We start from the raw sequence: 56989 nt of genomic DNA on the forward strand, positions 1-56989 counted from the left end.
CCCGAATTGACGTTCTCCTGGCCGGTCAAGGTCATCGAACCGGACCCCAACAACGCCGGCAAGAAGCTCGAGCACGTGTTCACCGCGCGGTTCGCGACCATGGACCCGGATGAAGCGAAGGCGGCGGATGCCGAGCGCGCCGCGATCCTCCGCCCGATGAAGCCCGACATGAAGGCAAAGGAGGCCCGCGCGATGCAGGAGCAGCTCGACCTGCACGACCGTGTCGCCCTGCGGCGCGTGCTGAGAGGGTGGGACGAGGATCTGCAGGATGCAGACGGCAAGCCCATTCCCTTCAATGACGAGACCTTCGCGCTCATCTTTCGCTTTCCGCACATCCGCCACGCCCTCGTGCGCGCCTACGGCGAGGCCATTTCGGACGACGGCGGACGCCTGGGAAACTGAGAGCGGCCGGCGCGGCGTGGGCCAGAGCCTATCTCGGCCGCGCCGACCGAACACAGCCCGCGGGTCTGAACGACAAGGTCCGCGCGCAGTTTGCAAAACTCCGCGTCACGCGCCTGCCGGCCGCCAAGCCGAAAAACGAACAGGAAATCATGCCGCAGAATTGGTCCTCCTTGCTCGCCTTTCTCGCCTGCCAGACGCAGTGGCGGGTGGTTGCGACCATGGGCGGTCTGATCTGGCTCGGCCTCGATTACGCGGCCGCGCGGGCCGCCCTGGAAGAGTTGGGCCTGCCACTTTCCCGTATGGCCGACCTCAGAGCCCTTGAGGCAGGCGCGCTGCCGATCCTGAACGAGGCACGCTGATGGCCACCGCTCCCTTGAAGATCGCCGCCCGCATCGAGCTGGACGGCACGGCCACCGCCGTCGCCAATGTCGGCGCAGTCGGCAAGGCGATCTCGGGTATTGGTACCGAGGCGGCGACCAGCACGACGAAGCTCCAGCAGCTCATCAATGCGTCGGCCGGCCTGCATTCCGGCGCTGTCAACGACAATGCACGTCGCTGGTCGGGCGTGCTGGCCGATGAGGCGCTGTCCCTCGACCGGTTGCGGGCAAAGTACAATCCGCTCTTTGCCGTCGTCACCCAGTACAAGCAGGCGCAGGTTGAGATCCGCACGGCCCATGCCATGGGCGCGATTTCGACTGAAGAGATGACGGCCGCACTGTCGCGCCAGCGGCAGGTCGCGCTGGCGTCGATGGACGTCATCAAGGGTCGCTCCGCTGCAATGGCGCAAGAAGCTGCGGCTGCCGTTGCGCTCGCGGCCCGAACCGAGCAGCTCCGCGCCCGCTTCGACCCTTTGGCCGCAGCGGGGCAACGGTACCGTCAGACGCTCCTGGACATCGCGGAAGCCGAGCGGCTAGGCGCGCTCTCCGCTTCGCAGGCCATCGACGTGCGCCTGCGCGCGACAGCGGCTTACAATGCCGAAATCAGCCAGTTGGAGAGGCTTTCCACCGCTCGGAAGGCCGCTGCCCAGTCCCTGGTGGATCAGCGTAGCATTACGCCGGATCGGGCGTCCGATATCGACGCTTACGCGCGATCCCTCGACCAGATCCGCGCGAAGTTCAATCCCGTCTACGCGGCCATCACGCAGTACAAGCAGGCGCAGCTGGAAATCCGGCAGGCCCACGCCGTCGGTGCCATATCCTCGGACGAGATGACGGCCGCGCTTTCGCGTCAGCGTCAGATGACGCTGTCGTCGATCGACGCGATCAAAGGCCGCAATCGGGCCCTGGCTGATACTCCGTCCGTTGCTGCAGGCGGTGCGGGCTTGCACGGGTTTCAGTCAGCAAATCTAGCGTTCCAGGCGCAGGACATTGCCGTAACCGCTGCAATGGGCATGAGCCCACTTATGATCGGCCTCCAGCAGGGGACGCAGATCGCGTCGGTCATCAGTTCTATGGAACGCCCGGTCGCTGGCCTCGTTGCCGGTTTCCGCTCCCTTGTCAGCCTCTCCTCTCTGTTTTCGGTTGGCCTCACAGCCGGCGTCGCTGCGGCTATCCAGTATTTCATGACGGCTGAGGCAGGCGCGGAGAACGTCTCGGAACTGCTTGAGGAACAGAACGGCATCATTCGCCGGGCCGCTGCATTCTGGGGAGAAGCGACGCCTGCGTTAAAGCGCTACGTCGACGAACTTGAAAGGGCGCAGCAAGCGAGTGACGCCCAAGAGGCGGGCGGCATCCTTGCAGGCCGCGAGCTGGAAGGGATGGGAGCGAAACTCGACGCCTTGCGCGACAAGGCAGTCCTGGCTTTCTCTGTCCTGCGCGCAACGCCCGGGGCTGACGATACCACTCGGGCGCTTGCCTATGCCTGGGATGAACTGCGCGAGAAAGTCGCGGCGGGAACAGCAACTGTTGCCGACTTCAACAATGCAAAGGCCGTGTTGGCCGACGCTGTGCGCACACAGGCGTCGCCGGCCATGCTGGATTTCAGCAAGAGCGTCGACGAGGTTACCGCAGCTTTCTACCGGAGCCTTTCGGCCGCCCAGGGAGCGCGGGCTCAGTGGATCGCCGCCGTTGCAGGTGGGACCAACGTGCAGGACATCGTTTCCGGCGCGACGTTCCGCGACAAGGACGGAGAGATCGTACAGACGGACAGTCGCCAACCGAAAGGCGTCATACCTGTTCCAACAAATCGCCCGCTGATCGAACTGGACGGGCTACCGGGCGCCGACAAGATCGCGCGTGGCGCAGCGTCCGCCCGCAACGCCTACCGCGACCTCATCAAGTCGGCCGACGATCGTGTCGCGCAAATGAAGCTCGAAGCCGAGCTTGCCGGCATGGTCGGCATCGAGGCGGACGCACTGCGCTTCAGGTTGGACCTTCTGCAGCAATCCGAGGACAAAGGCCGCTCCATCACCGAGGCGCAGCGGGCCGCGATCGCCAAGCGCGTCGACGCCTTCAAGGAATATGCAGAGGCTGCATCCACGGCCAAGCTAAAGGCCGATCTCCTGTGGGAGAGCGAGCAGGCCGGCCGCACTTGGATGGATCAGCAGATCGCCGGGCGGCTGCGCGCCAGCGGCAAGGCGGTCGATTTCGACAGCGTCGAAGCCGACATGATCCGCATGAACCTGTCGCTGCAGTCGGCGCGGGACTATGCGGGCGATTTCGCGCACACGCTTTTTGACGGTCTCGACCAGGGCAAAGGCCTGTTCGATAGCTTCGCCGACGCTGGGATATCGGCCTTCAAGCGCCTCGGGCGCTCGTTGCTCGACGACTTCTTGAACAACCTCTTCAAGGCACCGGGCGCCGGCGGCTCCGGTGGCGGGAGCTTCCTCGGCTCTATCTTTGGTGGCCTCTTCTCTCAATGGGGCGCCGCATCGGCCGGCTTGCTCAAGCCCGGCCTCTTCTATGGCGGCGGATACACCGGCGATGGCGGCCTCCATGAGCCGCGCGGCATCGTCCACGCCGGGGAAGTCGTCTGGTCGCAGCGCGACGTTGCGCGCGCTGGCGGCGTCGGTGTCGTCGAGGCGATGCGCCTTGGTCTGGCAGGGTACGCCGGCGGCGGCGCTGTCGACGTGCAGCCGATGCTGCCGATCGGCCGGTCGGCCGACCAGATCGCCCAGGCGAGCACCATGGCGATCGGCCAGCTCAAGATCTTGCTCGGCATCTCCAGCGACGGTGCCCTCAATCTGCGGCCGGAGGTCATGGCGGCGATCGAGGAGCGCGCGCCTGGCATCGCGCTGGAAGTCGTCGAGCAGAACGAGGTGTACCTGCCGGAGAAGATCGCCGCCTACAACGAAAACCCGAACTGGCGGACGCGCTGATGGCTGCACCTCTCACCCTTTCGGAGATCTACGACCTGCTGCCGATTTCGGCGGTCAAATGGTCGATCCAGCGCAACGACCAGATCGACGGCGATGGCGACGGCAATCTCTGGCAGGCCGAGCTGGCGGATCCGTTCTGGACCGGCGACGTCACGCTCGACAAAGGCGAGCACGGCGAAATGAAGCAGGTCGCGGCGGCGATCCGGGATCTCGAAGGGGCGAAGCAATCGTTCCTTTTGTGCGATCCGACCTCCGAATATCCGCAGGCCGACCCGGCCGGCACCATCCTCGGCGCGTCGGCCGTCGTCATCCGCGCGGTCCACGCGAACCGCCGCATCGCCATGCTGGGCGGCCTGCCTGCCGGTTACCCGCTCACCCGCGGAGATAAGATGCAGATTACCCAGGGCAACTTGATCCGGTTTCACGAGATCTCGGCGACCATGGCTGCGAACCCGGCCGGGCAGATGGATGTCAGGGTATTTCCACGCCTCTCCCTGTCGCTCGGCGCCGGCGCCACCGTGACACTCATCCGCCCGGCTTGCCCTGTGATCATCCAGCCCGGAAGCCACGAGCCCGGCACAGCCCGCCGCGACCTGACCGATGGCGCGGCCTTCCGCGCCCTTCAGAAGCGGAGAACGTAACATGCGCAGCCAGCCGCTTTCCTACACGACCGCGCTCGCAGCCGCTCCCGCCGATGGTCTTGTCGTCCGCATCGCCATTTGGGTCGAGGCCCGCAACCGTGCGACCGGCGCCGTCGAGACCATCGGCTGGTGGGATGGAGAAGAGGACGCGAACCTCTCTGTCATCCGGGGCCGCGACGGCTTGACCGTCACCCGGCCGTACTATGGCGGCGCGCCGATCAAGCTCGGCGATATCGTCCGCACCTCGGGCCTCACGGTCGAGACTTTGTCCATCGACGTGTCCGAGCTTGCCGACGCCGTGCGCGTCGCCGTGCGCACCCATGACGTGGCGGACGCACCGATCGAAGTTCACGAGATCCTGATGTCGCCGGAGACCGGCCGTCCTCTCGATCCCGATCTGCCGGTGTTTCAGGGGATCGTCGACGGCGCCCCGATCAAAATACCGCGTATCGGCGGCCAGGGCAGCGTCGCGCTGAAGTGCGTCTCGGAAATGATGGCGCTGCTGGATCGCGGCAACCCGGAAAAGTCCTCGTACGAAGCGCAGCTCGAGCGCGACGGCGACGAATGGAACCTCTATGCCGGCGCGGTCGAGACGTGGGACGTCAAGTGGGGTCAGGCATGACCCCGGCCGCGCTCACCCGTCTGCCGAACTGGCGCTCGCGGCTTGAAGCCGTGATGGACGATATCCGCCTGCGCCCGTTCGAATGGCACACTCACGACTGTGGCCGCGGCCTCGCCGCCCGAGTGGTCATGGCCGTCACCGGGGTCGATATCGGCGCGCAGTATGACGGCGAGTACCACGATGCGGCGTCCGCTGCCCGTCTGATCCGAAGCCACGGCTTTGCCTCACTCGGCGACCTTGTGGCCAGCCTTCTGCCGGCGGTGCATCCGAGCCAGGCGCAGCTTGGCGATATCGCCGCGATCCGCATGGACGGCCCCATCGGTCACGCCCTCGGCGTCGTCAACGGGGAGCGCATCCTGGTGCTCATGGATATCGGCTATGGCACCGTCGATCTCCTCGATGCCGAAGTCTGCTTCAAGGTGGGCTGACGTGATCAGGGTTCTGCTTTTCCTCTTCCTGTTCCTGACCCTTTCGTCGTCGGCCGAGGCCGCGCCCATCGGCGCGGCGATCGCCGCCGTCTCCTCCTGGTGGGCCGGTGCAAGCGTGTTCCTGAAGTTCGGCGTCATGCTGGCGATCAACGTCGGCAGCGGGCTCCTGGAACAGTACCGCGCGAAGAAAGCGGCCCGGAAAGCCAATGAGCAGAGCCGCGGCGTCACGCTGCAGATGCAGATGGGCGATACGCTGTCTCGCTCCTACCTCATCGGGACGCATCCCACGGCCGGCCGGCGAAACTACGCCGGATCGTGGGGGGAAGACGGAAAGACCCCCAACGCCTTCCTGGTCGACGTGCGCGAGATCTCGTTCCTGCCGTCACATGCAGGGCCGACCGGCCTGCAGGAGCTGCGGATCGCCGATCGTTATGTGACCATCCTCTGGGCGGAACCGGACCCGGAAGGCCGCGGTTACCCGGTGCTGGAATATCGCGTGAACGGCCGCGACAATTTCTGGGTCCACTATCTCGATGGCACGCAGACGGCTGCGCACCCGTACCTGCTTGCCAAGTTCGCCGCCGCCGAACGCCCGTGGAAGCCCACCATGATCGGCCGCGGCTGCCAGGCCGTCATTGTCACCCTGCGCCGCAACGACGAGGTCTTCAGGTCCGGCCTGCCGGAAATGCTCTTCCGGCCCGCACCCATGCGGCTTTACAACCTCTGCAAGGACAGCAGCAAAGGCGGCAGCGGCACCCATCGATGGGAGGACCCATCGACCTGGGAGCCGTCCGACATCCTTCCCGTCATGGCCTACAACGTGGCGCGCGGCCTCTACTACAACGGCCGATGGGTGCACGGCGGTCGCAACTTTGCGCACCATCGTCTGCCGGCATCGTCCTGGATGGCCGCGATAACGGAAGCCGAGCGCGACATGGGCGGCGGCCGCCGCCAGTTCCGAGGTGGGCTTGAGGTCCGCGTTGAGGAAAGCGGCCTCTCGATCCTCGAAAAGTTCCGCGCCGGATGCGCTGGCCGTTATGCCGAAGTCGGTGGCTCGCTCAAGATGCTGGTCGGCGCTCCGGCCGCCGCCGTCTGGACGATGACCGACGAAACCGTCGTTGTGACGCGCGATCAGGATTTCGAGCCGTTCCCGAGCACGAAGCGCCGCGTCAACACGATCCGTCCGACCTATCCCGAGCCCGCGACCGGCTGGCGCCCCAAGGAAGGCAAGGCGCGCAGCGCGGCCGCGCTCGTGGAGCGCGACGGCGGCGAGGAGCTGGCGATCGACGTCAATCTGGAAGTCGTCAGCGATGCCGCCCAGGTCGACGCCATCAGCGCCACGATGATCGATGAGGCCCAGCGCTGGCGCACCCACCGGCAGGTCCTGCCGCCGAGCGCTCGGCCGCTGGAGCCGAACGACGTCATCGCCTACACCAGCGACCGCAACAGCTACGGGAATAAGAAGTTCATCATTTCCCAAATCCGGCGCCTGACCGGTTGCCTCTGGGAAGTGACGTACCAGGAGTTGGACCCGTCCGACTATGACCCTAAGCCCGGCTATCTTCCGCCGGTCACCGGTCCCACCGGACCGATCCCGACGCCGGTCCAGGTGCTGGCAGGTTTCACGGCCGTCAAGTCGTCTATCAACGACAGCGCCGGCAATGCCCGCCGTCCGGCCATCCTGGTCGGCTGCCCGCCGGACCTCGACGACGTCACCGCGATCCACATCCAGATCCGCGTCAAGACGACGCTCGCCCTGGTCTTCGACAATGCCGCCAGCGCGCCCTATCCGAAACCCGGTTCGGGCGGCGCATACACATGGCTGTTGTCGGGCGCCTGGTGCGTGCCGGCGGGCGGCTATCTCGTCCGTGGCCGCCTCGTGCCGGGCAGCAACCGTCCGACCGAATGGTGCGCCGACATAGAAGTCATCGTCGATGACATCCGGCTTGGCGACCAGGACGTGTTCCTGCCCGGCGTAATCGAAGAGGTGCAGGAGCGTTTGAAGGGCCTTCACGAATGGCTCGGCACCGGCACGCGCGACCTCATCGAAAGCTCGCGGAAGAATGTCCTTCTCGACATCGACGCCGATGTCGGCCGCTATGCGCAGGTCCAGATGGTCCGCCAGGAGGTCACGGCCACGGCGCAGGGCGTCAGTGCCAAGGCGACGGCCGAGCTGCTCGCGGCCACCGGCGCCGGGTCCGCGATCGCGCAGAGCCTGACCGCCCTCAATGCGGCGGTGTTCGACCAGACAAGCGGCCTCAAGGCGACCGCAGCCGCGCTTGTCGCGACGACGACGCGCGTCACAACGGCCGAGGGCCAGATCAGCACGCTGTCCCAAAACCTCGTGGATCTTACCACCACGGTCGGCAGCAAGGCCTCGGCCGCTGCTCTCGACCTGTTGCAGACGCAGGTCACGCAACAGGGCAACACCCTGACGGCGACGGCCAATTCGTTGACGTCACTCACCACGACGGTCGGCAAGTTTTCCGCCAACGGCATGTTCAGGATCTCGGTCGAGGCGACGCCGGCCGGCTCGCGCTCGCGCATCGGCCTCTCGGCCGCAGCGGATGGTGTCGAGGGCAGTTCGGCAGCGGCTCTTTTCTTGGAGGCGATTGCCGGTGGAAAGAGCATCGCGGTGGTCGAGGCGGACGCCTTCTATGTTCGCAACGGCACCGGCCGCGAGCCGGTCTTCGCGGTCTCCGGCGGCATCGTGCGCATGATCCTTGCCTACATCGGCACTATCCGCAGCGGCCGTCTGCTGTCCCTCAATTCGAAGGTCGATTTCGACCTCGATAACGGGAGGTTGATCTTCAAATCATGACGGCAGTTCTTTTCGGATTTGACTATGCCGGCGTGCAGTCGCTCAAGATCACCAAGGGCACGATCGACCCTGTGACGGAGCCTGACAGCAATGTCGGCTCGTTCCTCTTCAACAGCAAATGGGCGGCCGACTACAAACTTTCCGGCATCGACATGATGGACCAGGTCGGCGCTTCGACGTTCTGGCCGGCCGGCACCGGCCTGACGAACTACACCAAGTATTCGGAGCTGACTTATCCGGCCGGCCAGACGAGCTATTTCCGCAAGGCGCACTTCCCAACGCTGCCGTTTGAATACGACTTGCCGCTCTGCGAGGTGAAGTCGCGGCGGATTTCGAACGGCCGGTTTATCGGTTCTTTGGTCAGCGAAGTGCTCGCCGGATACGAAAACCGTGGCGGCAACTGGCGCACGGCCGGCCGGGAATGGGCGGGCTGGGGCAAGGGCATGACGGTGGCCTACAACAGCACCACCGGCTCGATCTCCTCCGGCTCGGTCGTCACCAACTATTTTAGTCAGCCCGCCGGCGTGACCAACGAGGTGTTTTACAACAACCTGGTCGTATGGCGCTTGCCCGGCGATGAGACGGCCGTGCTCGATGGCGCACCGGTCGCCCCTGTGTCCGGACAGCATGCCATCGAGATCGACAGCGCCGGCGTACGCATTGCTAAGCCCGGTTTCGATGCCCGGACCGCGACGCCGACACAGATGGCGCTCGATACGGCGAGGCACCCGACCAAGGTCATCGGCGCGGCCGACGTCGCTTGCCCGGCGGGCGTCTCCTATTATGACATCGGCGTCACCATTCCGGCCGGCGCCGTCGCGGACGTGCATTTCTACCAGGGCAGCGTGATCTTGTATCCCGCCAATCCAGTGGCCACGCCCTTTGGGGCTGAGTACTGGTTCGACGGGTCGCGCATCTATTTTAACAACACGTTCGCGGCCTGCCGGGCCCGTTTCATTGTCTACGCGATCGGCACCGACGCGCCGACCAGCGGAGCAAACGATGTGCTGCGCCAGTTCAACGATGGTTCGCAGGAAGTCTTCCAAATCCTCCGGCCGGGTGCGGCCGCAAACCCGAACTGGGCCGATATCGTCATCGACAGCCGCTGGCCGTGCATCCAGATCCTCGCGCAGGGCTTCATCGGCGTGGGCGCGGGCGACCTGACGCACGTCGTCGATTTTAACGGCAACGGCTGTTTTCCGATGGTCAAGTATATGACTGTCCATGGAGCCAGCGGAGCGACGACGCCGTCGCCCTACGTCCTTTCCTACAGCAAGCTTGTCCGCCAGCCGTTCACCAACGTCATCGGGAGCTACAAGGTCGGGTGGACCTACCAGCAGGGCGGCGACAGCACCTATTGCGAGCTGTCCGCCAACCAGGCCCGTTTTCGCACCTTCGTCGGCAATCCGATCCGGCGCTTTTACGCCGGGCCGTCCGATTTCACGAACGACATCATCACCTACCGGTACGACCCGTCGCCGCTCTACGGCATCCGGTATTTCATCCTCGGCATCCCGGCATAGGAGGCACCATGGAACAGCAACAGCTCGTCATCACCCCGGAAGTCCAGGCGCAAGAAGCGGCGGCGCTTGAGGGCTACTTCCGCAACCGTGGCCTTCTCCAGGCGCAGTGCATTGAGCACCTGAAGGCGGACCTGCTCGCCAAGACCGCCGAACTGGACGACGTGAAGAAGGAGGCGGCCGAGCAGCTCACCGCCCTGCAGGCGCAACTGGATGCGATCATCGCTATGATGCCGCCTGTCCGGTCCGCCGAAACTGTCATCGAGGAGCCGGCCGAATGACCTTCGCGACGCACTATAATGTCGGCACGGTGACGGTGACGGCCGGCTCCGCCAACGTGGTTGGGGTCGGGACGTTTTGGGTCGGCAATGTCGAGCCCGGCGACATCCTCTGGGTCAACGGCGTGAGTTGCCGTATTCAATCCATCGGTAGCAACACCACCCTTACCCTGGCGCGCAACTGGCCCGGCGCCACCGCCGCCGGAGCGTATTACGAAGCGTGGGCGGTGCTCGATGCGGTCGGTTACCAGCAGAAGACGAAAGAACTGCTCACGAAACTGGCCAGCGGCAACGTTGATGCGCTGGCGGGTCTCAACCCGATCGCGGATACATTCCCGTTCTTCACTGGTCCTGGGACTGCCGCCCTAGCAACTGTGACGGCACAGGCCAGAGCGTTGCTTGACGATCCGACCGTCGCCTCGATGCTGCTGACGCTCGGCATCTCGGCCGGGGTGGCCCGCCTCGCGCCGGTCGTCGCTGACTGCAATTCGGTGATGGATAGCGGCTGGACGGTCGCATCTGACACGACATCAAATAGGCCGCCGGGTGCGTCGTACTGGTTTGTCTTTACACTGTATTGGCCGAACGGCTCTCACGCCGTCCAGATAGCATGGGGAGCATTCACGACGCAGCAGCTGTCCATGAAGCGCTATCGAAACAACGATGGCTCCTGGACCGCATGGGCGGCAGCCGGATCAACGGTAGTTGGCACCGTGTCGCAAACCGGCGGCGTGCCGACCGGCGCTAGCATGCAGCGGGTGAGCAATGCTAACGGCGAAGGCATCCGGCTTGCCGATGGCACTCAAATTCTGTGGTCCTATCGTGAGGCGACCGTCATTACGAGCACGACTACCATTGCGAATTTCTGGTTCTTCCCGGCGGCGTTTGCCGCAACTCCCACGCTTAGCGTTACGGCAACGAGGGACTGGGCGGGCGGGACAGCTAGGGCTGAAAGCATGGCCACCAAGACCAGCGATGATAGCAATACCGGGTCAAATATATGGGCCAACAGTCCGACCGGGGTCATTCAGGCCAATGACAAATTCAGAATGCATGCAATCGCACTAGGAAGGTGGTTCTGATGCGAATTTCGCTATCTCCGCAGATGCGTGACGACACTCTTCAGGTTGTGAAGTATGGCGATGTGCTGATCATCAATGGTGAGGCCTTTGACTTCTCCAGCCTGCCGGATGGCGCAACCATTCCGGTCGGTATTGTGCCGTGTAATTGGTTCGCCGGCCCGGTAGAGCGGATCGACGGCGTTCTCCATATTCCGCTCGGTCTGCCATGTGGCCCATCGCCATCGCAGGCCGTCGCATTTCCCGAACCGCTCATCGACCCGCCGGACGGCCCACTGGAGTTGCCCGCCGATCCGCCGCCGCCTGTGCACTTTGAGCCGCCGGCGGAATTGTCTGAAGAGGAGACCACCGATGTGGAATGACGCAAGTAAGGCCCTCCCTCAAAACGACGGCCGCGCATGGGGCGCACGTCGCTTCGTGGTCCTCGCTGGCGGTGAGCACTACGTCGCAACGTTTGATCCTGACGGGCGGGTGATGTGGACGGACGATCACCCGGAACTGCGGCTCAACCATTTGGATGACTGGCGGTACACGGGCGAAATTGAGGACGTGGAACTATGGATGGAGATACCCGATGTGGAAGCCTGATCCGTCTCAGATCATCACGGCCGAGCAAAAGGCGGCGGAGGCTCGCGCCGCCCGGCTCGTGCCGCTTTCGCCTCGTCAGCTTTGGCTGGTCGCCTCGCGGATCGGCATCACCAAGGTCCAGGTGCTCGCCCTCGTCGACGTGATGGAGGATCAGGAGGCGGCATCCGACCTTCGCATCGAGATCACCGAGGCAACGACCTTCGAGCGCGGCCACCCCGCCATGGACGATCTGGCGGGCCTCCTGGCGATCCCGGCCGAGCAGTTCGACGATCTCTGGATCTGGGCCGCCACGTTCTGAAAGCTCGCCGCCCGAAATGACCGGGCGGCCGAGGCGCGCAAACGCCTCAAGCGACGGGCCTAAGTTTGGCGACCTGACCCGTCCGACAGCAGCAAAACACAACCGTCGCACCCGTACCCTGCAGGGCGGATCACGTGTGACTGAGTCGTGTGGTTTTTGAAATGATGAATATGCAACCGGTCACCCCGGTTTCCCCCGCCGCCCCCTACATCGGCGGCAAGCGCGTGCTTTCCAAGACGATCATCCGCAAGATCAACGCAACACCTCATGACGGTTATGCCGAGCCCTTCGTCGGAATGGGCGGCATTTTCCTCCGCCGATCGCTGGCGCCCCGCATGGAGGCGATCAACGATATCAGCGGGGACGTCGCGAACCTCTTTCGCATCCTGCAGCGGCACTATCCGCAGTTCATGGAGGTGCTGCGGTTCCAAGTCACGGGCCGGCGAGAATACGAACGTCTCCTGAAGACGGACCCGACAACGTTGACCGATTTGGAGCGGGCAGCTCGGTTTCTTTACCTGCAGCGGTTGGCGTTCGGCGGGAAGACAGTCGGCCGGAGCTTCGGCATCACGAGAACTGGCGGCGCGCGCTTCAATCTCTTGAAGGTGGTGCCGCTCCTGGAGGACATCCACGAACGCCTCGCGGGTGTCGTCATCGAATGCCTGCCCTGGCGCACCTTCATGAAGCGCTACGATCGGCCGGGCATGCTCTTCTACCTCGATCCACCCTATTGGGGATCGGAGGGCGACTACGGCAAGGACGTGTTCAGCCGCGCCGAGTTCGCGGAGATGGCCGAAACTTTGAAGGGGCTTCAAAGCCGCTTCATCGTGTCCTTGAACGCCCATCCCGGCGTCTACGAAACCTTCGAGGGCTTCGAGATCGAGGAGGTCGACTGCAGCTATTCCGTTTCCGGCAAGGGCCGGAACAAGGCGGTGCGTGAGGTGATCATCACCGGAGGCAAGGCATGAGGAACGTTCGCTGCGGCTCCTGCCGTGCTCTGCTCTTTCGGGCTAGACAAAACGCCATCGCCGGAGATATCGAAATCAAGTGCCGCCGGTGCGGCACTCTCAATCACCTGAGGCCATACGAGCCCTTTAGCGATCGCCCGGAGCGACCGAAAAGGACCAACGCGTGTGGCTCTTCATTCCCCTGAGCTTTCTACCTTCACCGGCGTCGCGCTCTGCGCAGGCGTCGGTGGCCTCGAACTCGGCGTGCACATCGCCGAGCCCTCCTACCGAACTGTTTGTTACGTCGAGCGGGAAGCCTTCGTTGCGGCCACTCTCGTGGCGAGGATGGCAGACGAGACCCTGGATCAGGCTCCTGTCTGGTCTGACGTTACCACCTTCGACGGCCGCCCTTGGCGCGGCCGCGTTCATCTCCTCACTGCCGGTTATCCTTGCCAGCCCTTCAGCTTCGCCGGCCTCCGGCGCGGCGAGGACGATCCCCGGCACCTCTGGCCGCACGTCCGGCGCATCATCGAAGAGATGGCACCCGAATGGTGCTTCTTCGAAAACGTCGAAGGGCATTTGTCCCTGGGAGCCGCCACCGTCTTCCGAGAGCTTTCCGAGCTGGGCTATCGCGTCAAAGCGGGCTTGTTCAGCGCGGCAGAAGTTGGCGCATCCCACCAGCGTCGGCGGCTCTTCATTATGGCCCACGCCGACAAAGTCTCTGTCGAACAACAGGATCAATCTGGAGCTCGTGAACGGAACGTTCAGGATGCGGGACGATCCGACCCAGACGGGCAGTCAGTTGTCGATACGGATGGCGACGCGGCTCTGGATGCATATCTGGATGCTGATGGCGGCTTGCGGGGCGCGACCGACGAAGCCGTTCAGCTTCCCGTCTTCGCGCTCCCTCCATCTGACTTTGCAGGCTGGGCCGAGATCCTCGGCCGGCGACCTGACGTCCAACCCGCGTTTTTCGGACTGGCTGATGGGGTGGCCGATCGGATGGACCGATCCGATGCGGCCGGTAACGGGGTGGTCAGCCTGGCTGCGGCTTATGCGTGGCGAACTCTCAAAGCAGCCCACCTGATGGGGTAACCGGCCCGCGTTGAACTATGACGAGCTCGTCATCTGGCAGTGGGCGCTGCAGCGCCCGTGCCTCCGGCCAGTCGGCCGTGAGCCACGTCTCCACCTCTTCGCCCTTGCGCAAGATGACCGGCATCGCCTTCCAGTGGATGGGCTTCACAATGTTGTTGGGGTCGGTGGTCAAGAAGCCGTAGAGGTCGATTGTTTGAAGGCCATCCTTTATCTTTCGGACACTTTCCCACTGAGGAACCCAAATCCCGGCAAAAAAGGCTAGGGGCTCCGTCTCGTCCAAAGCGAACCACGCGTTGGGCGTTCCTTCGCCCCAATTCGGGTCCGGCTCGGCGAAGCGCGTGAACGGCACCACGCATCTGTGCTCCACCCCCAGCCAGCGGGTCCAATGTTTGGAATCGGTGCGGCGCACGTTGGTCGTGCCGCGATCCGGCTCCATTCGTAACAGGGCGTCGAAATCGACGTCCTTGCCTTTGGCCCTCAGCTTGTCGGCGCGCTTCGTCGCCGCCTCGAACAGCGCTTGCCGCGACGTGGGCAATCCCCACCGCACATGCACCATTTCCCGCTGCCCGCCGTTGTTTCTAACGATGGGGCCAAGTCGGTCAGGATACACATCGATCACGGGCTCCAGGTTGCCGAGGCCATCGACCATTGCCCGGGTTGAGGTCCTGAGCTCCTCTTGCGTCGTTCGCGCGCGGTAGAGATTGCACATCGATCCTTGCCTCCTCACGCTGCCGGCGGTGTGTAGAGTGGGCCGCGAGCCCGCTCTTCGGCCGTCCAATACGGGTAATGTTCGCGGCACCAGGTACGCCGCTGATCGCGCTTCCCGGCCTGATATCCGAGACCTCCCGGCTTGTTGCAGCCCGGATGCTCGCAGCGCTCCTCTTCTAGATGCGCTGACGTTTGCGTGGTCGGTCGGTCTTCGAGGTTCATGCTGGCTCCACAGATTGGGTTCGGACGGTTTGTCATCGCGGCAGCTTGCACAGCTTGATTTGTACCTTCCCCCTCGGCCGCTTCTTTACCTTGCAATCATCGCACGAGAGTTTCGCTTCGATGGTCGAGAAAAGGTGCCCCTTCCACCTCGCAACGTGCGGGGCATAGCGGTCTACGTGATTGTAGTAGCCGCACTGGCAAAGCGCCACGAGGCCATACCATTGCGGCAGATGTTCGAGCGTCATGCCTGCACCCGGATCGATCAGGCCCAGTGGATTAGGCTTGCCGGTGGGCGCGGTCATCGAGCCAGTGACAAATTGCCCGTTGGTTTCGACCAGGTAACAGCCAGGATATTTTTCGACGGCGGCTTGTAGCGACCCGTGCACGACGCCATTGATCGCAGTGCGCAGGGCAACCCCAAGCAGGTCGCCGCCCTCTCGATCATAAACTAGGATTTGATAATTATCTTCGCCCTCTAGACCCTTGCTGGGCGGTAGAGGGTTGGGGACGTATTCCATAGCCTTGCAACATCCTGTTCTCGCCCCCGAGAGTTTCTAGATGTTCGCCGCAGAGAGGAGATAGGGCGGCCTGCTGGATGTCGTCAAGATCGGAAATCTACTGCCATTTGAATTTGCGCGCCGCGCCATTTGAATTTGCGCGCTACACGTGCTGAACGCGCGGGCCTTCGCCGACGACGTGCTGCGGCTCGTCGGTGCCGGCGAGAGCCGCAGGCTCCAGCGGTCGGAGCCGGCCGGCACGATGCGCGCCGGTTCGGCCGCCGCCGCCTTTGCCGGTGCGCCGGCAGGCCCCTGATTTCTTACCGTTAACAAATGACATCGACCCGGAGGCCGTTGATTTCTCCGGCTTTTTTATCGCGTGATACGGTATCTTCCGGCCGTCTCATTAATCTTCGCGATATGGAAATTTCCTTTTTGTTAACCCTATTTTGAAAGGTTTGATTAAGCAGGCGCCATTTCCACGGGGTCGTCTGACGAGAGCGATGACGAAGCTCGCAGCCTTCATGAGGAAAGACATGCCAGTAATCACATTTGCCAATGCCAAGGGCGGCGCGGGCAAGACCACCGCGGCGCTGATCCTGGCCACCGAGCTTGCCAGTCAGGGGCACCGCGTCACCATTCTCGACGCGGATCCGCAGCGCTGGATCAGCCACTGGCACGAGATTTCCGGCCGCCAGCGCAACATCGCCGTCATTTCGGAAGTCTCCATGGCCTCCATCCAGGGGCACATCCGCGAGAACAGCGCGGCGACGGACTATTTCATCGTCGACCTCGCCGGTGCGCGCGATGCGCTGGTCGCAACGGCCATCGGCCTTTCCGACCATGTGATGATCCCCGTGCAGGGCTGTGCGATGGATGCGCGCGGCGCGGCGCAGATCCTCGAGCTCCTGAAACAACTCGACGAGAAGGCGGGCATCCGCATCAACCATTCGGTCGTGCTGACGCGGATGAACTCGATGGTCACGACCCGCGCGATGACGGCGATCAAGACGTTGCTTTCGGCCCGCGGCGTCACCGTGCTCGACACGCCCATCGGCGAGCGCACCGCCTTCCGCGACATCTTCGACTGCGGCGGCACGCTCTATTCGATGGATCCGCTGAAGGTCAGCAATCTCGACAAGGCGCGCGAGAATGCCCGTCTCTTTGCCGAAGAGGTGCTGCGCCTGCTGCCGACGCGCAAGCGCACCGCCACGCAACGCGGCTTCTTCCGCACGCTACAGCGCGCCGCGTAAGGTCCAAGAATTTGACGAACGACAAGAACGGCTGCGACGAAGTGCGCAGCCGTTTTCACATCCGTGATCGGGGACTTGGTAATGAACAATTTACCATGACTAACCTAGTGATATCTCGTCAGAAAGCCGTTCCGCGAAGGCCCCGGCGCCTTCGGCAGCACCCATGATGGGTTGCGGGTTCGCATGCGCCGCCCCGGCGCGGCCGTCCCGATGGAGCCTTGCTGCTTTCCTCCCGTTTTTTCGCGTTGCAGGATACATCCAGAATGAAGCCAGCCCATCAGACCGCCAGCCAGAGCCACGACATCGCGCGCCGCCTGGACTATCTCGGCCTTGACGAGGCGGCGCTGAAGCGCCTGCGCACGCTGAAGCCCTTCATCGAAAAGGAAATGGGGCCGGCGCTCGACAAGTTCTATGCCATCGTTCGCAAGAGCCCGGAGGTAAGCCACCTCTTTTCCAACGACGCGCATATGAACCGCGCCAAGACGGCCCAGCTCGGCCATTGGGCGAATATCGCGGCCGGCGATTTCACAGGCGACTATGCCTCCAAAGTGCAGACCATCGGCCATGTGCACGCCCGCATCGGTCTTGCGCCGCGCTGGTATATCGGCGGCTATGCGCTGATTGTCGAGCACCTGCTGACGGAGGCCGTGAAGTCGCTGTGGCCGAAGGGCGGGCTCTTCTCCCGTCAGGAGATCGGCCCGGAAGAATTCGCCGCGCGCTTTTCCACGCTGCTCAAGGCGATGTTCCTCGACATGGACCTGTCGATCTCCGTCTATCAGGACACGTCCGACGTGACCAAGCAGCAGGCGGTGCAGGCGCAGGTTCTCGCCGAGGAGCGCCAGCTCGTCAGCGATTCCTTCGGTGCGGCGCTCAAGCGCATTTCCGACGGCGACCTGACGACGCGCATCACCGGGGCCTTGCCGGAGGCCTATGAATCGCTGCGCGAGGACTTCAACCACGCCATTTCCACCCTGTCGCAGGCCATCGGCAATATCGGCGTCGGCGCCGGTTCCATTCATCTCAGCGCCCGGGAGATCGCCGCTGCTTCCGACGACCTTGCCAAGCGCACCGAGCGGCAGGCGGCAAACCTCGAGGAAACGGCGGCGGCCGTCGAACAGGTGACGACCACCGTGCGCCAGACGGCGCAGAGCGCCAACGAGGCGAACGCGCTCGTCATGGCGGCACGCGACAATGCCCAGCGTAGCGGCGAAGTGGTGGAGGAGGCGATCACCGCCATGGGCGAGATCCAGGCTTCGTCCGCCGCCATTGCCAATATCATCGAAGTGATCGACGAGATCGCGTTCCAGACGAACCTCCTGGCGCTCAATGCCGGCATCGAGGCCGCGCGGGCGGGCGAGGCGGGCCGCGGTTTCGCCGTCGTCGCCTCGGAAGTGCGGGCGCTCGCCCAGCGCTGCGCCGATGCCGCCAAGGACATCCAGAACCTCATCGCCAAGTCCCACGGCCAGGTCGAGGACGGGGTGCGCTCGGTGGGCGAGGTGGCGCAGTCGCTGCGCCAGATCGTGTCGCAGGTCGTCGAGGTCAGCGCCGTGTTCAACGCCATCCGCGCCAGCACGGCCGAGCAGGCGACCGGCCTGCAGGCGGTCAACCAGGCGGTCAACGCCATGGACCAGATCACCCAGCAGAATGCCGCGATGGTGGAAGAGGCCAATGCCGCCAGCCAGGCGCTGACGCAGGAAGCCGCCTCCATCGCCGCCCAGCTCAGCGCCTTCCGCACCGGCGGTACGGCGCAGCCGGCCGTCGGTTCGGGCTATACACGCGCGGCCTGAGTGGCCCTCCTATCGAAAAGGCCGGGCAGTTCGCGCTGCCCGGCCTTTTGTCATTTCTGCATGTGGGCCTTCAGAAGGTCCATCAGCTTGCCGTTGCGGGGCAGCGTGTCCGCCTTGCCCTGTTCGGAAAGCCAGTAGAACTGGCCGGGCTTCACCTTGGCCGGCAATTCATAGTCCATGCCTTCCCATTCGTCCTCGCGGAAGGAGTAGAAGGCCCAATGGCCGCCCTTTGCCTCCACCGTGTCCATGACGTCGGTGAGGTAGGCGCCGCAGTCGGCCCACAGGCGCATGCAGCCGAATTCGGCCGCGACGACGCGGGTCGGCGGCAGACCCTGGGTCTTCGCCCAGTCGAAGGCGGTGCCGATATGGTCGGCGACGGCCTTGCCGTCCCATGTCAGCTTGCCGCCGGCATAGTCCGTCTCGACGCCCGGATAGCGGAACGGCGCCTTGCGCTTCATGTTCGGCGCGCTCGTCGCGTCGTAGGGTTCGTACATGTGGAAGGCATAGAGCACCCTGTCGTCGGCAAGGCGCTTCGGCCAGGACGCCAGGGCGCGCGGATTGGCATAGTAGCCGCCATCGACCATGACAGGCGTAACGGGATCGACGGTGCGGATCGCCTCGATGACGCGGGCATAGAGCTTCGGCAGATCACGCGGGGTGTCCGCGTTCTTCGCCTGCCAGGCGATGATGTCTTCCATGGAGCCGTTCTCGGCAAGGCCCGTCGTCTTTTCCGGCGCCGGCTCGTTGAGGAGATTGTAGGCGGCAACGGCGGGATGGTCCTTCAGGGCGTCCGCAAGATCGTGCCAGAAGGCCGCCGCCTGTTCGGCGAAGGCAGGGTCGGACCAGAGCCGGTCATCGAATTTGCCGTCATTCTGCTGCTTCCAGCGGGCGCCGGGCAGGCTGAGCGGCGTCACCACGACCTTGAGGCCGGCGGCATGGGCGGCGTCGAGCGTCTTGCGCAGCGTCGCGATATCCTTTGCCGGCAGGCCCTTGTAGCCGTCGGCGTTACCGATCAGGAAATCCCGGCCTTCGCCCTTCCACTTGCTGAAGGTGAGGCGCACCCAGGTGGCCCCGGTTGCCGCCAGCGCCTCGAAATAGGCCTTGTCGGGCGCAGTGGCGTTGAAGCTGTTGCCGCCCTTTTGCGGTGCGTCCCAGAAGGTCATGAGATCGGCGGTGGACGCGGCCTGCGGCAGGGCGCCGGCAAGCGCGAGGCTGAGGAGGGCGGGGCGAAGTTTTTTCAGCATGGAAAACCGGTTCTTGATGTCGATGCGGCTCCTTCGGCAGGAAAAGCGGCAATTTACGGTTCGCTTCGGGGCGAAATCGCGCCATCCAAGGAAAAAGCCGGCCCTGAGGACCGGCTTTCATCTTTGCCTGTCGCGTTTGCCTGCGGGCGTATCAGTCGACGAATTCGACCGTGACGCCGGCGCTCGTCATCTTGGCAAGTTCCGTGGCGTCCCAGTTGGTCAGGCGGATACAGCCGTGGCTCTGCGTCTTGCCGATCTTCGAGGGTTCCGGCGTGCCGTGGATGCCATAGGTGGGCTTGGACAGCGCGATCCAGACGGTGCCGACCGGGCCGTTCGGACCGGGCTGCAGGGTCAGGACCTTGTTGTTGGCGCCCTGCTGGAAATTGATCTTCGGATTGTAGGTATAGCCGGGATTGAGCGCGATGCGCTCCACCGTGACCGTGCCCGACGGCGACGGCGTGTCGGCCGAACCGATGCTGGCCGGGTAGGCGGCGATCAGCATGCCGTTCGCATCATAGGCGAGCACCTGCTTGCGGCCCTTGTCGGCGAGGATCTTGGCGACCTTGCCCGTCTTCTTCTCGCCCGTCGCGACCACCTTGATGATCGTGCCGGGAATGGTGAAGTCGACGCCGGGGTTGATCTCCTTCAGATAGGCTTCGTCCATGTGGAACTTTTCCGCGAGCATCTCCGTCGTCGAGGTGAAGGAGAGATGCGGCAGAGCGGCCTTCTGGGCATAGTCGTCGGGGATTGCCGCCACATAGGGACCGGCCGCATCCGCGGCGCTGATCTCGTAGGTGGTGAAGGCGAGACCGCCGGAAAGGCGCAGGCGCTCCAGAATGTCGTCGGCATTGTTCGGGTCGAGCGTTTCGCCCGTCGCGGTCTGCCAGGCCTCGATGGCCTTGGTGACGTTGGAGCCCTTCTTGCCGTCGATCACGCCCGGCGAAAAGCCTTCCCGGTCGAGGAACACCTGAAGCGCGGTGATCTCGGCGGAGGACATCTTGCCGAGCGCCTGGGCCGGCTCGAATTTCGGGCCGGGCACGAATTCGGCATTCGGATCGACGCCATTTTCGGGCAGCGCGGCGCTGTCATCGCCGTTGAAATCGGGCAGGGGCTGCGAGCCGCCGAAATCGCCGTCCGGCAAGGGCTGGCGTTCGATGTTGCCCGGCAGGCCTTCGCGCATTTCCGGCACGGAACTCGTCGTCAGATCGTCGCCGAAATCGGATTCGGGCGCCGGCGGGAAATAATCCGGGTTCGTTTCGGGATAACCGGGCACCGCGCGGTAGCGATCGCGCCGCGGGCGATAGTCGTCGCCGCGGGCATAGTCGCGGTTCGCCGGCATGGCGGTGGCGACGATGTTGCCCCAGTTGTCGACGAGGACGCTGCGGCCGCGATTGTCGCGCGCCCAGCGCACGCTGCCGTCGTCCGGCACGTAATCGAGGATGTCACCTTCCGGCGAAACGAGGATCATGTCGCGGGAATTGCGGCTCTGAGCTGCGGCAGGCGTGAGCGCGAATCCGAGCACGGAAGCCGCTGCAAGAAGCGAAATGCTTGTTTTGAATATCGAATTCACGATTTTGACCTGCCAGATTGCATATATCGCGCGGACGGAACACTTCAATTCGGACCTTAATATGAAAAAACTGAATCGATGGTGAACGTAACGTCAACAATGAGGGCAAAAACTTGTGATCGGTCGCGAGGGTTCCGTGAAAAGATAGGGATGGAGGACGTGCGACCCGTGGTGTTGCCGGGATTTTGCTTCTAGCATGCCGCCGTCTGCCCTTTGCCGGAGCCTCGGATGACCTTCGTCCTCACTGCCGATACGCCTGCCCATTCCTTCCGCATCGACCTGACGCCGCAATCGGTGCTGGATGTCGGCAGTGCGGTGTTTCATGGGGTCAATGTCGCACCGGGGTCGGCGGTTCCCTCCGATGGCGATCCGCGCATCGACAAGGCGCTGCCGGGGTTCCTGTTCACCTGCGGGCCGGACCATATCCGCCATCCGGTGCCGATCGAGGGGGCGAGCGACGGGCGGCGCTACCCGCTGCACGGCTCGCTCTCCTCGCATCCGGCGCAGGATATCCTGATCGAGGAAGACGAGGGGGAGATCGCCTGCGAGGGGCGCATTCCCGTTGCGCTCGCCCATGGCGGCAGGGCGGAACTTACGCGCCGCTGGCGTGCCGACCGGCGGACGGGACATATCACGCTCGACGACACGATCACCAATACGGGCGAAACGGCATGGCCGCGCTTCGGCATGTATCACATCAATTTCGGCACGGGCCTTTTCGATGAAAACACCCGGCTGACCGGTGCGATGCTGCCGGGCGGCAGCCTTCCCTGGCGCTTCGACGAGGGCGACATGAAGATCTTCTGCGTGCCGGCGGCGGAAACGGCGCAGCATGGCTGGGCGGAGATCGCGGTCGGGCCGATCGCCAGCCTCGGCGGGCGCAGCGTGCATGTCCGCTTCCGGACCGATACCTTGCCCTATCTGCAGGTCTGGCGAAACCAGTCGCCCGGTTGCGCGGTGCTCGGCATCGAGCCGGTCTCGCACCGGTTCGCCGCGCGCGCCGACCTCATCGCGGCCGGCGATGCACCGGACTTCGCGCCCGGCGAAAGCGCGGGCTATGGCCTTGCCTTCGAGGTCCGCTAGCCGCACGCGATTGACGCCTTGGCGGCACGGGCTTAAACGATAGCGCACTTGTTTCGGAAAGGACCTCCCATGGATATCCGCGAGATCAACGACGAATATTCCGTCTCCGGCCAGATCACCGTCGCCGACCTCGATGCCATCGCCGCCATGGGCTTCAAGTCCATCGTCTGCCATCGTCCGGACCATGAGGAAGCCGGCCAGCCGGAATTTGCCACCATCGCCGCCCGTGCCCAGGAACTCGGCATCGAGACGGCCCATGTGCCGGTCGGCCCCATGGGTGTTACGGCCGAAGCGGTCAACGGCATGGTGGACGCGCTCGACGAGCTGCCGCGCCCGATGCTCGGCTATTGCCGCTCCGGCATGCGCTCGACGAAGACCTACGAGCAGACGCTGCATATGCGCGGATAAGACGGGAGGGCCTGCCCCTCAACCGTCTCCAGCCCTTCTTCCCGCAGGCGGGGCGAAGGGCCCGTTGCGCTGGTTCCTGAAAATCGCGTTCCTTGCAGCAAGCCGAGGCATCGCTTCGGCGTCCTTCTCCCGTTTGCGCGGGAGAAGGTTCTAGTTGCAGGATCAGGGCGCTTGCGCCCCAAGCCTTATTTGCCGCTGCGGATATCCGAGAGCGTGCGCGTCGGCGTGATGGCTTCCGGATCGAGTTTCACTTCGATGATCGCCGGCTTGCCGCTGGCGCGGGCACGCAGGAAGGCGGGGGCGAAGTCTTCCGTCTTTTCCACCGTCTCGCCGTAACCGCCATAGGCGACGGCAAGGGCGGCGAAGTCCGGGTTGGTGAGGTCCGTCGCGCTGACGCGGCCCGGATATTCCCGCTCCTGGTGCATGCGGATCGTGCCGTAGATGCCGTTGTTGACGGCGACGGTGATGAGCGGAAGCTGGTAGCGCACGGCGGTGGCGAATTCCTGCCCATGCATCATGAAGCAGCCGTCGCCGGCAAAGCAGATGACCTCACGCTCCGGGTGGAGCTGCTTGGCAGCGACCGCGGCCGGCAGACCATAGCCCATAGAGCCGGAGGTCGGCGCGGCCTGCGTGCCGAAACGGCGGAAACGATGGAAGCGGTGCACCCAGGTGGCGTAGTTGCCGGCGCCGTTGGTGAAGATGGTGTCTTCGGCCGTGTTCTCTTCCAGCCAGGCCATGATCGGCCCCATCTGCACATTGCCGGGGCCTGTCATCGGCGGCGTCGACCATGCCAGATAGGCATCGTGCATCGCGGCCGTGCGGGCGGCCCAGCGCGGCGCGGATTTCGGTGCGAGGCCTTCCAGCGCGGCGACGAAATCGTCCGGCGCGGCGCAGATCGCAAGATCCGGGCGGTAGACGCGGCCGAGTTCCGACGGGTCGGGGTAGACATGCACCAGCTTCTGCTGCGGGTAGGGGCTCTTGATCAGGCTGTAGGTGGATGACGGCATTTCCGAGTAGCGGCCGCCGAGCAGCACGATAAGGTCGGCCTCGCGGATTTCCTTGCCGAGCGTCGGATTGATGCCGATGCCGGAATCGCCGGCATAGTTCGGGTGCTGGTGATCGAACAGCATCTGGCGGCGGAAGGAGCAGGCAACGGGCAACGACCAGCGTTCGGCAAAGGCCGTGATTCCGGCGACGCTTTCGTCCGACCAGCGCGTGCCGCCGAGGATGACGAGGGGACGTTCGGCCGTTTCGAGAAGGCCGGCGAGTTCGTCCACCTGCTTGCGGCCGGGATGGGCCTCCACCGGCATATAGGCCTGCGGCGCAACCGCCTCGACCTCGTCCGTCAGCATGTCCTCGGGCAGGGCCAGCACGACCGGGCCGGGGCGGCCGGAGGTGGCGACGGCGAAGGCGCGGGTGATGAATTCGGGGATGCGACGGGCGTCGTCGATCTCGGCCACCCATTTGGCGACCTCGGTGAAGGCGCGGCGGTATTCCACCTCCTGGAAGGCCTCGCGCTCGCGCGCATCGCGCTGCACCTGGCCGATGAAGAGGATCATCGGGATCGAATCCTGCCGTGCGATATGCAGGCCTGCCGATGCATTGGTGGCGCCGGGGCCGCGCGTGACCATGCAGATGCCCGGCTCGCCCGTCAGGCGTCCCCAGCAATCGGCCATCATCGCCGCGCCGCCTTCCTGACGGCAGACGACGACGTCGACATTGGTGTCGTGCAGCGCATCGAGCACCGCGAGGTAGCTTTCACCCGGCACGCAGGCGACGCGCTTGACGCCGTTGGCAACGAGGGCGTCGACGATCAACTGGCCACCGGTCTTCATGCGCTTTTCTTTCCTGCTTCGAGCGTTTCGAGTTCCGCCATCACGGCGTCGGTATGTTCGCCGAGCCGCGGGCTCGGGCGGTGGTAGGTGAGCGGCGTGCCGGAAAAGACGATGGGCGTGCGCACGCCGGGGATGAGATTGCCATCGGTATCGGGCAGATCGATGCGCAGGCCCCGGGCCTTCACCTGCGGGTCGTCGAAGGTTTCGGCGATGGAGTTGATCGGACCCGCCGGCACGCCCTCGCGCTCGCAGGCGGCCAGAAGATCGGCCTTGCTGATGCCGGCCGTCGCGCCTGTCACAAGCCGGCGCACCTCGTCGCGATTGGCGACGCGGGCGCGGTTGGTGGAAAAGCGCTCGTCCTCCGCGACGCCGTCGAGCTTCAGGATGCCGCAGAGCTTGCGGAACTGCCCGTCATTGCCGACGGCGAGGATGATGTGCCCATCCGATGTGGGTACGACCTCATACGGTGAGATGTTGGGATGGGCATTGCCGAGCCGCTTCGGGGCGACGCCCGAGGCGAGGAAATTCATGTTCTGGTTCGCCATGACGGCGGACTGCACGTCGAGCAGCGCCATGTCGACATGCTGGCCCTTGCCGGTCTTCATGACATGGATGAGCGCGGCCTGGATGGCGGTGACGGCATAGATGCCGGTGAAGATATCGGCGATGGCGACGCCCGCCTTCATCGGCTCGCCATCCGGTGCGCCGGTCACGGACATGAAGCCGGACATGCCCTGCACGATGTAGTCGTAGCCGGCACGGGCGGCATAGGGCCCGTCCTGGCCGAAGCCGGTGACGGAGCAATAGACGAGCTTGGGGTGCGTCTTCGCAAGGCTCTGGTAGTCGAGCCCGTATTTCGTCAGGCCCCCCACCTTGAAGTTCTCGATCACCACGTCGGCGGTGGTGATGAGGCGATGGACGATCTGGCGGCCTTCCTCCGTCTTGAGGTCGACGGCGATGGAGCGCTTGCCGCGATTGGTCGAATGGTAATAGGCGGCCGAAAGGTTTTCGCCGTCCTTGCCCGTCACGAAGGGCGGGCCCCAGGCGCGCGTATCGTCGCCGCCGTCGGGATTTTCGATCTTGATGACGTCGGCGCCCATGTCGGCCAGCATCTGGCCGGCCCAGGGCCCGGCGAGAACCCGCGCCAGTTCGATGACCCTTATGCCGGCAAGCGGCAGGTTCGACGTCTCCATCGTGTCCTCCTCCTCGACGGGCGCACGACCGCGACCGCTGGGCTTTTCGCCCGTTTCGCCTTGGATAACAAAAAGCCGCCGGGCAGGATAGCGCAAGGCGCCGGGGACATCATGACGCCTCAGACTGACTTGATGCCCGGCCGGTTACGCTCCTGTCAGACCGGCGTCGAAACCGGCGGGATGGTGGCTGTCTTGCCGATCTGCCGCTCGCGCCAGATGATGTAGAGGCCCGAGCTGATGATGATGGCGATGCCGAGCCATTTCAGCGCGTCCGGCAGGTCGCCGAACACCCACCAGCTGAGCACCGTGGCCGAAACGATCTCCAGATATTGCAGCGGGGCGAGCGTGGAGGCGGGAGCCGAGCGATAGGCATAGACGCCGAGCACGCCGGCAATGGTGGCCGCGACGGCCGCACCGGCGATATAGAGCGTGTTCGCCATGTCGGGCATGACCGGCGTCAGCATCGCGATGCCCGCCTTGCCGCCGAAGGCCAGCAGCAGGCCGGAGAACACCGCGCCCCAGGCGCCGGCATAAAGCTGCATGGACCAGGGGTCCTCCTTCTGCGCCACAAGCCGCGTCAGAAGGTAGAAGAGCGCCATGGAAATGGCGGCGACCACGGGCAGGAGTGCGATGGGGCCGACCTCCTGCAGGCTCGGCTGGATGACCAGCATGGAGCCGAAGAAGCCGACGCCGCAGGCCGTGTAACGCCGCCAGCCGATGGTTTCCTTGAGGACGATCGAGCCGAGAATGGTGAGGATGATCGGCTCGACGAAGAAGATGGCGATGGCGTCCGCCACCTCCATTACCGCGAGCGGCGTGAAGAAGGCGATCATGGTGATGGCCATCAGCAGGCCACGGGCGGCATGCAGGCCCATCTTCTTCCAGGTCACGTTGAACAGCGTGCCGCGCACAAGGCAGATCGGCCCCAGCACCAGCATCTGGAAGACGAGGCGCACGCAGGCGATCTCGGTCGCCGGCACGGTGGTGACGGCAAGCTTGGCGAAGATGTCGATGATCGGTGAGACGAGCACCGAAAGCACCATGAGAAGAAGCCCGAGGCTGACATCCTGGCGAAGGGGCGTTGCGGCTTGCGTGTTCATGAGGGTTCCGGGACCGGGCGCCGCGTGGCGACGACCCGCCTGCACCAGCCGGCAAAGGCATCGATGGCGGGGTCGCGCAGCGCCGGGCTTTCGTTCAGCGTTTCGTGTCGCATGCCGCGATAGACGATCGTGGTCACGTCCTCAAGCCGCGATTTTTTCAGTCGTTCGGCAAAGGCCAGCGTCGCCCGGCCGCGATCCGTCGCCGGATCCTCGTCGCCGCCGACGAGATGGACCGGCAGCGTCTTCGGCAGCCGCGCCAGCCCTTCGATGGAGGCATCGGCGAAGGTCACGGCGAAGATGTCGATCCACATGGAGACGTTGACGTCGAAGCCGCAGAGCGGATCGGCGATATAGGCATCGACCTCGCTGGCTTCGTGCGACAGCCAGTCGAAGGCCGTGCGGTGGCCGGGAATGGACTTGCCCCAGGCGGCGAAGGTGAGCTTCGGCAGGATGCCGCTCGGCACGTCCGATCCCTTCAGCATGCGTTCTCCCGCCAGCACGACCTGCGCGAGGCGTCCGGTGAGACCCGGCTCTAGGTTGGAGTTCCACACGGCGAGCGCGTCGATATCCGACGGATGCGCCTCGGCGAAGGCGAGCGCCAAAAGCCCGCCCATGGAATGACCGAAGAGCACGACCGGCAGGCCCTTGTGGCGGCTGACGGCGTGGTCGCGTACGGCGCGCATGTCGGCGATCACCCGCTCGATCCCGTCTCGCGGCGCAAACTGGCCGCGCGGGGCGTCCGGCGCGGTGGTGAAGCCGTGGCCGCGATGGTCGTGCGCATAGACATGAAATCCTTCCGCGGCCATGCGCGCGGCAAAGGCGGCATAGCGCGCGCTGTGCTCTGCAAGTCCATGGCTGACGAGGAGGATGCCCCGTGCTTCGCCGCGCGCCGGTTCGTGCCGTAGCGCCAGCGCCGCCCCGCTCGGGCTCTTCAGGGTTTCTGTCTCTGAAAACACGGCCATTCCTCCCGTTTGTCAGAGGTCAACGCGATTTGGCGTGCAAAGACAATGGGATGCGGCGTGTATTTTGAAATTTACTCCCGTATGTCGCGATTTTTCAGATTCAGGGTTGCAATTTTCCCGTTTTAGTCCGTAAATGATCTTGCTTTGTTCCATTCGGAGGTCGCCATGAACATGAAAGCTGCCTTGGCCTTTCTGGCCGCCTGTATCTCCTTCCTTCTCGCGCCCGGGCTTGCCCTGGCCCAATCCGCGCCCGTGGACGGTCCGGCCCGCGAGATCCTCTCCATCAGCTGGCAGTCCGGCTATTGCGCCGCGCGGCCGAAAAGCGGCGGCTGCGCGGACTTCTCCGCCGCGTCGCCGGCCGCAAGCCGGTTTTCGCTGCACAGCCGCTTCCTGGCGCGCAAGAGCTATTGCGGCATCGAGGCCGATCTCCAGCAGCGGGCGCGCAAGGGCAAGTGGACGGACCTGCCGGCCATCACGCTCGCCTCGGCCACGCAGGAGCGCCTGCTGGCGGCGATGCCGGCTGCGCGGCTCGGCCTCGACCGGCAGCAATGGCTGCGCAGCGGCAGTTGCGTCGCGGCCTCGCCGGAGGCCTATTACAGCCGCTCGCTCGACCTGCTCGATCAGTTGAACGCCTCGCCGGTATTGGCACTCTTTGCCGACAAGGCGGGCGGCACGGTGACGCTCGCCGAAGTGCGCGCCGCCTTCGATACGGCCTTCGGTGCCGGTGCCGGGGAGCGCGTGCGGCTCACCTGCCGCAAGGTGGACGACAAGGCCATCGTGATCGGGCTCACCATTGGCGTGGCGAGCGGCGAGGGCACGCTTGCCACCCTGATCGATGCATCGTCGCCGACGAAATCGCGCTGCACGGAAGGTTTGACGGGGACGGCGCAAGCCGGCTGACAAACGCCTTCGCCCGCGGCTTTCGCAGATTGCCGCGGGCGTAGAATTCGCCTACATAGCGGGCAAATTTGTCCGATCCGGAGCGCGTTTTCATGGCACGTCAGTTCATCTATCACATGTCGGGGCTCAACAAGGCCTACGGCAACAAGAAGATCCTCGAGAATATCCACCTGTCCTTCTACCCGGATGCCAAGATCGGTATCCTCGGCCCGAACGGCGCGGGTAAGTCGACCGTGCTGCGCATCATGGCCGGCCTCGACAAGGAATTCACGGGCGAAGCCTGGCTTGCCGAAGGCGCGACCCTCGGCTACCTGCCGCAGGAGCCGCAGCTCGACGCCTCGAAGACCGTGCTCGAGAACGTCATGGAAGGTGTCGCGCCGAAGAAGGCGATCCTCGACCGCTACAACGAACTGATGATGAACTATTCCGACGAGACGGCGGAAGAGGGCGCGAAGCTCCAGGACATCATCGACAGCCAGAACCTCTGGGACCTCGAAAGCCAGGTCGAGATGGCGATGGACGCGCTGCGCTGCCCGCCGGGCGATGCCGGTGTCGAAAGCCTGTCGGGCGGTGAAAAGCGCCGCGTCGCGCTCTGCAAGCTGCTGCTCGCCCAGCCCGATCTCCTGCTGCTCGACGAACCGACCAACCATCTCGACGCCGAGACGATCGCCTGGCTGGAAAAGCACCTGCGCGAATATCCCGGCTCCGTGCTGATGATCACCCACGACCGCTACTTCCTCGACAATGTCACCGGCTGGATCCTCGAACTCGACCGCGGCCGAGGCATTCCCTACGAGGGCAACTATTCGGCCTATCTGCAGTCGAAGTCCAAGCGCATGGCGCAGGAAGAGCGCGAAGAGGGCGCCCGCCAGAAGGCGCTGTCGCGCGAGCAGGAATGGATCGCCTCTTCGCCCAAGGCGCGCCAGGCCAAGTCCAAGGCGCGTATCCGGGCCTATGACGAGCTGGTCAAGGCCGCGGCGGACCGCCGTCCCGGCGATGCGCAGATCGTTATTCCGGTCGGCGAACGCCTCGGCAACACGGTCATCGAGGCGGAAAACCTCACCAAGGCCTATGGCGACCGCGTTCTCATCGAGAACCTCACCTTCAAGCTGCCGCCCGGCGGCATCGTCGGCGTCATCGGTCCGAACGGCGCCGGCAAGACCACGCTGTTCCGCATGATCACCGGCCAGGAAACGCCGGATTCGGGCTCGATCACCGTCGGCGAGACGGTCGATCTCGGTTATGTCGACCAGAGCCGCGATGCGCTCGGCGGCGACAAGACCGTGTGGGAGGAAATCTCCGGCGGCAACGACGTGCTCAAGCTCGGCAAGCATGAAGTCAACAGCCGCGCCTATTGCGGCGCCTTCAACTTCAAGGGCGGCGATCAGCAGCAGAAGGTCGGCACGCTCTCGGGCGGCCAGCGCAACCGCGTGCACCTCGCCAAGATGCTGAAGGGCGGCTACAACGTCATCCTGCTCGACGAACCGACCAACGACCTCGATACGGAAACGCTGGCGGCGCTTGAAGACGCGCTGGAAAACTTTGCCGGCTGCGCCGTCATCATCTCGCACGACCGCATGTTCCTCGACCGCCTCGCCACCCACATCCTCGCCTTCGAGGGCGACAGCCATGTCGAGTGGTTCGAGGGCAACTTCGAGGATTACGAGAAGGACAAGATCCGTCGCCTCGGCGCGGACGCCGTCAACCCGAAGCGCGTGACTTACAAGCGCCTGACGCGCTGAGCGATGCAACGCCCCGAAGCGGGCCAGTGGCGGGCATCCGCCGCATGCCGCCCCGCGACGCCTATCAAAACCCCGGTTCGCCGGGGTTTTTCTTTGCCGCTGTTGATGGGAAGATCGCGACACGGATTGGCTCTTGCGCGACGCAAGTTAATCACATAAACATATCTTTATGTCTTGATTGGAAAGATCATGGGCGACACGCAAAAACTCGGACTGGACGACATCGTGGAGATCCTGAAGGCGGCGGGCGAACCGACGCGCCTTCGCCTGCTCGCGCTCCTGTCGCATGGCGACCTGACGGTGACAGACCTCACGGACATTCTCGGCCAGTCTCAGCCGCGCATCTCGCGTCACCTGAAGCTGCTTGCCGAAGCCGCGCTGGTCGATCGCTACCAAGAAGGCGCCTGGGCCTTCTTCCGGCTGAGCCAGGGCGGCCCCGCCGTCGCGCTTGCCCGGCAGCTACTCGATGCGGCCGAGCCGACCGATGCGGTCTTCGCCCGCGACGACGAACGGCTGCGCGTGCTCAAGAAGATCCGCGCCGAGAAGGCGCAGGCTTATTTCAGCCGCAACGCGGCGGAGTGGGATGCCGTGCGGCGCCTGCATGTCAGCGAGGCGGAGGTCGAGGCGCGGCTTGCCGCGATGATCGGCACCGAGCCGGTCGACGGCTTCCTGGACCTCGGCACCGGCACCGGCCGCATCCTCCAGCTCTTCGAGGGCCTTTACCGACGCGGCGTCGGCGTCGACGCCAGCCGTGACATGCTGGCGGTGGCGCGCGCCAATCTCGACCGCGCGGGCATCACCAAGGCCTCGATCCGCCATGGCGACATTTTCAACCTGCCGCTGGAACGCGACGAGTTCGATGTCGTGACGATCCACCAGGTTCTACACTTCCTCGACGAGCCGGAAGCGGCGGTCGCGGAGGCGGCGCGCATGCTGGCCCCCGGCGGCCGGCTTGCCATCATCGATCTTGCCCCGCACGCGCTGGAGCACCTGCGCGACGAGCACGCCCATATCCGCCTCGGCTTCTCGCACCAGACGCTTTGCGAATGGCTGGAGAAGGCGGGGCTTTCCGTCGAAGAGGTCGTCGATCTCAAGCCCGCGCATTCGGCCGCCGATGCGCTCACCGTGACCATCTGGCTTGCCCGCGACCAGCGCGAGCGGGCGGCCGACCCTATCGCGATCCGCAGGAGGAGTTGACATGAAGCCGGCGACCGCCATCCGAGCCCACAAGGACATCCGTCTGTCTTTCGAGTTCTTCCCGCCGAAATCCGCGGAGGCCGAAAGCCAGCTCTGGGAAACGGCCGCCGAGCTTTCGGCCTATGATCCGGGCTTCATGTCGGTCACCTATGGCGCGGGCGGGTCGACCAAGGCGCCGACGCTGGCGACGGTCCGCCACCTTCTTTCCATGGGCCTGCCGACGGCGTCGCACCTCACCTGCGTCGGCGCGACCAAGGAGGAGGTCCACGCCGTCGTCGCCGAATTCCAGGCGGTCGGGGTCAAGCATTTCGTGGCGTTGCGCGGCGACCCGCCGGGCGGCGTCGGCACGGCCTACCAGCCGCATCCCGGCGGCTATGCCAATGCGGCGGAACTGGCCGCTGGCCTGCGCGGTCTCGGCGATTTTGAGGTTTCCGTCTCCGCCTATCCGGAAAAGCATCCCCAGAGCCCGGACGTGGCCGCAGACATCGACATGCTGAAGCGCAAGGTGGACGCCGGCGCGACGCGCGCGCTGACGCAGTTCTTCTTCGAGAACGACGATTTCGAGCGCTACCTGGAGCGTGTGCGCAAGGCGGGCATCGACATTCCCGTCGTGCCGGGCATCCTGCCGGTGCACAATCTCGGACAGGTCCAGAAATTCGCCGGTCTCTGCGGCGCCACGGTGCCCGGCTGGCTCGCCGACCGCCTCTCGCCCTTCGACGACCGGCCGCAGGAGCGTGCCGCCGTCGCCGTCGAACTGGCGATCCGCCAGGTGGAGGACCTGATCGCCCGCGGCATCAACGAATTCCATTTCTACACGATGAACCGCGCCACGCTGGTTTCGGCGGTGTGCGACGGCGTGGGCTTCGCGCGGATCGGCCGGAGCCAGGCGGCAGGCGCGGCGGCCTGAGGCTTCACCGGCAGAACCTGAAAATGAAAACGCATGGCGCCGTCTCCGGGGCCATGCGTTTTTCGAATTCGTGTGGGCAGGGTTTCTTGCTTTTGTCCCTTGCCCTTCCTTTGCGCTGTGTCGCCCTCAGATGAAGATCATCGTTGCGACGAAGAGGAACGCGGCACTGATCACCAGAACATTCAAGGAATGTGTGAGTCCCATGGCTGACCTCCTTGCGTTTACGATCCAATATTACGACCGAAAAAAGCGGGTTGGAAAGGTGTTTTGTTGCTGCGTTGCAACATCACGGCTTCGCCGGATGGTTATTCACAGTGCTAACTTCCTGTATTTTCTCCCTTATTGCGCATGCCACAAAAAATTCACAATCCCTACCAAATGACGAATGCCGGCATTGTGCATTTACCATTGTGGCATAAGTCGGGCCCGCATTGAGGCGGACGCCTTGAGAAACGGGCAGGCTGCGGCTTTGTTCCAGCCTCTTCAGGCGCTGCGGAAGCGGGCGAAAACACGCCCGTCGAGCACCACGAGCCCCAGAAGCACCAGCGCCATGCCGGCAAGGCCGAGCGGCGTCAGCCGTTCGCCGAGGAAGAGCATGCCGGCGAGAATCGCGCTTGGCGGCACCAGCAGGGTGACGAGCGAGGTGTTGGTGGCGCCGGCCGCCGCCATGATCCGGAAGAACAGGATATAGCCGTAGGCCGTGGACAGCAGCGCCAGCGCCAGCACGGCGAGGATCGCCGGCAGCGGCGGCAGGGCAAGCTGCCAGGGCGTATCGAGGCTGAAGGAAACAGGCAGCATCAGCAGCGTCGAGGCCGTCAACTGGCCGGCGGCGGTGACGGGCGGCGCGACGCCGCGGAAGCGCTTGCCGTAGGTCGCGGCGAGGCCATAGGAAACGGCGGCCAGAACCGGCAACAGGACGGCCCAGAGCGGCGGGCCGCCGTCGCCGGTGAAGGGCGCGAGGGCACGCGGGCCGATGAGGACCGCCGTGCCGGCCAGGCCGATGAGGCAGCCGGCGACCTTTTCCGGGGAGAGTTTTTCGTCCGCTGTCATGCGGTTGGCGATGAGCACGGTGAAGATCGGCGTCGTCGCGTTGAGGATGGAGGCGAGACCCGCGCCGATCTGCGTCTGGCCGAGGAAGATCAGCATGTGCGGGACGGCATTGTTGATGAGGCCGAGCAGCAGGAACTCCCGCCAGCGGGCGCGCAGCGTCGGATAGATGCCGAAGCGTCCGGCAATATAGATGTGCAGGGCGAGGGCGGCGATGCCGACGCGCAGCAGCACGAGAGTTGCCGGCGGTACATGGGCAACGGCGACGCGGGCGAAGAAGAAGGAGCCGCCCCAGATCATGCCGAGGAGCGCCAGCAGGCCCCAGGTCTGTGCGCTCATGCGTGTGGTGGTCGCCGTCTGCTGCATCGCTCTTTCCTTGCCGCCGCGCAAAAGCAAACGGCGCATGTCCGGTTCGACCGGGCATGCGCCGCTTCAGGTCTTCAAGGACCTATAGCACCGGGGTGGCCGGGGGCCACCCGATTTCCGTCAGAGGGCGGAGAGCAGGGCCTGCGTCGCCCAGCCGTCGGCCGGAAGGCCGAGGCGCAGCTGTTCCTTCTGGATTGCCGCGCGCGTACCGGAGCCGAGGATGCCGTCGATCTTGCCGACATCATGGCCAAGGCCCTGCAGCTTGGTCTGGAGCTGCTTCATGCCGTCTTCGGAAAGACCTTCCTCCGGCGCGCCGCGCTCATAGGGCGGAGCGCCGGCAAGGCGCGTCGCGAAATAGGCGGCCGACGTCGTGTAGATGAAGGACTGGTTCCACTCGAGATAGATGTTGAAGTTCGGGTAGGTCATGAAGGCCGGGCCCTTGCGGCCCTGCGGCAGCACGAGCGAGGCTTCGAGATTGCCGAAGGACGTGTCGCCGTCGCGCGGCTTGACGCCGAGCGCGAACCAGTCGCCCGCCTTCATGCCCGGCTGCAGGCCGGTCTTCTCGAAGGGCAGGACGTCCGGCACGGAGACTTCCTGGATCCAGGGCTGGCCCTTGGTGAAGCCGAGATGCTGGATGAACTTCGCGGCGGTCAGGATCGCGTCCGGCGAACTCTGCTTGACGTTGATATGGCCGTCGCCATCGCCGTCCACGCCGAATTCGATGATGTCCTTCGGCAGCATCTGCACCTGACCGATCTCGCCGGCCCAGGCGCCCGTCGTGCCGTTCGGGTCGAGGTCGCCATGGCCGACCATCTCGACGGCGGCGAGAAGCTGCTTGCGGAAGAGTTCCGGGCGGCGGCAGTCATGCGAGAGCGTGACCAGCGCGTTGCGGGTGTTGAAATCGCCCTGCACGGCGCCGAAGTCGGTTTCCATCGCCCAGAAGGCGGCGATGATCGGACCGGGCACGCCGAACTCCTGCTCGGCGCGGGCGAAGACCGGGGCGAGGTCCGTCAGCTTCTTGCGGCCGATATCGAGGCGCGACTGGCTGACCGTGCGCTTGGAGAATTCGAGGAAGGTCTGGCGGAAGACGCCCTGGGCGCGGTCACGCGACAGGACCTTCTGGTCGATTGCGGCACCGGCAAGGGCCTTGTCGGCGACATCGGCGGAAACGCCGCGCGTCAGCGCCTCGGCCTTCACACCCTGAAGGAAGGCGTCGAAGTCGCCGCCGCAGGCTGCTGCCGTCTGGGCGTGTGCGCCGCCGGCGAAGAGGAAGGCCGCGAAGCTCGCCACAAGTGTCGTCTTCAGGGTTTGCCGCATCTTACTGCTCCTTGGGCCCGTTGCCCGCTGTCTCGGTTGCCCCGGCTGTCTCAGATGAATGTGACGGAAGCAAGAAGAAAAAGGCAACCGCGGCGTGCTGTCACCCTTTCTCACAGACTGTTGTCGCAATCAGCGGGAAACCGAGGCGACCCACGTGTTCCAGTTCTTCGCGGAGCCCGCGAAGACGTTGATATCCGTGTCGCCGGAAATGCCCGGAATGACGCCCGTCGACGTGTATTGCCAGAAGGCCCACTTGCGCGTCGCGTAGATGTTTTCCGGATGCTCGGCGACCGCTCGCAGCCAGAAATGGTATTTGTCGAAATGGCCGACGAGGTTGTCGCGATGGAAATCGACGGTCGTGTAGATGATCGGTCGCTTGCCGTAATGCGCTTCGAGGCGGTCCATGAAACGCTGCAGGGCGGTGCGCACCTCGTCCGGCGGCGGGCGCAGCTTGCAGGTCGGCGAGGCGGGGTTCCATTCCGCATCCAGCACCGGCGGAAGCTGCACGGCCTCCTTCGGCACGTTGGCAATGAACCAGTCGGCCTGCGCATCCGCGGTCGAGCAGAAATAGTAGAAGTGATAGGGCGCATGGGCGAGACCGGCGGCGCGCGCGCCACGCCAGTAGTCGGCAAAGCGGCTGTCGATCCGGTCCGTTCCCTCGGTCGCCTTCAGGAAGGCGAAGGAGACGCCACTCTTCTTCACCGTCGCCCAGTCGATATCGCCGTTCCATTTGGACACGTCGATGCCGTGCACCTGATGGCGATGCGGGCTGCGCGCGCCGAAATCCTGCGGGTCCTTGTCCTCGAAGCGCGGAACGGAAGCCGTGGACACGAGGTCGTAATCGGTGGTGGAACAGGACGTGGCGAGAAGGGCGAGGGGCAGAAGTGCCAGAAGGAGCCGACGCATGGAGGTCCCGTTGTTGCGCGTTTACCAATCCTGCCTCGAATGGACCGGGCCGTAAAGGGGAGCGCGCGAGACGGGTCCTCGACCTATCGCGTATTTTCGTAAAATTACGGTTAGCGCGCGGTTAAGCCGGAGCGAGGGTGCGCTCCGGCCTGCCGTCAGAACTTCATGCTCACACCGACCATGATCGAATGCGAATCGATATCGCCGTCGACGCCGGCCGCGTTGAACACGTCGGACTTGCTGTAGTCGCTGTAGCGATATTCGACTCGCCCCGCCATGTTGTCGGTGAAGGCGTGCTCGACACCGGCACCGATCGTCCACCCATGCAGCGTGTCACTTTCATTGGCGCCGGTGTTCACGTCCTCCAGGCGCGCATGCGTGAAGGCGTAGCCGCCGGTGCCGTAGATCAGCGTGCGGTCGATGGCATAACCGAGACGCGCGCGGACGGAGCCGCCCCAGGTCGTTTCCGTTTCCAGCGTCGTGCCGCCGGCCGGAAAGCGTTCGTCGTTGAAGTCGCGCTTGATGTCGGCTTCAACGCCGTACACCCAGCCATCGTTGAAGAAATTATAGCCGGCAAAGGCGCCGAGCGCGAAGCCGCCGAGGTCGCGGTTGAGGGCGGTGACGCCGTCGGAATAATCGACGCCCGTCCAGGCGTAGCCGGTGTTCACACCGACATAGAAACCGCCCCAGTCGTAGACGCCGGCCACCTCGGTGATCGGGGTTTCGACGGGCGGCTCGGCGATGGCCATGTCGGCTGCAAGGGTTGGCAGGGTGCCCGCGGCGACGAGGATGGCGGTGGCACCGAAGATCGTGGATTTCATGTGATGGTCCTTCCCACTCGATACTCGCGCGAAGCCCCGCACGCGAATGACAACAAGCGACCTAACGCGCGGACGGAGCCAGGGTTCCCAAGAAAACGCCCCCCTGAATCTTGGGAGCGAACGCCAACACTCGCTTAACACTCTGTCATTCTTTGTCGGCTAGAACATCCCTCGGGCCGGTTGCGGCCGGGACCACCCTGTTGTCATGATAACAACGGTTTAGGGTTACATGATGTTGAAAACCTTGTTGCCGAGGATCGAGCAGCGCTATGCGCTGGCGGGATCGATCTTCGGAGCTTTCCTTCCCACCATTTGTCTTGGCGCCGACCAACTGCTGCGCGATAGCGCGCAGGCAAGTCTTTTCGGTTTTTCAGCGCCCACCGCCACCGCGCTCGCCCTGATGCCGATCTTCTTTGGCGTCGGCTTCTACCAGATCGGCCGGTCCAAGGCGCAGCTCGTCGACGAACTCACCCAGCGCCGCCAGACCGAGCAGTTGCTGACGCACGAGGCCCATCATGACCGGCTGACGGGACTGGCCAATCGCTTCTGCCTCGAGCGCGATATCCAGGCCGTCGTGGAGGCGGAGGCCAGCAGCCGGCTCGCTTTGTTGCTCATCGACCTCGACCGCTTCAAGTTCGTCAATGACAGCCTTGGCCACGATGCCGGCGACCAGTTGCTGTCGGCCATCGGCGAGCGGCTGCGCAGCGCCCTTTCGGCGACGGCGCGGGTCTACCGTCTCGGTGGCGACGAATTCGTCGTGACGATCCCGGGGCGCCCCTCGCAGGGCAAGGTCGAGAATGCCTGCCGCACGGTCTGCGAGCTTTTCGAGGCGCCGTTCGAACTTCGGCATGGCCGCGTGGCGAGTGGCTGCAGCATCGGCGTCACCTTCATGGAGCCGGGCGACACGACCATGTCCGAGCTTTTGAAGCGCGCGGACCTTGCGCTTTACGAAGCCAAGGAAACCCATGGCAGCGGCTTCCGTTTCTTCGATGCGGCGCTGGCGGCGCGCGTGCAGGCGCGCGCGGCCATCGAGCACGATCTTGCGCGGGCGCTCGCGGCGAACGAATTCTTCCTGGAATACCAGCCCATCGTCGGTGTCGAGAGCCGTGCGGTGCGCGGCTTCGAGGCGCTTCTGCGCTGGCGGCATCCGGAGAAGGGGCGGATCATGCCCGACGTCTTCATCCCCGCCGCCGAAAAGACCGGGCTCATCCTGCCGCTCGGCAACTGGGTGGTGCGGGAAGCCTGCCGCGAGGCGGCGACCTGGCCGGCGCCGGCGGGCGTCGCGGTCAATGTCGTCGGCGACCAGTTCAAGGACCGCGCCTTCGTGGATTATGTGAAGACCTGCCTCGCCGAGGCCGGCCTTGCGCCCGGACGCCTCACCGTCGAGGTGACGGAATCGGTGTTTTCCGTCGACGAGAAGGTGATCCGCGAAAGCCTCGGGGAGCTGCGCGAGCATGGCGTGCGCGTCGCGCTCGACGATTTCGGCATCGGCTTTTCCTCGATCAACAACCTGCGGGCCTTTCCCATCGACCAGTTGAAGATCGACCGGTCCTTCGCCCGGGCGATGATGGAGAGCAAGCGCGACGCCGACCTCGTCGATATCATCCTCAAGCTCGGTCAGACTTTCCAGGTGACGACGACGGTGGAGGGCATAGAATCGGAAAGCCAGCTCGACTTCATCCGCCAGCGCGGCGCCTCCGAGGCCCAGGGCTACCTCATCTCCGGCCCCGTGGCCGCGCCCGACGTGCCGGCTTTCCTCGTGCGGCCCGCCGACAGGCTTTCGGCCTGAGCGCGCGAAAAGCCTTTCCATGACAACCAAATCCTGATTGTCTCGGAGACTGGAAGGAGAGGCCGCGATGAGACGATTCTACAGGCTGGCCGCTTGGGTGCTTTCCCTCCTTGTCCTCATCGTGGTGGTGGGGGCAAGCTGGATCATCGTATCGCCGCCGGCCCTGCTCAGCGTCGGCTCCGGCTATGCCGCCAAGATCGTCTGCTCCAATGTGTTCATCGCCGGTCGCAATGCCGATGCCGTGCTTGCCGAGGACGTTCAGGCGCTCGGCCATCCGCTGCTGAAGCTCATGCGTCAGGACGTCGACATGACCGAGAAGACGGTGACGACGCGCCTTCTCGGCCTCTTCGCGCCGGGGCATGCCGCATGGCACGACGGGTTCGGCTGCTCCAGCGTGCCGGACGGCGACTTCCGCGCGGCGCAGCAGGCGGTTTCGGACGTGCCGCTGCCGGAAATCCCGGCGGGCGATGCGAGCCTGGCCTGGCCGGATGGCGAGGCGGTGACGCCGGATGCGGCGGTCGCCGCGCTCTTGGCCGACCCCACGCTGACCGGGCCGGGCATGCGCGCCGTCGTCGTGGTGAAGGACGGCCGCATCGTCGCCGAAACCTATGGTGCCGGTTTTTCCGCCGCCACGCCGCTGCTCGGCTGGTCGATGACCAAATCGGTCAATGCCGCACTGGTCGGACGGCTGATGCAGGTGGGGGCGCTCTCGCCCGCCATGAACAACCTGTTTCCCGAATGGCGCGGCGATGCGCGCGCGTCCATCACGCTGGCGCAGCTCCTCGCCATGGAAAGCGGACTTGCCTTCAACGAGAGTTACGGCAGCGTCGCCGATGTGACGCGCATGCTCTTTCTCGAGCCCGACATGACGCGCTTCGTCCTGTCGCTGCCGCTGGAAGCCAATCCCGGCGAGAAATTCAACTATTCCAGCGGCACCGGTGTGCTGCTCTCCCGCATCTGGATGGGCGCGCTCGGCGGGCGGGCGCAGGCGCTGTCCTTCCCGTCGCGGGCGCTGTTTTCGCCGCTCGGCATGGCGAGCGCGGTGATGGAGCCGGACGAAACCGGCATCTTCGTCGGCTCGTCCTACATGTATGCGACGGCGCGCGACTGGGCACGCTTCTCGCTCTTGTTGTTGAACGACGGTATCTGGAAGGGGAACCGGCTGCTGCCCGCGGGCTTCGTGACCGCCATGGCGACGCCGACGACGGCATCCGGCGGGGCCTATGGTCAGATGCAGACCTGGACGAACGGTCCCGGGGACAAGAAAGACGCGGATTACGGTCTGCCGGAGGAGGCGTTCTGGATGCAGGGGCATGACGGCCAGACGGTCGCCATTCTCCCCTCCCGCGGGCTTGCGGTGATCCGGCTGGGACTGACGCCGTCGAAGCTCGGCTACCGGCCCCAGCCGATGGTCAAGCGCATCCTCGATGTGCTGGATGCGTCGAAGCTGTCGGCCGGTCAGGCGCCGACCTGAGCGATCCAGTCGTTGAGATTGTAGGTGTTGGAGATGCGCGCGACCTTGCCGTCACGGATCTCGAAGAAGGCGCCGGCGGGCAGCACATAGGTCTGGCCATTGGCTTCCGGCAGGCCTTCGTCGGTGGCGAGGTACTGGCCATTGACGACGAATTCGGCCGCGCCGCGCGTACCGTCGTCGTTCGACAGGACGACGATGTCCGTCAGGGTCTCGCGGTAGGAGCGATTCATGTGCGCCATGAAATCGCGGAAGGCGTCCTTGCCGACCTGCCGGCCGCCCTGGTTGATGTCGTGGACGACATCGTCATGCAAGAGATCGAAGAAGGCCTCCATGTCCTGCCTGTTGAAAGCATCATAATAGGCGCGGATCGTCTCTTTTGCCGGCATGTCATCCCTCATATCGTTGCTTCTGGGCGCTGCCCTTATAACATTGTTCAAGCCTTTGGGAACATTCACGGATCATGCAGATAGAGATCGTCCAGGGAGAGGCCGTTACCCCGCATATCGCGGATCTCGCGCGCCTTCGCACCGAAGTCTTTCGCGCCTTTCCCTATCTCTACGAGGGCAGCGAGGCCTATGAGGCGTCGTATCTGGCGACCTATGCGCAATCGCCGGAAAGCCTCTTCGTGCTCGCCATCGAGGAGGGGCGGATTGTCGGCGCGTCGACGGGCGTGCCGATGACGGATGCCTCCGCGGTCTTCAGGGCGCCTTTCGCCGCCGGCGGCATCGCGCCGGAGACGGTTTTCTATTTCGGAGAGTCCGTGCTGCTTTCTTCCTACCGGGGCAGGGGGCTCGGCGTGCGCTTCTTCGAGGAGCGCGAAGCCTATGCGCGCCGCCTGGGGCGCTTCGACTGGTGCGCCTTCTGCGCCGTGGAACGGCCGAAGGATCATCCGATGCGCCCGGCCGACTACATGCCGCTCGACGACTTCTGGGGCAGGCGCGGTTATGCGCATCGGGCGGACCTGCGCCTCCTGCTGGCCTGGCAGGATATCGATGAAGAACGGGAGACGGAGAAGCCCATGTCGTTCTGGCTGAAAGCGGCACGGTAAGGCCGCTCTCGGCACCTGGACGGTTTCGACAGTCGGATCGGCAACGCGCCGCGCCGCTTGCGGGATGGAGCCGGATGGGGGCCGCCGGGCAAGGCCGAAGGGCGGCGGCCGTGTGGTGGGTTCTTGTAATTTCCATCCGGCGCCGGTCGAAATATGACTTGGGCATGGATGATTCGGCAGCGATTCGTTTTTCAGGCCGTGGCGGCGGCGTGTCCGGGGTGGGCTTTCTGCTCGTGGCGTTGGCAGCGGCCGCAAGCGGTTGCACGGCACGACCGGGCGCGGGCGTCGCGACGCTTTCGTCGACCGTCTCGGCGGCCAGCGCGCTCGTGGTGCCGGCACCGGGCACGCTCTCCATCGTCAGTGTGATCCAGCGGCAATATACCAATGCGATCGAACAGCAGGTGGCGCTGTCCACCTCGGCCTCGACCTCGGGGCAGAATTTCATCAGCATCCAGGCCTTCGGTCCGGCCGAAACGGTTGCCCTGCCGGCCGGCGCGCTTGCCTTCAAGCCGGTGCGCCATGCGGCGATCCAGGCGGAAATCAGCCGCTATTTCCCCGGCCGGCGGCTGACGATCTCCAGCAATTTCGTGCGCAACACCTACGGTCCCTTCGGCTATGCCTATGGGCCGGGCGCGGGCAATGACGGCTGCCTTTACGGCTGGCAGCAGATCCGCTCGGACGAGGCCGAGCGCAACCATATGAACAGCTCTGGAATGCTGCAGATCCGCCTGCGCGTCTGCAAGGCGGGCGCCGGCGAGAAGGAGCTGGTCGAGCTGATGTACGGTTATACGGTCACCGGCGGATTTGCCGGCACGACGTGGAACCCCTATGGCCGGCCGGCGTCTGTCGATGCCGAGATCGGCGGCGGCAAACCGCTGCGCGTCGCGATCGAAGAACCGCGGCATACGGCCGTCACTGTCGACACGGTCAGCAAGGCGCCCGTCACCCGGCGGGTGACGGAAGGACGACCGGCGGTGCAGCGCAAGGAACAGGTCGCGGCCAAGGATGTGGTCGTCGTGCCTTCGCCCTCGGGCGGTGCAACGGCGACGACCTCCGGGGAGGACACGATCGTTGTGCCGTCACCCGTCTGCGTTACTGGGACTGCCGGCTCGGCAACCTGTAATTGAGAAAACGCCCGGACATCCTAATTTTTTCTTAACATAATGGTGGGTAAGGTCCGGGCTACAACGCTATGATGGCGAAGGACGGCGCATGAGGCATACCGGCACGATCATCCTGTGGGCGCTCGTTTCTGCCCTCGTGATCCTCGTCATTACACTGCCGATCAACCTGCAGACCCAGCTGATCGCCAGCATGGCAGTGGTCACCTTCATGGCGATCATCAAGGTGTTGCGCGCGGACGGCATCTGGCGTCTGATCGCGCTGGCCTTCGGCACCGCCGTCGTGCTGCGCTACGTCTACTGGCGCACGACCAGCACGCTGCCGCCGCTCAACCAGCTGGAAAACTTCATTCCCGGTTTCCTGCTCTACCTCGCCGAGATGTACAGCGTGATGATGCTGGCGCTCAGCCTCTTCGTCGTGGCCATGCCGCTGCCGCCGCGCAAGACCCGTACGGCCGCCGACGGTAAGCTCCCGTCGGTCGATGTCTTCGTGCCGAGTTACAACGAGGATATCGGGCTCCTCGCCAACACGCTCGCCGCCGCCAGGGCCATGGACTATCCCGCCGACAAGGTGACCGTCTGGCTGCTCGACGACGGCGGCACCGAGCAGAAGCGCAACGCCGCCGCCGTCATCGAGGCGCAGACGGCGGAGGCGCGCTACCGCGACCTTCAGGCGCTCTGCGAGGATCTCGGCGCGCGCTACCTGACGCGGGCGCGCAACGAGCACGCCAAGGCCGGCAACATGAACAACGGCATGCAGCATTCCACCGGCGACCTGATCGCCGTCTTCGATGCCGACCATGCCCCGGCGCGCGATTTCCTGCGCGAGACGGTCGGTTACTTCTCCGACGATCCCAAGCTTTTCCTCGTCCAGACGCCGCATTTCTTCCTCAACCCCGATCCGCTGGAACGCAACCTGCGCACCTTCGAGACCATGCCGAGCGAGAACGAGATGTTCTACGGCATCATCCAGCGCGGCCTCGACAAATGGAACGCGGCCTTCTTCTGCGGTTCGGCGGCGGTGCTCAGGCGCACGGCGCTCAACGAGGCGGGCGGCTTTTCCGGTCTTTCGATCACCGAGGACTGCGAGACGGCGCTGGCGCTGCATTCGCGTGGCTGGAACAGCGTCTATGTCGACAAGCCCTTGATCGCCGGCCTGCAACCGGCCACGTTCGCCAGCTTCATCGGCCAGCGCAGCCGCTGGGCGCAGGGCATGATGCAGATCCTGCGCTTCCGCTTTCCGCTGTTCAAGCGCGGGCTCTCGCTGCCGCAGCGGCTCTGCTACATGTCGTCCATGCTGTTTTGGCTGTTCCCGTTTCCGCGCACGATCTTCCTCGTTGCGCCGCTCTTCTACCTCTTCTTCGATCTCGAGATCTTCACGGCCTCCGGCGGCGAGTTCCTGGCCTATACGCTCGCCTACATGCTCGTGAACCTGATGATGCAGAACTATCTCTACGGCTCGTTCCGCTGGCCGTGGATTTCCGAACTCTACGAATATGTGCAGAGCGTGCATCTGCTGCCCGCCGTCGTTTCGGTCATGCTCAATCCCACCAAGCCGACCTTCAAGGTTACCGCGAAGGACGAATCGATCAAGGTGGCGCGGCTTTCCGAGATCAGCCGGCCGTTCTTCGTCATCTTCGGCGTCCTCTTCGTCGCCTTCCTGATGAGCATCTACCGGTTCTATTCCGAGCCCTACAAGGCGGATGTCACCTTCGTGGTCGGTGCGTGGAACCTGCTCAACCTCGTCATCGCCGGCTGCGCGCTCGGCGTCGTCTCCGAGCGCAGCGAGCGGGCGGCAAGCCGGCGCGTCACGGTCAAGCGGCGCTGCACCTTCGTCATCGAGGGGCGTGACTATCCCTCGACGCTGGAGAACGTCTCGGCCAACGGCGCGCGCGTGCAGGTCTACGGTCTGGAGGCGGAGGTCGCGACCGGCACGCGGGCCTATCTGCGCTTCGCGCTGTCAGGCGCGGCGGGGGAGGAATCCTTGCCCGTCGACGTGCGCAACATCGAGAATCTCGACAATGTGGTTGCTGTCGGCTGCCGCTTCGTGCCGGAGGTGGCGCGTCACCATTCCCTCGTCGCCGACCTGATCTTCGCCAATTCCAGCCAGTGGAGCGATTTCCAGGTGTCGCGACGCCGCAATCCCGGTCTCCTCCGGGGCACGCTGTGGTTCCTCGGCATCGCCGTCTACCAGACCAGCCGTGGCCTCATCTACTTCCTGCGCAGCTTCGGCGGCGGGCGCAAGGGGGAGGCGGCATCGTGAAAGGCCCTGCCGCCATGGCCGCGCTCGTCGGCCTCGTTTTCGCGTTTACCGCATCCACAGCCCTTGCGCAGCAGGCGACGCCCTTCGACATGTCGGGCGAGCGCGGACCGTCGACGGAGACGAAGCCGGCAGCCGGCGGCGACACGCCCGCCGTGGAGACCAGGGTGCCGGAGAAGGCGGCGGCCGTCGCCGACGCCGCCATGCGGCGCTACATCATTCCGGCATCGTCGCTGATGCTCGAAGGGGAGGCCGCGAGCCGTTCCTTTCCGGTCTATCTCACGCCGCAGCAGGCGGCGGCCGGGACCACGCTTCACCTCGGCTATTCCAATGCCGTGGTCGTCGCGCCCGAGGTCTCGAGCCTCACCGTCGTGGTCAATGACGTCACGGTCGGAGAAATGCCCGTCCAGTCGCCCGAAGGGACGAAGGACGTGCATTTCGATCTGCCGGCGAAGCTGCTCCGTCCGGGCGTCAACCGGGTCACGTTCAATGTCGTGCAGCGCCACCGAACGGACTGCACGATCCGCTCGACCTATGACCTGTGGACCGCGCTCGATTCCACACGCACCTATCTGAGCGTGCCGCGCGACGACAGCGGGCGTCTGTTGACGACCGACGATATCGCCGCCATCGGTCTCGGCCCGACCGGCCGGACGAAATTCACCATGGTTGTGCCCGAAATGGGTCAGCCGGCCGCCACCAATGCGCTGATGCGGCTGAGCCAGGGGCTTGCCCTGATGGCGAAGATGCCGAACCAGGTCTTCGATGTGGTCGAGGCGCTGCCCGCAAAGGGCGCGGCTGGCGAATTGCAGGTGATGCTGGGCACAGCCGGCGATCTGGCGCCGCTCCTGTCGAACCTCCCGGCCGCCGCGCGCGGTTCGGCGGTCGCGACCTTCGTCGATGCGCCCTCGGGCGATCACAAGATCTTCGTCGTCAGCGGGCCGGACTGGCCGTCCATCGAGGCCGCGGTCGAAGGCATGGTCGCGCCCATCGACCGGCCGCTCGGCGTGACACGCGAAGCGCTCAGCGTGCGCCAGCGCAATGCCGCCGAGATGCCGTTGCTGGCCGGCGAGACGGCGCTGAAGCTCGCCTCGCTCGGCGTGCGCACCGCCGAATTCAGCGGCCGCCGCTTCCGCACCGGCTTCGACATCGGTGTGCCCTCGGATTTCTATGCCGGGGCCTATGGCGAAGCGACGCTGTTGCTCGATGCGGCCTATTCGGCCGAGGTGCAGCCGGGCAGCCATATCGACATCTATGTCAACGGCAACATCGCCTCGACGGTGCCGATCACCAGTCGCAACGGCGGCATTTTCCGTCATCTGCCGATCCGCGTGACCATGCGGCATTTCCGGCCGGGGCCGAACCGGATCGATATCGAGACCGTCGTGATGACGGCGGCCGACAAGGTCTGCGCGCCTGGCGCCAGCGCCCTTCAGGAGCCGCGTTTCGCGCTCTTCGACACATCCGAATTCCGCATGCCGCGTTTCGCGCGCGTTGCGCAATTGCCCAATCTTGCCGCGCTGTCGGGCACGGGCTTTCCCTATTCGCGGGCGGTCAACCCCATCGCGCTCTATCTCGACCGGCTCGACAAGGACACGCTGTCGACCAGCGCGACCTTCCTCGGCAAGATGGCAGTCGCGAGCGGGCGGGCCCTGCAGGTGCGCCCGGAAGCGTCCGCACTCGCCATCGGCGAGCGGGACGCCATCCTCGTCGGCACGATCTCGCAGCTGCCGCCCCTGGTGCTCGGCCAGACGCATATCGCGGGTGAAAGCGCATCGAGCTGGGGCAGCGCTGCCGACGGTGCGGCCGGGCAGGGCGCAACGCAGGACGCGCTCGATGAATGGCAGCTGCGGGTGCGCGGCGGTTCCTGGCGTGGCCAGATTTCGGCCTTCGAGACCTGGCTCCAGGATACATTCGATATCTCGCTCTCCTCGCTCCGGCTGCTGCCGGGCGAGGAGGCGCCGGTGTCGCCCGACGACACGGCGCGCCTGCTCGTGGCGCAGGGCGACAGCCCGGAGCGCACCGCCGTCTGGACGGTCGTGTCGGCGCCCACGGGCGCGGACCTGCGCGCCGGCATGGATGCTCTGGCGCAGGAGGCCGGCTGGCAGCAGCTCGACGGTTATGCAACGCTCGAAAGCAAGGACACGGAAACGCTCGATACACGGGCGGTCAGCAGCACGCGTTTCGTCGTGACCCAGCCCTGGAGCTTTGCCAATCTCCGGCTGATCGCGGCCAACTGGCTGTCGTCCAACATCCTTGCCTATGCGGTCGTTTTCTGCGTCCTGTCGATCCTGCTCGGCATTGCGACATCCGGGCTTTTGCGCCGCTTCGGCCGTTCGAGCTGAGCATGGCCCCCCCGAACACTGGCAGCGGCCATTTACCAATGGTTAACCCTATCGCGGTCTTATCGCAGCGGGTTGGCTTCTCCCGGCCGTTGCACGGCGTTTCCATAGCGCGTCGTGCCGGGGAGGGCCGCATGGTTGATGTAAACCGAAGGAAGTTCGGCATGAAGTCGGTCCTCATGGCGCTCGTCCTCGCCTCTGCCGGCGCGGCCGGTGTCGCCGGCCTGTCTTTCGGCCTGCCCGATGGCCTTATTAAGGGCCTGCCGCGCCTTGGCGCGGGCGCGGGCGGCGTGACGACCGGCAGCACCGACGATGCGCCTGGCGCAGGTGCCCGCCAGACAGGGTTCGAGATTGCCCAGACCGATACGGCGCAGACGAACGGGACGTCCGCCGTCGATACGACGGAGCGCAGCACCGTCGTCGACGAGAGCGCGCTCCGCTACTTCGCTGCACGCGGCGATATTGCCCGGCTGAATGCCGAGATCGCCCGCCTGCGCTCGCTCTATCCCACCTGGACCCCGCCGGAAAATCCCCTTGCCGTTCCCGTCAACGAGGACAAGCAACTGGAGGCGATGTGGGCGCTCTACAGCCAATCGCGCTATGCCGATGTCCGGGCTGCGATCACCAAGCGCCAGCAGGAGGATCCGCAATGGATGCCGCCGTCCGATCTCGTCGAGCGGCTCGATGTGGCGGAAAAGCGCGCCGAATTGATCGCCGCCTCCAATGCCGGCAAGAGCGAAGATGTCGTGCGCCTCGGCGCCGAGACGCCCAGCCTGCTCACCTGCTCGGACGCCGACGTGCTGTGGCGCGTCGCGGAAGCCTTCGCCAGGACCGATCGCAAGCAGCGCGCCAAGGATGCCTATGGCTACATGCTCGACAATTGCACCGATGCGCCGGTGCGGGTGGCGACGATGCAGAAGGCCTCCACGCTGCTGGCCTACCAGGACATGCAGGACCTGCTGTCGCGCGAGCGCGTCGGGGCTGACGGAATCAAGGAATTCGACGCGGTCCGCAGCGATCTTGCGCGCCGCTTCGTGGGGGAAGGTGACGAGGATGCGACGATCACCGTCGCGCCGGCCTATCTGAAGCTCGTCGAGAAGCTGGTCGCCGACGAGGGGCTCGCCTCCGATGCGCTGCTGCTGGGGTGGTATCACCTGCGCCGCGACGAGAATGCGATTGCCGAGCCGTTCTTCCGCAAGGCGCGCGCCGTCGAGGATTCTGCCTCCGCCGCGCAGGGCCTCGCGCTCATCCTGCTCGCCCGCAAGATGCCGGGAGAAGCCGAAGACGTGATGTATGCCTGGCGCACCAGTTCCGATCAGGCGAGGCAAACCTATCTTGCCGCCACCGCCAATCTGCTTGCGCTCGATCCGCCACCGAAGCTCGACGCCAAGGTGCTTGGCCGCATCGCGCAGGTGACGCTGGAAGAGAAACACCCCGAGACAGGCGAGCAGTTCGGCTGGTATGCGCTGGTGATGGACCAGCCGACGACCGCGGCGGAGTGGTTCTCCCAGGTGCTGGAATGGAAGAAGGATGACGAGCCTGCCGCCTATGGTCTCGGCGTGGCGCGTCTGCGGCTTGAGGACGAGACCGGCCTTGCGGCGCTGAAGCAGGCCTGGGCCGGGCGGTCCGAACGCATCGCGCGGCTCGGTGAAGGCGAGGCGATGGACGGCGGAACAGTGCGCACCGTCGTCGGCAAGCAGCCCCGTCTTGCCCGGACCAGCGAGCGCGTGACGACCCGTCCGCTCGTCGAAGAGGTTGCCGTGCGCCGGCAGCGCGAGGTGCGCACGGTACGGCGCGCGAACACGGCGCCGGCCGTTACGGCCGATTGCCGCAGCACCCGCAATCCGGCCGGCCTTGCCCCGGCCACCGCGCTTGCGCTCGGCTGGTGCCTGATGGAGCGCAATCGGCCAATGGAGGCCGCGCAGGCCTTCGAGGTGGCGCTTGCGGGCGAGGGACGCACGAAGAGCGATGCGGCCTACGGCCAGAGCCTTGCCTATCTGCGTGTCGGGCTGACCAGCGATGCCGCGGTCGCCGCGACCAGGGCGACGCTCGATCAGCGCCGCGGCGCCGAACTGCAGGTCGCCATTCTCGGCGATCGCGCCGTCAGCAGTTTCCGCGCCAAGCGCTATCGTGAGACGATCGCCTTTCTCGATCAGCGCAGCCAGCTGCACGCCGAACCGACCGACCTGATGGTGTTGCGCGCCTATGCCTACAAGAATCTCGGCATGCGCGGCGATGCGCTGCGGCTGTTCGAGGCGCTCGGCGAGACCGGGCAAAGGGATGCGATCCGTGCGCTGGCCGAAATGCGCAGCGAAGGCCGGCGGTAATCCCGCTTCGGCCCGGCGTCAGAGGTTATGCAGGCAGTGGTGGCTGTCGTGCCCTGCGAGATTCCGAGGGCGCTGACCGGCAACGGCATCCAGCGCGCCGGTTCACTGAAAATGCTCTCGCTTTTTGTTTTACCGCATTGTCCGACGCCGAAGCGATCCCGCTTCGGCTGGAAATGCTAGAGTTTGTCAGGGAAATGTGGGAACCGGTTTTCCCGAAAAGACAAACGAAAACAAAAGAATTTAGAGCTTGTCTGGTTCAATCTGAACCTGACATGCTGCTAGCGCAGCCCGGTCTCGTCCAGCAGGCCCTTGCGCTTGGCGTGGTAGTAATAGCCGGCCGCATAGAGGCGCACCGCGCCGTCGTTCTTGTCGTCGGCGACCATCCATGCGCCGCGCAGATACTTGCCGGCATATTTGATGTTCGTCTCGGCGTCGAACAGGCCTTCGGCCGGGCCTTCGTAGCCCATGCTCTTGGCCGTTGAATACTTGATCTGCATGAGACCGTAGTGGCCGCGGTTGAAGGCCCGCGGATTGTAGGTGCTTTCCCGCTTCACGACGCGATGCAGCAGCGATTCCGGAATGCCGTAGAGGGCGGCATATTTGGTGATCAGTGCATCGATCGGCGTGCCGGATTTCTTAAACGGCTGGTCGGCCTGCGGCACGACAAGACGTGTCTCGGTGGTCAGGACGGCGTTGCTGATCATGGCGGGCTTTGCCATCGGCACGATCTTGTGGGTGGCGACGAGCTGTTCGAGGCCTTCCGGCTCGCCGGTGTCGAAGCCCGGCTCCATGACGGAGACGCCGATGACGGTGTCGTAGGTCTGCGGCATTTCGGCGACCGGGTTCACCGCGGCGCCCGTATTGCCGGCAAGCGCGGCGGTGGCGGCGGCAGCACCCGTCACGGCCTTGGCTTCCGCAAGAGCGGAGACCGGAACGGCGGCGCCGGCGTCGCTCGCGACGGCAATCGGCGTCGGCAGTGCGAGCGCGGTGTTCTCCGTGCCGGGCTTGGCGACCGGCAGGGCCGCATAGGCGACTTCGGTCGTCGCGCCATCGGCGGCGGCGATGTCCGTCGTTGCCGTCATGGGCGTGGTCGCTGGCGTCACCGTCCTGGCCGTCGTTGCGTCTTCTGCCACGCTGGCGCAGCCGGCAAGCGTTGCAAGAAGGCCTGCACAGGCAAGCGCGGCAATGCGTGCCGGACGGGGAACGGATGTATCAGCCATGGTCGTCGCTCTCGGTTTGCCGGGGTTCAGAGGCGCCGAAACGCCCCCGCTTTTGCAAATCAACCGGCCGTGGCCGTGCCCCGCTCATAGCCGATCAGGGGCAAAGCGGCAACCCGCAGGCTTCGCCATGTCTCATGCCGCCGCCCGTTTGAGGCCCGCCGTCAGCAATCCGGCGCCGATCAGCAGCGTGCCACCGGTGCGGTTGACGACCTTCTGTACCGAGGGCTTGCGGATGGTCTTGCGCGCGGCGGAGGCGAGGAGGGCGTAGGAAAAGGCATTGAGGGTGGCGAGCGTCAGGAAGGTGATCTCGAAGATCGCCATCTGCGGCAGCATGGGCTGCGAGAGGTCGAGGAACTGCGGCAGGAAGGCCACGAAGAAGACGATGCTCTTGGGGTTGAGCGCCGTCACGACATAGGCGTGGGCGAAGATGCGGAAGGGTTTTTCCTCCGCCGGAGCCGCGCCCTCCGTGCCCACCGTGACGGGCGCGCGCCAGAGCTTGATGCCGAGCCAGACGAGATAGGCCGCGCCCACCCATTTCAGCACGGTGAAGATGGCGGCCGAGGTCGCGAGCAGCGCGCCGAGGCCGAGCATGGAGGCGGTCATGGCGGTGAAATCGCCGAGCGCCACGCCGGCGACCGTGGCGCCCGCCGTGCGCCTTCCGTGGCCGAGCGCATAGGAGATGACGAGAAGGATCGTCGGGCCGGGGATGGCGAGCATGATGGCGGAGGCGGCGGCGAAGGCGAGCCAATGGTCGAAGGACATAAAAAACTCCCCGGATCGAGTGCGATCCGGGGAGCAAGCCATTGCTTATCTTTACCGTCAAGCGGGTTTATGCCACCGGCTTCCACTTCTGGCCGATCGTGTCCATCACCTCGCCGAACCACTTGGCCGACGTGTCGAAGTGCTTGCCGCCCTTGATGCGCGGGAATTCGATGGTGCGCAGCTTGCCGCCCTGGCCTTCGTCATGGCCGGTCACGCCCGAAACCTTGTTCAGCGCGCTTTCGACGGCAAGGTCGGTCATGCTCTGGATGAGGCGCAGGTCGTCGCGGTTGGCCGGCGCGGAGCGGGCGTAATAACCGGATTTCTGCACCATGGCGCGCTCGGCACCGAGGAGGGCGGCGAACTGCTTGGAGAACCAGTTGCCGACATTGATCGTGTCGATCTTCACATGGCCGAAGGCATCGCGCTTGACGGTTTCGCCGGAGGCTTCGCGTTCAGCGACGATGGCGTCGAGGCAGGCGCCTTCCGAGACGAACAGCGTGACGAAGCCGGCCCGATCCATGACGGCGCGCAGGCGCTCGGCTTCCGCTTCCAGATTGAAGTCCAGCTCCGGCAGGTAGAGACCGTCGATGTTCTTCAACTGCTTGTTCATCATGAAGCCGTCGACATAGTCGTTGCCGCTGGTCTTCTGGATATAGGCGCGGGCCGTCGCGGCGGTGAGCCAGCCGCAATGACGGCCCATCACCTCATGCACGACGAGGGTGCGCGGCGCGGCGCTCTGCTCGTTGCTGACATGGTCGAAGAAGCCGGCGCCGACTTCGGCGGCCGTCCAGGCGCCGAGCGACTGGCGGATCGGCACGACGTCGTTGTCGACGGTCTTCGGCAGGCCGACGACGGTGAGGTTGTAGCCATTGGCGCCGAGATAGGCGGCAAGGTCGGCCGCCGTCGTGTTGGTGTCGTCGCCGCCGATGGTGTGCAGGATGGTGATGCCGTCCTTGGCGAGGCGCTCGGCCGCCACGCGCAGCGGGTTCTCGCCTTCCTTGACGAGGCCGCGCTTCACGCAGTCGGCGGCATTGGTCAGCTTCACGCGGCTGTTGCCGATGGGCGAGCCGCCATAGCGATGGAGGAGGGGCGCCTTCTCGCGCATGTCCTTGGTGATTTCGATCCGGTCGGCAAGCAGGAGGCCCTGATAGCCCGAGCGATAGGCGACGAGCTCGATCTCGGGCGCGACGTCGCTGTAGCGTTCGATGAGGCCTCCGACGGCGGACGACAGACAGGGCGCGAGCCCGCCGGCGGTCAGCATTGCGACTTTCTGCTTGGCCATAATTCCTCCTCGGCTTCAGCACGTCTCGATGGGTGGGCGTTCTCTAGCGCAGAATCCCCAGAAGGGAAACGGCGCGGCGAACTTATCCGCGCTCTGTGACGGATTGTCTTTTATGCTCCACAGGCAAAAATCCCGCCGCCAGAAAATCGGATGCATCCACTTATTGAGGGACATCAAAATTTTGTCATCCTGACGTTTCCCGCCTTGCTTTCCCTGCAATTGTCTGATCAAGATCACCTTATGTTCCAGAATTCGCCCAGTTGCTTCATCAGTGCCGTGTGGGATCGCCTCGTCGGCATGGTCTCGGATGCCGCCAGCAACGTGCTGTCCGGCGTGGTCGAGGCCGTGCGGACGCTCTTCGAAGGCGACCCGGAAACCCGCCGGCAAGTCGCCTTCTCCGTCGCGATGATCGCGCTTTCCGCCAAGATGGCGAAGGCGGACGGCATCGTCACGACCGCCGAGGTCGATGCCTTCAAGGACATCTTCAAATATCCCGACAACCAGGCGGCCAATGTCGCCCGGCTCTATAACCTCGCGCGCCAGGACGTCTCGGGTTACGAGGCCTATGCGGAGAAGATGAAGGCGCTTTGCGTCTCCTGCGAGAAGAATTGCCCGATCCTCGAGGACATCGTCGACGGCCTGTTCCACATCGCCAAGGCCGATGGCCTGATCCACGAGAAGGAAATGGCCTTCCTCGGCCGCGTCGCGGAAATCTTCGGCATGGCGGACGAGCGCTTCGAGCAGATCACCGCGCGCCATGTCCATATCAGCGGCCGCGATCCCTACAAAGTGCTCGGCGTGAAGCCCAGCGACGACTTCGCCGAGATCCGCAAGCGCTATCGGGTGCTTGCCTCGGAGAACCATCCTGATAGGTTGGTGGCGCGTGGCGTGCCGGCCGAGTTCCATCAGATTGCGAACGACCGCATGGCCGCGCTCAACGCTGCCTATGAGGCGATCGAGAAGGAACGCTGCGCTGCATGAGCGCATTCACATGTGACTATGCCGGCGCGACCGCCGCGCCGTCGCCGAACTTCGGCGAGCGGGCGGGTGGACGCAGGCCCGATATCATCCTCCTGCATTATACCGGCATGGCAACGGCGGACGGCGCGCTGAAGTGGCTTCGCGCGCCCGAAAGCCAGGTCTCCTGTCATTACTTCGTGCACGAGGACGGCCGCGTCGAGCAGCTCGTCAGCGAGGCGAACCGTGCCTGGCATGCCGGAAAGAGCTTCTGGAAGGGCGAGGTCGACATCAATTCGGCCTCCATCGGCGTCGAAATCGCCAATCCTGGCCATCCCGGCGGCCTGCCGGATTTTCCCGATGCGCAGATCGCGGCGGTCATCGAACTGTGTCTCGATTGTGGCGGAAGGTGGGGAATTGCCCCCGAGAGGGTGCTGGCACACAGCGATGTGGCCCCCGTGCGCAAGGTCGATCCGGGTGAAAAATTCCCCTGGGGACGCCTGCATGCGGCCGGTGTCGGGCACTGGGTCGAGCCGTCGCCGATCGCTGGCGGGCGCTTCTTCCAGCAGGGGGATGCCGGCCAGCCGGTGGAGGCGCTGCAGACCATGCTGTCGCTCTACGGCTATGATGTTGATATCGATGGGGTTTATTCGGGAAAAACACACGGTGCGGTCGACGCTTTCCAGCGGCATTTTCGACCGGAACGGGTGGATGGCATCGCCGATTTTTCGACTATCGATACGCTCCATCGCCTGCTCACCGCGCTGCCGCGCCTGGCGGCCTGACAGCCTATGCGTTCATTAGAATATTACAGCCTGTAACAGAAGTTTACCGGTTCGCCACATCCTGACCCGATTGGACATGTTCTTTCAGGCTGCGTTCGTTGCAGCGCAACATGCGATCAGGGCCTGATCGCAATCAACAGGATCGAGACGTTAGCGCAGGGTGCGCGGCTTGGACTGCCGCGGGCCGAGGCTCTGCCTTTGCGCCTTTTGGAGACGACAACTAGATGAGAAGACTTCTTGCTGCCATCAGCGCGGCCTGCCTTTCCGTGTCTGTTTTTTCAGCCGGCATGGCGCATGCAAGCCCCGGCGATGACCGGACCTGGAGCGCCCGGACGCTGTTTCCGAACGCCCAGAATGCCCAGAAAGAAAAGGTCGAAGGCAAGGAAAAGACCCGCAAGACCTCGGGCAAGCGGGGTAAGCGCAAGACCGTTTCCAGCAAGAACGGCGTTGTCGTCGGCAAGCTGAAGACCTTCAAGAGCACGACCGGCTATCCGAAGGCCGACAACCCGCTGACCGCGGAACTGAAGACCGCGAGCTATTCCGGCATGATCCAGACCTATGCGAAGGCCTATGGCGTTCCGGTCGATCTCGCCCATGCCGTCGTGCGCGTCGAGAGCAATTTCAACCCGCGGGCCCGCGGCAGCGCCGGCGAAATCGGCCTCATGCAGATCAAGCCGGCGACGGCGCGCATGATGGGCTACCGCGGCAGCAGCAAGGGGCTCTACGACCCCGAGACGAACATCAAGTTCGGCATGAAGTATCTCGCCATGGCCCATGAGCTTGGCGGCGGCACGACCTGCGGCACCATCCTGAAGTACAATGCCGGCCATGGCGCCAAGCGTATGAACCCGGTCTCCAAGCGCTATTGCGGCAAGGTGCAGAGCTACATCGACTGAGCCGCCGCACCTCCTTCGCGGGCTGGAATCGGCCCGCGGCCATGCTATGCCATGCCGGAAGGTGAGGGCGCAGCATGGTTCGGCATTTCGATTTCGTCGTGGTGGGCAGGGGCATGATGGGCGCGGCCGCCGCGCGGCATCTTGCCAGAACGGGCGCCACCGTGGCGCTCGTCGGCCGGGGCGAACCGGCAGACTGGCAGACGCATGACGGCGTGTTCTCCAGCCACTACGACAGCGGCCGCATTACCCGCACCATCGATCAGGACCCCGACTGGGCATTGCTCGCCCGGCGCTCCATCGCCCGCTACCGGGAGATCGAGGCGGAGAGCGGCATCGGTTTCTATGGCGAGGTCGGCTGCCTGATCAGCGGCCCCGCCGGCGGCGATTTCGTCAATGCGGTGGTGGCCGTCGCCGAGCGTTATGGGCTGGAGGCACCCTTGCTCGACCGGTCCGCGTTACGGGTGCGCTTCCCTTGGTTCGATCTGCCGGAGGCCTCCTCCGGTGTCTTCGAGCAGACGGGTGCAGGCTATGTCGATCCGCGCAGGCTCGTGGCGGCGCAGGTCGCCTGCTTCGAAAAGGCGGGCGGCATCTGCCTGCTCGACGACGTGGTTTCCGTGACGGAGGCCGGCGACCGGGCTTCGGTGGCGCTGAAGGGCGGCGGTTCGCTCACGGGCGGCCGCGTGCTGGTGGCGACGGGCGGTTTTTCTCGGGCGCCGGGGCTGCTGCCGCGCATGCCTGCGTTGGTCGTCAAGGCGCGCACGGTGGTGCTGGCTGAGCTGTCGCCGGGGCAGGCGGAGGCCTATCGCGGCATGCCGTCCTGGATCGACGAAAGCGCGGGGCCGGCCGATCATTTCTATTTCCTGCCGCCCATCCTCTATCCCGACGGCAAGACCTATCTCAAGATCGGCGGCGACCCGATAGATGTGATGATCGAGGACGAGCGGGCGATCGGCGACTGGTTCCGCGGGGAAGGGCGGCCGGAGGCAATCACCCATCTCAGGCGCCTGCTGGCCCGGTCTATCCCGGACCTCGCGCCGGTGCGCCTCCTCTCCGCGCCCTGCGTCACGACCTATACCACCCACGGCTATCCCTATGCCGGTTTCGTAGCTGGCGAGCGCATCGCGCTCCTGACCGGCGGCAACGGGGCGGCGGCGAAGAGTTCGGACGAGATCGGCCGCATCGGCGCCGACCTCGTGATTCGCGGGCGAATGGACGAACCGGATTACACGACGGATTTCGCCGTTCATTTCCGCTGAGGCTCTGGCCTTTCTGTTCGGCATGGGCTAGTCAGCCCCTGCCAGTTGGCCGGGCAGCCGCGCCTTGCAAGGGTCGAAAGGCCGCAGGGTGAGGAAAGTCCGGGCTCCACGGAAACACGGTGCCGGATAACGTCCGGCGGGGGCGACCCCAGGGAAAGTGCCACAGAAAGCAAACCGCCTTCCTCGGAAGGTAAGGGTGAAAGGGTGGGGTAAGAGCCCACCGCGGCCATGGCGACATGGACGGCAAGGTAAACCCCACCGGGAGCAAAACCGAATAGGGATGACGCGGGCCGCGCAAGCGGTCCAGCCCGTTTCCGGGCCGGTCATCCGGGTGGGTTGCAAGAGGCCGGGCGCAAGTCCGGTCCCAGAT

Annotated in this window: 52 protein-coding genes and 1 other RNA gene (2 of these 53 running past the window's edge); 37 read left to right on the top strand and 16 right to left on the bottom strand. The window is 64.9% G+C overall.

Annotation, left to right across the window (positions count from 1 at the left end):
• The 16 genes from V8U06_RS01155 to V8U06_RS01230 all read left to right on the top strand — a co-directional run.
• Nucleotides 1–402, top strand: partial view of a hypothetical protein gene (locus V8U06_RS01155; RefSeq protein ID WP_427139151.1) — the 3' portion only. It extends 18 nt beyond the left edge of the window; the window shows 402 of its 420 coding nt (coding positions 19–420); its start codon lies beyond the left edge, outside the window; it ends in the stop codon at nt 400–402.
• A 149-nt stretch (nt 403–551) separates the two neighbouring features.
• Complete coding sequence (locus V8U06_RS01160; RefSeq protein WP_427139152.1) at nt 552–761, top strand: DUF1799 domain-containing protein; 210 nt, start codon at nt 552–554, stop codon at nt 759–761.
• Complete coding sequence (locus V8U06_RS01165; protein WP_427139153.1) at nt 761–3718, top strand: phage tail length tape measure family protein; 2958 nt, start codon at nt 761–763, stop codon at nt 3716–3718. Before V8U06_RS01160 ends, V8U06_RS01165 begins: the two co-directional genes overlap by 1 nt.
• A complete protein-coding gene (locus V8U06_RS01170; RefSeq protein WP_427139154.1) occupies nt 3718–4359 on the top strand; it encodes a hypothetical protein in 642 nt (213 codons plus the stop codon). The genes V8U06_RS01165 and V8U06_RS01170 overlap by 1 nt, the downstream gene beginning before the upstream one ends.
• A 1-nt stretch (nt 4360) precedes the next feature.
• Nucleotides 4361–4981 carry a hypothetical protein gene (locus V8U06_RS01175; RefSeq protein ID WP_427139155.1) on the top strand — a complete coding sequence of 207 codons (621 nt, stop codon included), beginning with the start codon at nt 4361–4363 and terminating at the stop codon, nt 4979–4981.
• Nucleotides 4978–5409, top strand: coding sequence for a DUF6950 family protein (locus V8U06_RS01180; RefSeq protein WP_427139156.1), 432 nt, complete (start codon nt 4978–4980; stop codon nt 5407–5409). Before V8U06_RS01175 ends, V8U06_RS01180 begins: the two co-directional genes overlap by 4 nt.
• Before the next feature lies 1 nt (nt 5410).
• Nucleotides 5411–8230, top strand: coding sequence for a phage tail protein (locus V8U06_RS01185; RefSeq protein WP_427139157.1), 2820 nt, complete (start codon nt 5411–5413; stop codon nt 8228–8230).
• Nucleotides 8227–9753: a hypothetical protein gene (locus V8U06_RS01190; protein ID WP_427139158.1), complete on the top strand. Its 1527-nt coding sequence runs from the start codon at nt 8227–8229 to the stop codon at nt 9751–9753. The genes V8U06_RS01185 and V8U06_RS01190 overlap by 4 nt, the downstream gene beginning before the upstream one ends.
• An 8-nt stretch (nt 9754–9761) precedes the next feature.
• A complete protein-coding gene (locus V8U06_RS01195) occupies nt 9762–10031 on the top strand; it encodes a hypothetical protein (RefSeq protein WP_427139159.1) in 270 nt (89 codons plus the stop codon).
• On the top strand, nt 10028–11110 hold the full coding sequence (locus V8U06_RS01200) for a hypothetical protein (RefSeq protein WP_427139160.1): 1083 nt from the start codon (nt 10028–10030) through the stop codon (nt 11108–11110). The genes V8U06_RS01195 and V8U06_RS01200 overlap by 4 nt, the downstream gene beginning before the upstream one ends.
• On the top strand, nt 11110–11469 hold the full coding sequence (locus V8U06_RS01205; protein ID WP_427139161.1) for a hypothetical protein: 360 nt from the start codon (nt 11110–11112) through the stop codon (nt 11467–11469). The genes V8U06_RS01200 and V8U06_RS01205 overlap by 1 nt, the downstream gene beginning before the upstream one ends.
• Entirely contained in the window at nt 11459–11695 is a 237-nt protein-coding gene (locus tag V8U06_RS01210) for a hypothetical protein (RefSeq protein ID WP_427139162.1), read from the top strand. The genes V8U06_RS01205 and V8U06_RS01210 overlap by 11 nt, the downstream gene beginning before the upstream one ends.
• A complete protein-coding gene (locus V8U06_RS01215) occupies nt 11682–11993 on the top strand; it encodes a hypothetical protein (RefSeq protein ID WP_427139163.1) in 312 nt (103 codons plus the stop codon). Before V8U06_RS01210 ends, V8U06_RS01215 begins: the two co-directional genes overlap by 14 nt.
• A 161-nt stretch (nt 11994–12154) precedes the next feature.
• Nucleotides 12155–12961 (top strand): DNA adenine methylase, encoded by an 807-nt coding sequence (locus tag V8U06_RS01220; RefSeq protein ID WP_427139164.1) that lies wholly within the window; start codon nt 12155–12157, stop codon nt 12959–12961.
• Nucleotides 12958–13146: a Com family DNA-binding transcriptional regulator gene (locus V8U06_RS01225; protein WP_427139165.1), complete on the top strand. Its 189-nt coding sequence runs from the start codon at nt 12958–12960 to the stop codon at nt 13144–13146. Before V8U06_RS01220 ends, V8U06_RS01225 begins: the two co-directional genes overlap by 4 nt.
• Entirely contained in the window at nt 13127–14035 is a 909-nt protein-coding gene (locus V8U06_RS01230; RefSeq protein ID WP_427139166.1) for a DNA cytosine methyltransferase, read from the top strand. The genes V8U06_RS01225 and V8U06_RS01230 overlap by 20 nt, the downstream gene beginning before the upstream one ends.
• On the opposite strand, the gene V8U06_RS01235 is transcribed toward V8U06_RS01230, so the two are convergent.
• Nucleotides 14010–14744, bottom strand: coding sequence for an SOS response-associated peptidase (locus V8U06_RS01235; protein WP_427139167.1), 735 nt, complete (start codon nt 14742–14744; stop codon nt 14010–14012). The genes V8U06_RS01230 and V8U06_RS01235 overlap by 26 nt on opposite strands.
• A gap of 253 nt (nt 14745–14997) precedes the next feature.
• On the bottom strand, nt 14998–15483 hold the full coding sequence (locus V8U06_RS01240) for a hypothetical protein (RefSeq protein WP_427139168.1): 486 nt from the start codon (nt 15481–15483) through the stop codon (nt 14998–15000).
• A gap of 148 nt (nt 15484–15631) precedes the next feature.
• On the opposite strand from V8U06_RS01240, the gene V8U06_RS01245 reads away from it, so the two are divergent.
• The 3 genes from V8U06_RS01245 (at nt 15632) to V8U06_RS01255 (ending at nt 18502) form a co-directional block, all read left to right on the top strand.
• On the top strand, nt 15632–15778 hold the full coding sequence (locus V8U06_RS01245; RefSeq protein WP_427139169.1) for a hypothetical protein: 147 nt from the start codon (nt 15632–15634) through the stop codon (nt 15776–15778).
• 220 nt (nt 15779–15998) lie between these two features.
• Nucleotides 15999–16715: an AAA family ATPase gene (locus tag V8U06_RS01250; protein ID WP_427139170.1), complete on the top strand. Its 717-nt coding sequence runs from the start codon at nt 15999–16001 to the stop codon at nt 16713–16715.
• A gap of 263 nt (nt 16716–16978) precedes the next feature.
• Nucleotides 16979–18502 carry a methyl-accepting chemotaxis protein gene (locus tag V8U06_RS01255; RefSeq protein ID WP_427139171.1) on the top strand — a complete coding sequence of 508 codons (1524 nt, stop codon included), beginning with the start codon at nt 16979–16981 and terminating at the stop codon, nt 18500–18502.
• A 50-nt stretch (nt 18503–18552) separates the two neighbouring features.
• On the opposite strand, the gene V8U06_RS01260 is transcribed toward V8U06_RS01255, so the two are convergent.
• Both V8U06_RS01260 and V8U06_RS01265 read right to left on the bottom strand, forming a co-directional pair.
• The gene (locus tag V8U06_RS01260) at nt 18553–19746 is read right to left on the bottom strand and encodes a glycoside hydrolase family 5 protein (RefSeq protein WP_427139172.1); all 1194 of its coding nucleotides are present in this window, start codon (nt 19744–19746) and stop codon (nt 18553–18555) included.
• A 151-nt stretch (nt 19747–19897) separates the two neighbouring features.
• Entirely contained in the window at nt 19898–21214 is a 1317-nt protein-coding gene (locus tag V8U06_RS01265; protein WP_427139557.1) for a L,D-transpeptidase family protein, read from the bottom strand.
• Nucleotides 21215–21544: 330 nt separating this feature from the next.
• Between V8U06_RS01265 and V8U06_RS01270 the strand changes: the two genes are divergently transcribed.
• Both V8U06_RS01270 and V8U06_RS01275 read left to right on the top strand, forming a co-directional pair.
• Nucleotides 21545–22399, top strand: a complete 855-nt coding sequence (locus V8U06_RS01270) for a DUF4432 family protein (protein ID WP_427139173.1) — start codon at nt 21545–21547, stop codon at nt 22397–22399.
• A 69-nt stretch (nt 22400–22468) separates the two neighbouring features.
• Nucleotides 22469–22807, top strand: coding sequence for a TIGR01244 family sulfur transferase (locus V8U06_RS01275; RefSeq protein ID WP_427139174.1), 339 nt, complete (start codon nt 22469–22471; stop codon nt 22805–22807).
• Nucleotides 22808–22992: 185 nt separating this feature from the next.
• Here the strand turns inward: V8U06_RS01275 and V8U06_RS01280 are convergent, their stop codons facing one another.
• The 4 genes from V8U06_RS01280 to V8U06_RS01295 form a co-directional block, all read right to left on the bottom strand.
• Complete coding sequence (locus tag V8U06_RS01280; protein ID WP_427139175.1) at nt 22993–24642, bottom strand: thiamine pyrophosphate-binding protein; 1650 nt, start codon at nt 24640–24642, stop codon at nt 22993–22995.
• Nucleotides 24639–25835, bottom strand: a complete 1197-nt coding sequence (locus V8U06_RS01285) for a CaiB/BaiF CoA transferase family protein (RefSeq protein WP_427139176.1) — start codon at nt 25833–25835, stop codon at nt 24639–24641. Before V8U06_RS01285 ends, V8U06_RS01280 begins: the two co-directional genes overlap by 4 nt.
• Nucleotides 25836–25990: 155 nt before the next feature.
• On the bottom strand, nt 25991–26935 hold the full coding sequence (locus V8U06_RS01290; protein WP_427139177.1) for a DMT family transporter: 945 nt from the start codon (nt 26933–26935) through the stop codon (nt 25991–25993).
• Nucleotides 26932–27891 carry an alpha/beta fold hydrolase gene (locus tag V8U06_RS01295; protein WP_427139178.1) on the bottom strand — a complete coding sequence of 320 codons (960 nt, stop codon included), beginning with the start codon at nt 27889–27891 and terminating at the stop codon, nt 26932–26934. Before V8U06_RS01295 ends, V8U06_RS01290 begins: the two co-directional genes overlap by 4 nt.
• 171 nt (nt 27892–28062) lie before the next feature.
• Here V8U06_RS01295 and V8U06_RS01300 point away from each other — a divergent pair, with 171 nt between their 5' ends.
• The 4 genes from V8U06_RS01300 to metF all read left to right on the top strand — a co-directional run bounded on the left by V8U06_RS01300 (nt 28063) and on the right by metF (nt 32643).
• Nucleotides 28063–28797 (top strand): ribonuclease, encoded by a 735-nt coding sequence (locus tag V8U06_RS01300; protein WP_427139179.1) that lies wholly within the window; start codon nt 28063–28065, stop codon nt 28795–28797.
• A 92-nt stretch (nt 28798–28889) separates the two neighbouring features.
• Nucleotides 28890–30539: an energy-dependent translational throttle protein EttA gene (gene ettA / locus V8U06_RS01305; protein ID WP_226918479.1), complete on the top strand. Its 1650-nt coding sequence runs from the start codon at nt 28890–28892 to the stop codon at nt 30537–30539.
• Between the two features lie 189 nt (nt 30540–30728).
• On the top strand, nt 30729–31736 hold the full coding sequence (locus tag V8U06_RS01310; protein WP_427139180.1) for an ArsR/SmtB family transcription factor: 1008 nt from the start codon (nt 30729–30731) through the stop codon (nt 31734–31736).
• Between the two features lies 1 nt (nt 31737).
• Nucleotides 31738–32643 carry a methylenetetrahydrofolate reductase [NAD(P)H] gene (gene metF / locus V8U06_RS01315; RefSeq protein ID WP_427139181.1) on the top strand — a complete coding sequence of 302 codons (906 nt, stop codon included), beginning with the start codon at nt 31738–31740 and terminating at the stop codon, nt 32641–32643.
• A 483-nt stretch (nt 32644–33126) separates the two neighbouring features.
• On the opposite strand, the gene V8U06_RS01320 is transcribed toward metF, so the two are convergent.
• The 4 genes from V8U06_RS01320 to V8U06_RS01335 form a co-directional block, all read right to left on the bottom strand.
• Entirely contained in the window at nt 33127–34056 is a 930-nt protein-coding gene (locus V8U06_RS01320) for a DMT family transporter (RefSeq protein WP_427139182.1), read from the bottom strand.
• A gap of 120 nt (nt 34057–34176) precedes the next feature.
• On the bottom strand, nt 34177–35373 hold the full coding sequence (locus tag V8U06_RS01325) for a lytic murein transglycosylase (RefSeq protein WP_226918483.1): 1197 nt from the start codon (nt 35371–35373) through the stop codon (nt 34177–34179).
• Between the two features lie 129 nt (nt 35374–35502).
• On the bottom strand, nt 35503–36279 hold the full coding sequence (locus V8U06_RS01330; RefSeq protein WP_427139183.1) for a glycoside hydrolase family 25 protein: 777 nt from the start codon (nt 36277–36279) through the stop codon (nt 35503–35505).
• A gap of 155 nt (nt 36280–36434) precedes the next feature.
• A complete protein-coding gene (locus V8U06_RS01335) occupies nt 36435–37100 on the bottom strand; it encodes an outer membrane protein (protein WP_427139184.1) in 666 nt (221 codons plus the stop codon).
• Nucleotides 37101–37329: 229 nt separating this feature from the next.
• On the opposite strand from V8U06_RS01335, the gene V8U06_RS01340 reads away from it, so the two are divergent.
• Nucleotides 37330–38889, top strand: a complete 1560-nt coding sequence (locus V8U06_RS01340) for a putative bifunctional diguanylate cyclase/phosphodiesterase (protein WP_427139185.1) — start codon at nt 37330–37332, stop codon at nt 38887–38889.
• Nucleotides 38890–38956: 67 nt separating this feature from the next.
• Nucleotides 38957–40363, top strand: coding sequence for a serine hydrolase domain-containing protein (locus tag V8U06_RS01345; RefSeq protein WP_427139186.1), 1407 nt, complete (start codon nt 38957–38959; stop codon nt 40361–40363).
• Here V8U06_RS01345 and V8U06_RS01350 read toward each other — a convergent pair.
• A complete protein-coding gene (locus V8U06_RS01350; protein WP_427139187.1) occupies nt 40348–40749 on the bottom strand; it encodes a ketosteroid isomerase-related protein in 402 nt (133 codons plus the stop codon). The two genes, V8U06_RS01345 and V8U06_RS01350, sit on opposite strands and share 16 nt — an antisense overlap.
• A gap of 74 nt (nt 40750–40823) precedes the next feature.
• Between V8U06_RS01350 and V8U06_RS01355 the strand changes: the two genes are divergently transcribed.
• The 5 genes from V8U06_RS01355 to V8U06_RS01375 all read left to right on the top strand — a co-directional run bounded on the left by V8U06_RS01355 (nt 40824) and on the right by V8U06_RS01375 (nt 49461).
• Complete coding sequence (locus V8U06_RS01355; RefSeq protein WP_427139188.1) at nt 40824–41411, top strand: GNAT family N-acetyltransferase; 588 nt, start codon at nt 40824–40826, stop codon at nt 41409–41411.
• A 164-nt stretch (nt 41412–41575) separates the two neighbouring features.
• Nucleotides 41576–42538: a cellulose biosynthesis protein BcsN gene (gene bcsN, locus V8U06_RS01360; RefSeq protein WP_427139189.1), complete on the top strand. Its 963-nt coding sequence runs from the start codon at nt 41576–41578 to the stop codon at nt 42536–42538.
• Nucleotides 42539–42623: 85 nt separating this feature from the next.
• A complete protein-coding gene (gene bcsA / locus V8U06_RS01365; RefSeq protein ID WP_427139190.1) occupies nt 42624–44795 on the top strand; it encodes a UDP-forming cellulose synthase catalytic subunit in 2172 nt (723 codons plus the stop codon).
• The gene (locus V8U06_RS01370; protein ID WP_427139191.1) at nt 44792–47137 is read left to right on the top strand and encodes a cellulose biosynthesis cyclic di-GMP-binding regulatory protein BcsB; all 2346 of its coding nucleotides are present in this window, start codon (nt 44792–44794) and stop codon (nt 47135–47137) included. Before bcsA ends, V8U06_RS01370 begins: the two co-directional genes overlap by 4 nt.
• A gap of 161 nt (nt 47138–47298) precedes the next feature.
• The gene (locus V8U06_RS01375) at nt 47299–49461 is read left to right on the top strand and encodes a cellulose synthase (protein WP_427139192.1); all 2163 of its coding nucleotides are present in this window, start codon (nt 47299–47301) and stop codon (nt 49459–49461) included.
• Nucleotides 49462–49739: 278 nt separating this feature from the next.
• Here V8U06_RS01375 and V8U06_RS01380 read toward each other — a convergent pair whose 3' ends face one another.
• From V8U06_RS01380 to V8U06_RS01390, 3 genes are all read right to left on the bottom strand, one after another.
• The gene (locus tag V8U06_RS01380) at nt 49740–50681 is read right to left on the bottom strand and encodes a transglycosylase SLT domain-containing protein (RefSeq protein ID WP_427139193.1); all 942 of its coding nucleotides are present in this window, start codon (nt 50679–50681) and stop codon (nt 49740–49742) included.
• A gap of 132 nt (nt 50682–50813) precedes the next feature.
• Entirely contained in the window at nt 50814–51443 is a 630-nt protein-coding gene (locus V8U06_RS01385; RefSeq protein ID WP_427139194.1) for a LysE family translocator, read from the bottom strand.
• A 67-nt stretch (nt 51444–51510) separates the two neighbouring features.
• Nucleotides 51511–52725 carry a pyrophosphate--fructose-6-phosphate 1-phosphotransferase gene (locus V8U06_RS01390; RefSeq protein WP_427139195.1) on the bottom strand — a complete coding sequence of 405 codons (1215 nt, stop codon included), beginning with the start codon at nt 52723–52725 and terminating at the stop codon, nt 51511–51513.
• A gap of 240 nt (nt 52726–52965) precedes the next feature.
• Between V8U06_RS01390 and V8U06_RS01395 the strand changes: the two genes are divergently transcribed.
• From V8U06_RS01395 to rnpB, 5 genes are all read left to right on the top strand, one after another.
• Nucleotides 52966–53706, top strand: coding sequence for a TerB family tellurite resistance protein (locus tag V8U06_RS01395; RefSeq protein ID WP_226918497.1), 741 nt, complete (start codon nt 52966–52968; stop codon nt 53704–53706).
• A complete protein-coding gene (locus tag V8U06_RS01400) occupies nt 53703–54467 on the top strand; it encodes an N-acetylmuramoyl-L-alanine amidase (RefSeq protein WP_427139196.1) in 765 nt (254 codons plus the stop codon). Before V8U06_RS01395 ends, V8U06_RS01400 begins: the two co-directional genes overlap by 4 nt.
• 224 nt (nt 54468–54691) lie before the next feature.
• Nucleotides 54692–55363: a lytic transglycosylase domain-containing protein gene (locus tag V8U06_RS01405; RefSeq protein ID WP_427139197.1), complete on the top strand. Its 672-nt coding sequence runs from the start codon at nt 54692–54694 to the stop codon at nt 55361–55363.
• 74 nt (nt 55364–55437) lie between these two features.
• Nucleotides 55438–56619, top strand: coding sequence for an NAD(P)/FAD-dependent oxidoreductase (locus tag V8U06_RS01410; RefSeq protein ID WP_427139198.1), 1182 nt, complete (start codon nt 55438–55440; stop codon nt 56617–56619).
• Between the two features lie 41 nt (nt 56620–56660).
• Nucleotides 56661–56989, top strand: an RNA gene (gene rnpB, locus V8U06_RS01415) — RNase P RNA component class A; it runs 67 nt beyond the window's last position.

Source organism: Shinella sp. G-2, from assembly GCF_050172695.1.
Taxonomy (GTDB): domain Bacteria; phylum Pseudomonadota; class Alphaproteobacteria; order Rhizobiales; family Rhizobiaceae; genus Shinella.

Coding starts and splice junctions, on each gene's coding strand:
- V8U06_RS01160 (WP_427139152.1), top strand. CDS start 552: ATGCCGCAGAATTGGTCCTCCTTGCTCGCCTTTCTCGCCTGCCAGACG.
- V8U06_RS01165 (WP_427139153.1), top strand. CDS start 761: ATGGCCACCGCTCCCTTGAAGATCGCCGCCCGCATCGAGCTGGACGGC.
- V8U06_RS01170 (WP_427139154.1), top strand. CDS start 3,718: ATGGCTGCACCTCTCACCCTTTCGGAGATCTACGACCTGCTGCCGATT.
- V8U06_RS01175 (WP_427139155.1), top strand. CDS start 4,361: ATGCGCAGCCAGCCGCTTTCCTACACGACCGCGCTCGCAGCCGCTCCC.
- V8U06_RS01180 (WP_427139156.1), top strand. CDS start 4,978: ATGACCCCGGCCGCGCTCACCCGTCTGCCGAACTGGCGCTCGCGGCTT.
- V8U06_RS01190 (WP_427139158.1), top strand. CDS start 8,227: ATGACGGCAGTTCTTTTCGGATTTGACTATGCCGGCGTGCAGTCGCTC.
- V8U06_RS01195 (WP_427139159.1), top strand. CDS start 9,762: ATGGAACAGCAACAGCTCGTCATCACCCCGGAAGTCCAGGCGCAAGAA.
- V8U06_RS01200 (WP_427139160.1), top strand. CDS start 10,028: ATGACCTTCGCGACGCACTATAATGTCGGCACGGTGACGGTGACGGCC.
- V8U06_RS01205 (WP_427139161.1), top strand. CDS start 11,110: ATGCGAATTTCGCTATCTCCGCAGATGCGTGACGACACTCTTCAGGTT.
- V8U06_RS01210 (WP_427139162.1), top strand. CDS start 11,459: ATGTGGAATGACGCAAGTAAGGCCCTCCCTCAAAACGACGGCCGCGCA.
- V8U06_RS01215 (WP_427139163.1), top strand. CDS start 11,682: ATGTGGAAGCCTGATCCGTCTCAGATCATCACGGCCGAGCAAAAGGCG.
- V8U06_RS01220 (WP_427139164.1), top strand. CDS start 12,155: ATGATGAATATGCAACCGGTCACCCCGGTTTCCCCCGCCGCCCCCTAC.
- V8U06_RS01225 (WP_427139165.1), top strand. CDS start 12,958: ATGAGGAACGTTCGCTGCGGCTCCTGCCGTGCTCTGCTCTTTCGGGCT.
- V8U06_RS01235 (WP_427139167.1), bottom strand. CDS start 14,744: ATGTGCAATCTCTACCGCGCGCGAACGACGCAAGAGGAGCTCAGGACC.
- V8U06_RS01240 (WP_427139168.1), bottom strand. CDS start 15,483: ATGGAATACGTCCCCAACCCTCTACCGCCCAGCAAGGGTCTAGAGGGC.
- V8U06_RS01250 (WP_427139170.1), top strand. CDS start 15,999: ATGCCAGTAATCACATTTGCCAATGCCAAGGGCGGCGCGGGCAAGACC.
- V8U06_RS01255 (WP_427139171.1), top strand. CDS start 16,979: ATGAAGCCAGCCCATCAGACCGCCAGCCAGAGCCACGACATCGCGCGC.
- V8U06_RS01260 (WP_427139172.1), bottom strand. CDS start 19,746: ATGCTGAAAAAACTTCGCCCCGCCCTCCTCAGCCTCGCGCTTGCCGGC.
- V8U06_RS01265 (WP_427139557.1), bottom strand. CDS start 21,214: ATGATCCTCGTTTCGCCGGAAGGTGACATCCTCGATTACGTGCCGGAC.
- V8U06_RS01270 (WP_427139173.1), top strand. CDS start 21,545: ATGACCTTCGTCCTCACTGCCGATACGCCTGCCCATTCCTTCCGCATC.
- V8U06_RS01275 (WP_427139174.1), top strand. CDS start 22,469: ATGGATATCCGCGAGATCAACGACGAATATTCCGTCTCCGGCCAGATC.
- V8U06_RS01280 (WP_427139175.1), bottom strand. CDS start 24,642: ATGAAGACCGGTGGCCAGTTGATCGTCGACGCCCTCGTTGCCAACGGC.
- V8U06_RS01285 (WP_427139176.1), bottom strand. CDS start 25,835: ATGGAGACGTCGAACCTGCCGCTTGCCGGCATAAGGGTCATCGAACTG.
- V8U06_RS01290 (WP_427139177.1), bottom strand. CDS start 26,935: ATGAACACGCAAGCCGCAACGCCCCTTCGCCAGGATGTCAGCCTCGGG.
- V8U06_RS01300 (WP_427139179.1), top strand. CDS start 28,063: ATGAACATGAAAGCTGCCTTGGCCTTTCTGGCCGCCTGTATCTCCTTC.
- ettA (WP_226918479.1), top strand. CDS start 28,890: ATGGCACGTCAGTTCATCTATCACATGTCGGGGCTCAACAAGGCCTAC.
- V8U06_RS01310 (WP_427139180.1), top strand. CDS start 30,729: ATGGGCGACACGCAAAAACTCGGACTGGACGACATCGTGGAGATCCTG.
- metF (WP_427139181.1), top strand. CDS start 31,738: ATGAAGCCGGCGACCGCCATCCGAGCCCACAAGGACATCCGTCTGTCT.
- V8U06_RS01320 (WP_427139182.1), bottom strand. CDS start 34,056: ATGCAGCAGACGGCGACCACCACACGCATGAGCGCACAGACCTGGGGC.
- V8U06_RS01325 (WP_226918483.1), bottom strand. CDS start 35,373: ATGCGGCAAACCCTGAAGACGACACTTGTGGCGAGCTTCGCGGCCTTC.
- V8U06_RS01330 (WP_427139183.1), bottom strand. CDS start 36,279: ATGCGTCGGCTCCTTCTGGCACTTCTGCCCCTCGCCCTTCTCGCCACG.
- V8U06_RS01335 (WP_427139184.1), bottom strand. CDS start 37,100: ATGAAATCCACGATCTTCGGTGCCACCGCCATCCTCGTCGCCGCGGGC.
- V8U06_RS01340 (WP_427139185.1), top strand. CDS start 37,330: ATGATGTTGAAAACCTTGTTGCCGAGGATCGAGCAGCGCTATGCGCTG.
- V8U06_RS01345 (WP_427139186.1), top strand. CDS start 38,957: ATGAGACGATTCTACAGGCTGGCCGCTTGGGTGCTTTCCCTCCTTGTC.
- V8U06_RS01350 (WP_427139187.1), bottom strand. CDS start 40,749: ATGCCGGCAAAAGAGACGATCCGCGCCTATTATGATGCTTTCAACAGG.
- V8U06_RS01355 (WP_427139188.1), top strand. CDS start 40,824: ATGCAGATAGAGATCGTCCAGGGAGAGGCCGTTACCCCGCATATCGCG.
- bcsN (WP_427139189.1), top strand. CDS start 41,576: ATGGATGATTCGGCAGCGATTCGTTTTTCAGGCCGTGGCGGCGGCGTG.
- bcsA (WP_427139190.1), top strand. CDS start 42,624: ATGAGGCATACCGGCACGATCATCCTGTGGGCGCTCGTTTCTGCCCTC.
- V8U06_RS01375 (WP_427139192.1), top strand. CDS start 47,299: ATGAAGTCGGTCCTCATGGCGCTCGTCCTCGCCTCTGCCGGCGCGGCC.
- V8U06_RS01380 (WP_427139193.1), bottom strand. CDS start 50,681: ATGGCTGATACATCCGTTCCCCGTCCGGCACGCATTGCCGCGCTTGCC.
- V8U06_RS01385 (WP_427139194.1), bottom strand. CDS start 51,443: ATGTCCTTCGACCATTGGCTCGCCTTCGCCGCCGCCTCCGCCATCATG.
- V8U06_RS01390 (WP_427139195.1), bottom strand. CDS start 52,725: ATGGCCAAGCAGAAAGTCGCAATGCTGACCGCCGGCGGGCTCGCGCCC.
- V8U06_RS01395 (WP_226918497.1), top strand. CDS start 52,966: ATGTTCCAGAATTCGCCCAGTTGCTTCATCAGTGCCGTGTGGGATCGC.
- V8U06_RS01400 (WP_427139196.1), top strand. CDS start 53,703: ATGAGCGCATTCACATGTGACTATGCCGGCGCGACCGCCGCGCCGTCG.
- V8U06_RS01405 (WP_427139197.1), top strand. CDS start 54,692: ATGAGAAGACTTCTTGCTGCCATCAGCGCGGCCTGCCTTTCCGTGTCT.
- V8U06_RS01410 (WP_427139198.1), top strand. CDS start 55,438: ATGGTTCGGCATTTCGATTTCGTCGTGGTGGGCAGGGGCATGATGGGC.